Source organism: Sphingobium sp. CR2-8 (assembly GCF_035818615.1).
Lineage (GTDB): Bacteria > Pseudomonadota > Alphaproteobacteria > Sphingomonadales > Sphingomonadaceae > Sphingobium.
In genome coordinates this window covers 3066331-3123650 of the sequence record NZ_JAYKZY010000002.1, presented here as the reverse complement: position 1 = coordinate 3123650, position 57320 = coordinate 3066331, and the positions used below count along the sequence as shown (strand labels likewise).

At 65.8% G+C, this 57320-nt stretch carries 48 protein-coding genes, 1 tRNA gene and 6 pseudogenes (2 of these 55 only partly in view); 32 read left to right on the top strand and 23 right to left on the bottom strand.

Features of this window, described 5'->3' with window-relative positions; all coding sequences use genetic code 11:
* Both U5A82_RS19230 and U5A82_RS19225 read right to left on the bottom strand, forming a co-directional pair.
* Positions 1-239 (bottom strand): annotated as a pseudogene (locus tag U5A82_RS19230) (Hsp70 family protein); it reaches 1053 nt to the left of the window's first position.
* A 213-nt stretch (positions 240-452) separates the two neighbouring features.
* On the bottom strand, positions 453-1073 hold the full coding sequence (locus U5A82_RS19225; protein ID WP_326292466.1) for a DnaJ domain-containing protein: 621 nt from the start codon (positions 1071-1073) through the stop codon (positions 453-455).
* 45 nt (positions 1074-1118) lie between these two features.
* Here U5A82_RS19225 and U5A82_RS19220 point away from each other — a divergent pair, with 45 nt between their 5' ends.
* The 3 genes and pseudogenes from U5A82_RS19220 (at position 1119) to U5A82_RS19210 (ending at position 3105) form a co-directional block, all read left to right on the top strand.
* A complete protein-coding gene (locus tag U5A82_RS19220; protein ID WP_326292465.1) occupies positions 1119-1406 on the top strand; it encodes a BolA family protein in 288 nt (95 codons plus the stop codon).
* A 90-nt stretch (positions 1407-1496) separates the two neighbouring features.
* On the top strand, positions 1497-2204 hold the full coding sequence (locus U5A82_RS19215) for a glutathione S-transferase (RefSeq protein ID WP_326292464.1): 708 nt from the start codon (positions 1497-1499) through the stop codon (positions 2202-2204).
* Positions 2201-3105, top strand: a pseudogene (locus tag U5A82_RS19210) (pirin family protein). Before U5A82_RS19215 ends, U5A82_RS19210 begins: the two are co-directional and overlap by 4 nt.
* A gap of 58 nt (positions 3106-3163) precedes the next feature.
* Here U5A82_RS19210 and U5A82_RS19205 read toward each other — a convergent pair.
* Positions 3164-3998: pseudogene (locus U5A82_RS19205) on the bottom strand (zinc-ribbon domain-containing protein).
* A 169-nt stretch (positions 3999-4167) separates the two neighbouring features.
* Here U5A82_RS19205 and ftsE point away from each other — a divergent pair.
* The 4 genes and pseudogenes from ftsE (at position 4168) to U5A82_RS19185 (ending at position 7009) form a co-directional block, all read left to right on the top strand.
* Complete coding sequence (gene ftsE / locus U5A82_RS19200; protein ID WP_326292463.1) at positions 4168-4878, top strand: cell division ATP-binding protein FtsE; 711 nt, start codon at positions 4168-4170, stop codon at positions 4876-4878.
* Positions 4878-5783 carry a cell division protein FtsX gene (locus U5A82_RS19195; protein ID WP_326292462.1) on the top strand — a complete coding sequence of 302 codons (906 nt, stop codon included), beginning with the start codon at positions 4878-4880 and terminating at the stop codon, positions 5781-5783. Before ftsE ends, U5A82_RS19195 begins: the two co-directional genes overlap by 1 nt.
* Positions 5780-6313: a YdcF family protein gene (locus tag U5A82_RS19190; protein WP_326292461.1), complete on the top strand. Its 534-nt coding sequence runs from the start codon at positions 5780-5782 to the stop codon at positions 6311-6313. Before U5A82_RS19195 ends, U5A82_RS19190 begins: the two co-directional genes overlap by 4 nt.
* Positions 6314-6323: 10 nt before the next feature.
* Positions 6324-7009 (top strand): annotated as a pseudogene (locus U5A82_RS19185) (lysophospholipid acyltransferase family protein).
* Between the two features lie 39 nt (positions 7010-7048).
* Here the strand turns inward: U5A82_RS19185 and U5A82_RS19180 are convergent.
* Both U5A82_RS19180 and hisC read right to left on the bottom strand, forming a co-directional pair.
* The gene (locus U5A82_RS19180) at positions 7049-7954 is read right to left on the bottom strand and encodes a prephenate/arogenate dehydrogenase family protein (RefSeq protein WP_326292460.1); all 906 of its coding nucleotides are present in this window, start codon (positions 7952-7954) and stop codon (positions 7049-7051) included.
* A 4-nt stretch (positions 7955-7958) separates the two neighbouring features.
* Positions 7959-9068: a histidinol-phosphate transaminase gene (gene hisC / locus U5A82_RS19175; protein WP_326292459.1), complete on the bottom strand. Its 1110-nt coding sequence runs from the start codon at positions 9066-9068 to the stop codon at positions 7959-7961.
* A 335-nt stretch (positions 9069-9403) separates the two neighbouring features.
* Between hisC and metX the strand changes: the two genes are divergently transcribed.
* Both metX and metW read left to right on the top strand, forming a co-directional pair.
* Entirely contained in the window at positions 9404-10540 is a 1137-nt protein-coding gene (metX, locus tag U5A82_RS19170; RefSeq protein WP_326292458.1) for a homoserine O-acetyltransferase MetX, read from the top strand.
* Positions 10537-11129, top strand: a pseudogene (gene metW, locus U5A82_RS19165) (methionine biosynthesis protein MetW). The gene metX and the pseudogene metW overlap by 4 nt, the downstream one beginning before the upstream one ends.
* A gap of 1 nt (position 11130) precedes the next feature.
* Here the strand turns inward: metW and U5A82_RS19160 are convergent.
* The 3 genes and pseudogenes from U5A82_RS19160 to U5A82_RS19150 form a co-directional block, all read right to left on the bottom strand.
* Complete coding sequence (locus tag U5A82_RS19160; RefSeq protein ID WP_326292457.1) at positions 11131-11535, bottom strand: PilZ domain-containing protein; 405 nt, start codon at positions 11533-11535, stop codon at positions 11131-11133.
* Between the two features lie 223 nt (positions 11536-11758).
* Positions 11759-13335: pseudogene (locus tag U5A82_RS19155) on the bottom strand (peptide chain release factor 3).
* A 145-nt stretch (positions 13336-13480) separates the two neighbouring features.
* Entirely contained in the window at positions 13481-14365 is an 885-nt protein-coding gene (locus U5A82_RS19150) for an aldose 1-epimerase family protein (RefSeq protein ID WP_326292456.1), read from the bottom strand.
* A gap of 130 nt (positions 14366-14495) precedes the next feature.
* Between U5A82_RS19150 and U5A82_RS19145 the strand changes: the two genes are divergently transcribed.
* The 3 genes from U5A82_RS19145 to U5A82_RS19135 all read left to right on the top strand — a co-directional run bounded on the left by U5A82_RS19145 (position 14496) and on the right by U5A82_RS19135 (position 16124).
* Positions 14496-15020: a hypothetical protein gene (locus U5A82_RS19145; RefSeq protein WP_326292455.1), complete on the top strand. Its 525-nt coding sequence runs from the start codon at positions 14496-14498 to the stop codon at positions 15018-15020.
* 114 nt (positions 15021-15134) lie between these two features.
* Positions 15135-15548 carry a SufE family protein gene (locus U5A82_RS19140; protein ID WP_326292454.1) on the top strand — a complete coding sequence of 138 codons (414 nt, stop codon included), beginning with the start codon at positions 15135-15137 and terminating at the stop codon, positions 15546-15548.
* Between the two features lie 69 nt (positions 15549-15617).
* Positions 15618-16124, top strand: a complete 507-nt coding sequence (locus U5A82_RS19135) for a DUF5110 domain-containing protein (RefSeq protein WP_326292453.1) — start codon at positions 15618-15620, stop codon at positions 16122-16124.
* 50 nt (positions 16125-16174) lie between these two features.
* On the opposite strand, the gene ggt is transcribed toward U5A82_RS19135, so the two are convergent.
* Together ggt and U5A82_RS19125 are read right to left on the bottom strand one after the other, a co-directional pair.
* On the bottom strand, positions 16175-17875 hold the full coding sequence (ggt, locus tag U5A82_RS19130) for a gamma-glutamyltransferase (protein WP_326292452.1): 1701 nt from the start codon (positions 17873-17875) through the stop codon (positions 16175-16177).
* A gap of 84 nt (positions 17876-17959) precedes the next feature.
* On the bottom strand, positions 17960-19018 hold the full coding sequence (locus U5A82_RS19125) for a quinone-dependent dihydroorotate dehydrogenase (protein WP_326292451.1): 1059 nt from the start codon (positions 19016-19018) through the stop codon (positions 17960-17962).
* Between the two features lie 349 nt (positions 19019-19367).
* On the opposite strand from U5A82_RS19125, the gene U5A82_RS19120 reads away from it, so the two are divergent.
* The 11 genes from U5A82_RS19120 (at position 19368) to U5A82_RS19070 (ending at position 27945) form a co-directional block, all read left to right on the top strand.
* On the top strand, positions 19368-20309 hold the full coding sequence (locus U5A82_RS19120) for a helix-turn-helix domain-containing protein (protein ID WP_326292450.1): 942 nt from the start codon (positions 19368-19370) through the stop codon (positions 20307-20309).
* Positions 20310-20410: 101 nt separating this feature from the next.
* On the top strand, positions 20411-20854 hold the full coding sequence (locus U5A82_RS19115; protein ID WP_326292449.1) for an RrF2 family transcriptional regulator: 444 nt from the start codon (positions 20411-20413) through the stop codon (positions 20852-20854).
* Positions 20851-22335, top strand: coding sequence for a Fe-S cluster assembly protein SufB (sufB, locus tag U5A82_RS19110; RefSeq protein WP_326292448.1), 1485 nt, complete (start codon positions 20851-20853; stop codon positions 22333-22335). The genes U5A82_RS19115 and sufB overlap by 4 nt, the downstream gene beginning before the upstream one ends.
* Positions 22336-22465: 130 nt before the next feature.
* Entirely contained in the window at positions 22466-22921 is a 456-nt protein-coding gene (locus U5A82_RS19105) for a hypothetical protein (RefSeq protein WP_326292447.1), read from the top strand.
* 3 nt (positions 22922-22924) lie between these two features.
* On the top strand, positions 22925-23671 hold the full coding sequence (gene sufC / locus U5A82_RS19100) for a Fe-S cluster assembly ATPase SufC (protein WP_326292446.1): 747 nt from the start codon (positions 22925-22927) through the stop codon (positions 23669-23671).
* A gap of 133 nt (positions 23672-23804) precedes the next feature.
* On the top strand, positions 23805-24557 hold the full coding sequence (locus U5A82_RS19095; protein ID WP_326292445.1) for a SufD family Fe-S cluster assembly protein: 753 nt from the start codon (positions 23805-23807) through the stop codon (positions 24555-24557).
* A complete protein-coding gene (locus U5A82_RS19090) occupies positions 24554-25759 on the top strand; it encodes an aminotransferase class V-fold PLP-dependent enzyme (RefSeq protein WP_326292444.1) in 1206 nt (401 codons plus the stop codon). The genes U5A82_RS19095 and U5A82_RS19090 overlap by 4 nt, the downstream gene beginning before the upstream one ends.
* Positions 25756-26220 carry an SUF system Fe-S cluster assembly protein gene (locus U5A82_RS19085; protein WP_326292443.1) on the top strand — a complete coding sequence of 155 codons (465 nt, stop codon included), beginning with the start codon at positions 25756-25758 and terminating at the stop codon, positions 26218-26220. Before U5A82_RS19090 ends, U5A82_RS19085 begins: the two co-directional genes overlap by 4 nt.
* A 139-nt stretch (positions 26221-26359) precedes the next feature.
* Entirely contained in the window at positions 26360-26722 is a 363-nt protein-coding gene (locus U5A82_RS19080) for a HesB/IscA family protein (RefSeq protein WP_326292442.1), read from the top strand.
* Positions 26723-26796: 74 nt separating this feature from the next.
* Positions 26797-27591, top strand: a complete 795-nt coding sequence (locus U5A82_RS19075; RefSeq protein WP_326292441.1) for a Rossmann-fold NAD(P)-binding domain-containing protein — start codon at positions 26797-26799, stop codon at positions 27589-27591.
* Positions 27592-27792: 201 nt separating this feature from the next.
* Positions 27793-27945 (top strand): hypothetical protein, encoded by a 153-nt coding sequence (locus U5A82_RS19070; RefSeq protein ID WP_326292440.1) that lies wholly within the window; start codon positions 27793-27795, stop codon positions 27943-27945.
* Here U5A82_RS19070 and U5A82_RS19065 read toward each other — a convergent pair.
* Positions 27942-28850, bottom strand: coding sequence for a DMT family transporter (locus U5A82_RS19065; RefSeq protein WP_326292439.1), 909 nt, complete (start codon positions 28848-28850; stop codon positions 27942-27944). The genes U5A82_RS19070 and U5A82_RS19065 overlap by 4 nt on opposite strands.
* A complete protein-coding gene (locus tag U5A82_RS19060) occupies positions 28843-29862 on the bottom strand; it encodes a threonine aldolase family protein (protein WP_326292438.1) in 1020 nt (339 codons plus the stop codon). Before U5A82_RS19060 ends, U5A82_RS19065 begins: the two co-directional genes overlap by 8 nt.
* 155 nt (positions 29863-30017) lie before the next feature.
* Here U5A82_RS19060 and U5A82_RS19055 point away from each other — a divergent pair, with 155 nt between their 5' ends.
* Entirely contained in the window at positions 30018-31109 is a 1092-nt protein-coding gene (locus tag U5A82_RS19055; RefSeq protein WP_326292437.1) for a branched-chain amino acid aminotransferase, read from the top strand.
* 217 nt (positions 31110-31326) lie between these two features.
* Entirely contained in the window at positions 31327-32535 is a 1209-nt protein-coding gene (locus U5A82_RS19050) for an FAD-dependent monooxygenase (protein ID WP_326292436.1), read from the top strand.
* A gap of 499 nt (positions 32536-33034) precedes the next feature.
* On the opposite strand, the gene U5A82_RS19045 is transcribed toward U5A82_RS19050, so the two are convergent.
* Together U5A82_RS19045 and acs are read right to left on the bottom strand one after the other, a co-directional pair.
* Positions 33035-33547 (bottom strand): cytochrome b, encoded by a 513-nt coding sequence (locus U5A82_RS19045; RefSeq protein WP_326292435.1) that lies wholly within the window; start codon positions 33545-33547, stop codon positions 33035-33037.
* Positions 33548-33643: 96 nt separating this feature from the next.
* Complete coding sequence (gene acs, locus U5A82_RS19040) at positions 33644-35587, bottom strand: acetate--CoA ligase (RefSeq protein WP_326292434.1); 1944 nt, start codon at positions 35585-35587, stop codon at positions 33644-33646.
* Between the two features lie 184 nt (positions 35588-35771).
* Between acs and U5A82_RS19035 the strand changes: the two genes are divergently transcribed.
* Positions 35772-36443, top strand: coding sequence for a glutathione S-transferase family protein (locus U5A82_RS19035; protein WP_326292433.1), 672 nt, complete (start codon positions 35772-35774; stop codon positions 36441-36443).
* Between the two features lie 87 nt (positions 36444-36530).
* Here U5A82_RS19035 and U5A82_RS19030 read toward each other — a convergent pair whose 3' ends face one another.
* Entirely contained in the window at positions 36531-37688 is a 1158-nt protein-coding gene (locus tag U5A82_RS19030) for a GGDEF domain-containing protein (RefSeq protein WP_326292432.1), read from the bottom strand.
* A gap of 58 nt (positions 37689-37746) precedes the next feature.
* Entirely contained in the window at positions 37747-38628 is an 882-nt protein-coding gene (locus U5A82_RS19025) for a LysR substrate-binding domain-containing protein (RefSeq protein ID WP_326292431.1), read from the bottom strand.
* A 335-nt stretch (positions 38629-38963) separates the two neighbouring features.
* Between U5A82_RS19025 and U5A82_RS19020 the strand changes: the two genes are divergently transcribed.
* The 3 genes from U5A82_RS19020 (at position 38964) to U5A82_RS19010 (ending at position 43475) form a co-directional block, all read left to right on the top strand.
* On the top strand, positions 38964-41258 hold the full coding sequence (locus tag U5A82_RS19020; RefSeq protein ID WP_326292430.1) for a CDC48 family AAA ATPase: 2295 nt from the start codon (positions 38964-38966) through the stop codon (positions 41256-41258).
* Positions 41259-41384: 126 nt separating this feature from the next.
* The gene (locus tag U5A82_RS19015; protein ID WP_326292429.1) at positions 41385-42029 is read left to right on the top strand and encodes a class I SAM-dependent methyltransferase; all 645 of its coding nucleotides are present in this window, start codon (positions 41385-41387) and stop codon (positions 42027-42029) included.
* A gap of 180 nt (positions 42030-42209) precedes the next feature.
* On the top strand, positions 42210-43475 hold the full coding sequence (locus U5A82_RS19010; RefSeq protein WP_326292428.1) for a glutamate-5-semialdehyde dehydrogenase: 1266 nt from the start codon (positions 42210-42212) through the stop codon (positions 43473-43475).
* A 307-nt stretch (positions 43476-43782) separates the two neighbouring features.
* Here U5A82_RS19010 and kdsA read toward each other — a convergent pair whose 3' ends face one another.
* Positions 43783-44610 carry a 3-deoxy-8-phosphooctulonate synthase gene (gene kdsA, locus U5A82_RS19005; protein WP_326292427.1) on the bottom strand — a complete coding sequence of 276 codons (828 nt, stop codon included), beginning with the start codon at positions 44608-44610 and terminating at the stop codon, positions 43783-43785.
* Positions 44611-44615: 5 nt separating this feature from the next.
* The gene (locus U5A82_RS19000; RefSeq protein WP_326292426.1) at positions 44616-44909 is read right to left on the bottom strand and encodes a hypothetical protein; all 294 of its coding nucleotides are present in this window, start codon (positions 44907-44909) and stop codon (positions 44616-44618) included.
* Between the two features lie 21 nt (positions 44910-44930).
* Here U5A82_RS19000 and U5A82_RS18995 point away from each other — a divergent pair, with 21 nt between their 5' ends.
* Together U5A82_RS18995 and U5A82_RS18990 are read left to right on the top strand one after the other, a co-directional pair.
* Positions 44931-46064, top strand: a complete 1134-nt coding sequence (locus U5A82_RS18995) for a hypothetical protein (protein WP_326292425.1) — start codon at positions 44931-44933, stop codon at positions 46062-46064.
* Entirely contained in the window at positions 46061-47431 is a 1371-nt protein-coding gene (locus U5A82_RS18990; protein WP_326292424.1) for a cytochrome P450, read from the top strand. Before U5A82_RS18995 ends, U5A82_RS18990 begins: the two co-directional genes overlap by 4 nt.
* Here the strand turns inward: U5A82_RS18990 and U5A82_RS18985 are convergent.
* From U5A82_RS18985 to U5A82_RS18970, 4 genes are all read right to left on the bottom strand, one after another.
* Positions 47424-48320, bottom strand: a complete 897-nt coding sequence (locus U5A82_RS18985) for a transglutaminase family protein (RefSeq protein WP_326292423.1) — start codon at positions 48318-48320, stop codon at positions 47424-47426. The two genes, U5A82_RS18990 and U5A82_RS18985, sit on opposite strands and share 8 nt — an antisense overlap.
* Positions 48317-50779: a circularly permuted type 2 ATP-grasp protein gene (locus U5A82_RS18980; RefSeq protein WP_326292422.1), complete on the bottom strand. Its 2463-nt coding sequence runs from the start codon at positions 50777-50779 to the stop codon at positions 48317-48319. Before U5A82_RS18980 ends, U5A82_RS18985 begins: the two co-directional genes overlap by 4 nt.
* Complete coding sequence (locus U5A82_RS18975; protein ID WP_326292421.1) at positions 50779-54138, bottom strand: transglutaminase family protein; 3360 nt, start codon at positions 54136-54138, stop codon at positions 50779-50781. The genes U5A82_RS18980 and U5A82_RS18975 overlap by 1 nt, the downstream gene beginning before the upstream one ends.
* 124 nt (positions 54139-54262) lie before the next feature.
* A tRNA-Leu gene (locus U5A82_RS18970) sits at positions 54263-54349 on the bottom strand.
* Between the two features lie 158 nt (positions 54350-54507).
* Between U5A82_RS18970 and U5A82_RS18965 the strand changes: the two genes are divergently transcribed.
* Entirely contained in the window at positions 54508-54993 is a 486-nt protein-coding gene (locus U5A82_RS18965; RefSeq protein WP_326292420.1) for a hypothetical protein, read from the top strand.
* A 3-nt stretch (positions 54994-54996) separates the two neighbouring features.
* Here U5A82_RS18965 and gltB read toward each other — a convergent pair whose 3' ends face one another.
* Positions 54997-57320, bottom strand: the 3' portion of a protein-coding gene (gltB, locus tag U5A82_RS18960; protein ID WP_326292419.1) for a glutamate synthase large subunit. It continues 2212 nt past the right edge of the window; only the last 2324 of its 4536 coding nucleotides appear in the window; its start codon lies beyond the right edge, outside the window; the stop codon is at positions 54997-54999.

The following is a 57320-nucleotide window of genomic DNA, read 5'->3' as shown; positions in this document are numbered from 1 at the left end:
AGGAACCGGCTGTCCTCGGGATATTCCATATATTCCGCGATCGCCCACGGCCCGGCCTCATGCGCCATGCCGCCCTTGACCGCCTCGTCATGCCAGAAGCACAGCGCCGAGCGGAACACCGCGCCGGTGGCCTGTTCGCCTGCAAATTCGACCAGTTGCGACTCCCCGCCGTCGGCCAAAGCGGCGACGCTGTTGGTCGTGCCGAAATCAAGGCCCAGCGCGCGCGGCACCTGCTGCATGAACATGTCTCCGGGGTATAAAGGGCCGCGCGCTATGACAGCCCCGCCGCCCGGGGGCAAGGGCGCTGCTGTCCTATGGAGCTGCCTTCTGGTAAAAGCCGAACCGGCTCTATCCGATCCGACCGGCGCGACCGACATTGGCGTAACGAAATATCCTACGCCCGCATCAAAATGTCGAAATAAGCGGGAAATGTGTGAAGTTAAGCGAAGCCGTCACGCAAAGACCGACGCCTTCTTCAAATGCCCATAGGCTTCGATCACCGCCTGCAACGCGCCTTCATGGCTGCGATCGCCGCCATTATGATCGGGATGATAGCGCCGCAGCAACTGGGTGTAACGGGTGCGCAGCGCCTTGCGATCGGCGTCGATCTCCAGGCCCATGACCGACAGCGCCTTGCGATCCTCGCCCGACAGGAATTTGCCATCCTGCCGCACCTGTGCATCCGCTCGCGCCTTGGCCATGCGCGCCTTGAACTTTGCGCCGATCGCGTCGAGCGGATCGACGAAATCGGCCCATTTGGGCGATGGGCTATGCGCATTGGCGGAAAAGGCGCGTGTCTCCCGCTCCCATCCTGCAAAGGGGCGCTGCGCCGCCGCAATCTCCTCGGGCGACATGCCGGTGAAGAAATTATAGCCCTGATTGAACGCCTTCACATGCTCCAGGCAGAACCAGCGCCAGCGCGGCCCTTCGTCCCCCGGCCTGGCGCTGCCTTCCGCCGGGGGCGCGCGAAACTCGCCCGGTTCCGGGCATCCCGGCGCGGCGCAGGGGCGGTCGCCTTCCACCCGGCCATGGAAACGGTTGAAACGACGGGTCGAGAAAGGATCGGTAGACAAGGAAGTCCTGATGCAAGTGGCGGCAAAGCAGCCTATATAGGGGACATGATCCCTGACCTCAAAGGCCCCGTCGCCACAGAAATCGAGGCGCGGCTGCGCGCCGCCCTGTCTCCGCAACACCTTGCCGTCATCGACGACAGCGAAAAGCACCGGGGCCATGCCGGTCACGACGGATCGGGCGAAAGCCATTTCACCGTCGATATCGTGTCGGACCGCTTCATCGGCCAGAACCGCGTCTCCCGTCAGCGCCTCGTCAACGCCGCCCTTGCCGACCTGCTGGTGGAAAAGGTCCATGCCCTTGCCATCAAGGCGCGCGCGCCGGACGAGGCGTGAGACTTTAAGCGTCGGCCGGGCGTTCCCTTTCTTCCCTCAAGACCGTCTTCGCGAAGCCCGTCTTTCCCCAGAACAAAGGAGCGCTCATCCATGGCCTATGACTTCTGGTATTGGCCAGGCATTGCCGGTCGGGGCGAGTTCGTCCGCCTGATGCTGGAGGCATGCGGCATCCCCTATAGCGACCGCGCGCGGCAGGATGGGGCCGACGCGCTGATGGCCGACATGGCCGACCATGCGCATGGTCCCGCCTTTGCGCCGCCCTATCTGTCGATCGATGGATCGACCATAGCCCAGACCGCCAATATCCTCTTCTACCTGGCCGAGCGACATCAATGCGGCCCGTCGGGGATGAAGAGCCGCTACTGGCTGGCCCAGCTGCAACTAACCATCATGGATATGGTCGCGGAATCGCATGACGTGCACCATCCGGTCGGCCTCGACCTCTATTATGAGGACCAGAAACCCGAGGCTCTCCGCCGCGCGACCGGCTTCCGCGAAGAGCGCATGCCCAAATATCTCGCCTATTTCGAGCGGGCCATGGCGGCCGAAGAGGGCGATTGGCTGGCGGGCAGGCAATGGAGCTATGCCGATCTCTCCCTCTTCCACCTGGTCGCGGGCTTGCGCTATGCCTTTCCCCTGCGCACCGCGACGCTGGAACCCGACTTTCCGGCCGTGGCCGCGCTGCATGACAGGGTTGCAGCCATGCCCGAATTGCAGGAGTATTTGGCCAGCGACCGGCGGCTCCCTTTCACCCAAGAGGATATTTTCCGCCATTATCCCGAACTGGACGCCGCATGACCGCAGACGATCTCTTTCTTCAGACCATCACCCCCACCAGTCATAATTTGGGCGATTTCCGGGTCCATCGCTCGCTCCCGGTGAAGGGGCGCACCATGGTCGGCCCCTTCATCTTCTTCGATCAGGCGGGACCTGCGAAGATCGGCGCGGGGCAGGGGATAGACGTGCGCCCGCACCCTCACATCAATCTCGCCACCGTCACCTATATGTATGAAGGCGCTTTCCTCCACCGCGATTCGCTGGGCACCGAGCAGTTGATCGAGGCCGGCGCGGTCAACCTGATGACCGCAGGCAGCGGCATCGTCCATTCCGAACGGTCGCCCGATGCCGATCGCGCCAAGGAATCGAAACTGTCCGCCATCCAGACCTGGCTCGCCTTGCCCGACCGGTTCGAGGAAATGGACCCGGCGTTCGAACATGTGGGCGAAGGCGGCATGCCGGTGATCGACGACGGCCATGTCCGCGCCCGCGTCATTATGGGAACGTTGTGGGGCGAAACCTCGCCAGTCACCACCTATGCGCAGACCGTCTATGCGGACATCCAGTTGGCGCCCGGTGGTCGCATCGCCATCGATCCCTCCGCCGACGAGCGCGCGCTCTATGTCTCGGGCGGCGACGCCGCGCTCGACGGCGTGATGCTCGCGCCGCAGACGCTCTACGTCCTGCGTCCCGGCACGTTTGCGACGCTGATGAGCGTGGACGGCGGCCGCGTGGTCCTGTGCGGCGGTGAAGCCTTCACCAGCCCGCGCCATGTCTGGTGGAATTTCGTCTCTTCGCGGACCGAGCGGCTGATGCAGGCGCGGGAGGACTGGGAAGCGATGCGTTTCCCCTCATCCCCGGCGACGACCAGGAGTATATCCCGATCCCGCAGGGCCGCCCGAAGACGGTCAGCTATCCCTGATCAAAAGGGGCCACCTGCCCGGTTCGATTGAGCAGGGTCCGAGACGTCGGACGTCGCCTTACTGCACGAAGGTCAGCGACAGATTCTCGGCATTTTTGGGAATGTCGATCCGACTTTCGTTGATCGAGGCTTCCTCGCCCGGTTTCAGGCGCGTCTTGTCGGCCTTGGTCGTCCAGCTGAAGACCAGCCGGTTCTGCCGGTCGCGCAGCTGCACCAGCACCGGCGGCACCGGCAGCGCCTGCGTGCCGCTGTTCACGATCCGCGCACCGAAGGCGAAATATTCTTCCCGGTCGGCAGCTTGCGCCGTTCGGCGGGCTTGGACAGGTAGAAGAGCAGATCGGGATCGCCCTCTTCGGCGACCAGCCCCATCGACACCATCCAGGATGGTGGCCCGAAATAGGTGAAGGCTCCACCCGCCGCCGCGACGATCAGGCAGAAGCCGATCGCCGCATAGGTCCACAGCTTGATCGGATTGCGTCGCGCCTTGAACGGGGGGCGGGCGCGAAGCGGCTTTCCTCGACCGGATCGACCGGCGCGCCGGCATAGATATCGTCGAACCGGTTATCCGCCGGAGCAGCGATCGGCGGCGCAACTGGTGCGGGCATTTCCACCGTAGTGACCGGCTCGACCGCTGCCATGTCGGGATCGACGACCGGGGCGGGCGGTGGAGGCGATGGTGCGGCGACGGGTGGAGGCGGCGGTTCGGGCGGCGCGACGGGTGCGGGCGTGTCCACCGCTGCGGCGGCGACAGGCGTTTCGCGCTCCGGCAAGGTCGGCGGTTCCTGGAACCAGCTATGCTTGCAGGCCGCGCACCGGACCTGACGGCCGCTCGTGCCCACGGCACTGTCGGGTACGACATAGCGCGTCGCGCAATTGGGGCACACCAGGATCATGTTGCTTCATAGGCATGGCAGGGACTCGCGCGCAAGCGGTCAACGACAGCCTGTTTCATTCGAACGCGACTCGCCACGTCGCGCGGCGCGGGCTTTACGGCAGGCCGCCCGCTGTGCCATGGCTGATGCTTCGATACGCAGGGAGCGCGACGGCGCGATATTTCAAGACATGTCGGCCATCGTCCAGTTCGAAAATGTCGGTCTGCGCTATGGTCTGGACAGCGAAACCCTGTCCGACGTCAGCTTCTCGCTCGCCAATGGTGGCTTTTATTTTCTGACCGGCGCGTCGGGCGCGGGCAAGACTTCGCTGCTCAAGCTGCTCTACCTTGCCCAACGTCCCAGCCGCGGTGTCATCCGCCTGTTCGGGGAGGATGTGGTGACGTTGCCGCGCAAACGCCTGCCCGGCTTCCGTCGCCGCATCGGCGTGGTGTTCCAGGATTTCCGTCTGGTCCCCCATCTGTCCGCCTATGACAATATCGCCCTGCCGCTGCGGGTGTCGGGCATGGAGGAAGGGGAGATCGACGCCCCCGTCTTGGAAATGCTGAACTGGGTCGGCCTCGGCGATCGAGGCCAGGCGCGGCCTGCAACCCTGTCGGGCGGGGAGCAGCAGCGTGTCGCCATCGCCCGCGCGGTGATCGGTCGCCCGGAAATACTGGTCGCGGACGAACCGACCGGTAACGTGGACGCCGACATGGCTCGTCGCCTGATGACTTTGTTCGAAGCGCTCAATCGCCTTGGCACGACGATCGTCGTCGCCACCCACGACCTGCCGCTGATCGCGCAGGTGTCGGGCGCGCAGATGATGCGGCTGGACAAGGGGCGACTGGCCGATCCGACCGGATCGCTGCGTTTCCCGCCGCACGCCCAGGACAAGCAGTGATGGCGAGCCGCGCGCATCGCAAGGCCGCGGCGGCGGCGCGCCACCGCCTCCTGCCCGGCGGCCGGGTGGCGGGACCGATGCCCTGGATCATCGCGATCATGATGTTCCTGACCGTGCTCGCTGCCGCCGCAGGCCTGGGGCTGGGTTCGGCGGTCCGGTCGATGAGCGCGGACCTTGCCGGGCGCGCCAGCGTGCAGGTGGTGGAGGCCGATGCGCAGGCCCGCGACCGGCTCGCCGCGCGCACGGTGCAGGCGCTGCGCGGCGCGGATGGCGTGCGTGCCGCCGATCCGGTCGATCCGGCGGCGCTGGCGGATCAACTGCGCCCCTGGCTGGGCGACGCGGCGACCAGCGGCGACCTGCCGGTCCCAGCGCTGATCGACGTCATGCTGACGCCGGGCGATACCGATGCGAAGCTCGACCGGCTGCGCCGCCTGCTCGGCGGCCTGTCGCCCAAGCTGCGGATCGAGCCTCATGCCGCTTTCCTGTTGCCGCTGGCCGGACTGCTGACCGCACTGGGCTGGCTGGCGGCTGGCGTCGTGCTGCTGATGATCCTGGCGACCGGCGCGGTCGTCGTGCTGGCGGCGCGCGGCGCGCATGACAGCCATCGCGGCACGATCGACGTGCTGCACCTGATGGGGTCGACCGACGTGCAGATCGCCCGCCTGTTCCAGCGCCGCATCGGTATCGATGCCCTGTTGGGCGGTGCGCTGGGCTTTTCCTTCGCCGCCTTCGTCATCCTGCTGATCGGCCTGCGCCTGTCGGCGACCGGATCGGACCTGCTGGGCGCGGTCGACCTGGATACGCGCGGCTGGCTGCTGCTGGTCGCGCTGCCGGTTTTCAGCGTGGCGCTGGCGACGCTGACGGCGCGCTGGACCGTGCTGCGCGCGCTGGGGCGGGCGCTGTGATCGTCCGCCTGTTCGCGGTCACGCTGCTGGCCTGGATGCTGGGCTTCGCCTGGTTCGCGATCTTCCTGCCTCAGCCGCTGGACGGTCGCCGGACCGATGCGATCGTCGTGCTGACCGGCGGGGCGGGGCGTATCGATCGCGGCATCGCCCTGCTTCAGGATGGCTCTGCCAAGCGCATGCTGATATCCGGCGTGGACCGGTCGGTCCGCCCGGTCGAACTGGCGGTGCAATATAAGACGCCCGAGCGTCTGTTCAGCTGCTGCATCACGCTGGGGCGCGAAGCGATCGATACGCGGTCCAATGGTCTGGAAACGGCCCGCTGGCTGGAACGGCGCGATTACAAGACCGTGCGCCTGATCACCACCGACTGGCATATGCGCCGCGCCGCGCTGGAACTGCGCCAGGCGCTGCCCGGGGACAAGGTGGCGATCGTCTACGATGCCGTGCCCAGCCGCCCGAGCCTCACCATATTGGCGCGGGAATATAATAAATATCTGCTGCGGCGCATTGCCGCGCTGATCGGTATCTGAACGGAACATCATGCTGACCGCCCTTCGCTCCCTGCTGTTCACGCTCGCCTTCTATCCCGGCAGCCTGCTGTTCGTCCTCTGGGCCATGGCCTTTGGCTGGGTGACGCCGCTCATGGTGCAGCGCACCGCCACCGGGTGGAGCCGGTTCCATCGCCTGTGCGCGCGCTGGCTGCTGGGGCAGAAGGTCGTCGTGGAAGGCGATCTGCCCATCGGTCCCTATCTCTACATCAGCAAGCATGAATCGATGTTCGAGACGATCGACATGCTCTGCCTGTTCGATCGCCCGGCGATCGGCGCCAAGCGGGAATTGTTCGATATCCCGCTGTGGGGCGGCATCGCCCGCCGCTACGGCCTGATCCCCATCGAGCGGGCGGCCGGCGCCAGCGCCATGCGCACCTTGCGCGCGGCGGCGAAGGACCGGATCGCACAGGGGCGCGCCATCTGCCTGTTTCCTGAAGGGACGCGCGTGCCGCATGGCGAATCTCCCCCCTTCGATCGGGTTTCGCGGGCCTCTACAGCCTGTTGGGCCTGCCGGTGGTGCCGATCGCCATCGACAGCGGCCGGGTGTCGCCACGGGGCAAATTCCTCAAGCGACCGGGCATCATCACCTACAAGATCGGCGAGATCGTTCCGGTCGGCCTGGACCGCAAGGAAGCCGAGGCGCGCGTCCATGCCGCGATCAACGCGTTGAATTAAACAGGACGCTGCCGGGTAGGAAAGCAGTTTTGGTGTCTTTTAGTGCGAGCGGCCGAAGTCCGGCTTCGCATCGTCCTGCCCCTGTTCGATGATCGACCGGCGGATCGCGCGGGTGCGGGTGAACAGGTTGAACAGGGCGTCGCCGTCGTTCCAGCGGATCGCTCGCTGCAAGGCGGAAAGATCCTCCGAAAAGCGCTGGAGCATTTCCAGCACCGCGTCCTTGTTCGCCAGGAACACGTCGCGCCACATGGTCGGGTCCGACGCCGCGATGCGGGTGAAGTCGCGAAAGCCGCCGGCCGAATATTTGATGACTTCGGACTGGGTGACATTTTCCAGATCGCTGGCCGTGCCGACGATGGTGTAGGCGATCAGATGCGGCAGATGGCTCGTTACCGCCAGCACCAGGTCGTGATGCGCCGGGTCCATCATCTCCACGTCCGCGCCGACCCGCCGCCACAGTTCAGCGACGCGCTCGACCGCGGCCGGATCGGCGTCGGCAGGCGGGGTGACGATGCACCAGCGGCCCTTGAACAGGGTAGCGAAGCCCGCCTCCGGCCCGCTATTTTCCGTGCCTGCCACGGGGTGCGCGGGGATGATCGTCCGGCCCGGCAGCGCGGCGTTGAGCTGTGCCAGCACGTCGGCCTTGCACGATCCCACGTCGCTGATAATCGCGTCGACGGGCAGGTCGCCGGCGATCTCCGCCGCCGCCGCGCCCATCGCGCGGACCGGGACGCACAGCACCACTAGGTCCGCGTCCGTCACCGATGCGCCCGCGGTGTCGGTGACGTCGTCGGCCAGGTCGATCCGCCGGGCGATGTCCCGCACCGCCGGATCGGCGTCATAGCCGGTGACGCGCACGGTCGGCATGTCCGCGCGGATCGCGCGGGCGAGCGAAGAGCCGATCAGGCCCAGGCCGATGATGGTGACGCGCGCGAAGGGCAGCATGGCGTCAGGCCGCCTCCGCCATAGCGCGCAGCTTGGCCGCGACGGCGCGGTTCTGCGCCTTGGTGCCGATGGTGATGCGCAGGCCGTTGGGCAGCCCCTGGCCCGGCAGCCAGCGGGTGGCATAGCCTTCGTCCCACAGGCCCTTCATCGCAGCTTCGGCGGTCAGCTTGCCGTCGAACAGGATCAGCAGGAAATTGGTCTTGCTGGGCACGACGCGCAGGCCATAGTTGGACAGCGCCGTCACCTCGCCCGCCAGCCATTCGCGCCAGCGGGCGGTATGGGTGCGGCTGAACGCGACCCATTCGCTGTCCTGGATCGCCGCGACCGCCGCCGCCTGACCCGCCGTCGTCACGTTGAACGGCGCGCGGATGCGGTGGAGGATGTCGATCACGTCGGCACTGGCATAGCCCCAGCCGATCCGTTCGGCAGCCAGACCATGAATCTTCGAAAAGGTGCGGGTGACGAAGATGTTGGGTGCGGTCTTCGCCAGTTCCAGCCCGCCATCATCCTCGCCCGCGTCCAGATATTCGGCATAGGCCTGATCGAGGACGAACAGGATGTCGGGGCGCAATCCGGCATGCAGGCGGGCGATCTCTTCCCGGCTGGTCATGGTGCCGGTCGGATTGTTGGGGTTGGCCAGGAACACGACCCTGGTCTTGTCGGTGACGGCGGCGAGCAGCGCATCGACGTCGGTCGCATAATCCTTGTCCGGCGCGATCACCGGGGTCGCGCCGACGCGCCGCGCGGCGATGTCGTAGACCGCGAAGCCATAGCGGACATAGAGGATTTCGTCGCCCGGCCCGGCATAGGCGGAGGCGGCGATGTGCAGCAGCTCGTCCGACCCGGTGCCGTAGATGATCCGCGCGGGATCGAGGCCATGGACCGCGCCGATCGCTTCGCGCAGCTTTTCCGCGCCCGGATCGGGATAGGTGGCGAGGTCGGCGGTGGCGGCGACCAGCGCTGCGCGTGCGGCCGCGCCGGTGCCCAGCGGATTTTCATTGGCCGACAGCTTGATGAGCGGGCGACCGTCGTCAGCGGCGGACTTACCCGGCACATAGGGCGAAATGCCGAGAATCCAGTCCTTGGGAGCGGGTTTTGCAGCGGTCTGTGTCATGGCCGGGGCTTTAGCGGGTTCCGTCGAAAAGGCAAAGCGACTGAAAACGGGGGCACGGCATCGCGAAGTTCACAGTGTCGCGGGGTAAAATGGCGCGAAGCATTCGTGAAGCGTCCCCGACGCGTCCCCCAAGCGCTTTCGATGCGCCACTGTCATGCGGGGCCGCGACGCGACAAATGCGCAGCAAGGCGTGGCAAGGAAGAGGGAGCGGGGCATGGATCCTGTTAGAGCAGGGGCAATCCCAGTAGGAAAGACAGCGATCGCAAGGGGGATCGCCCGTCGCGCCGTCTGGCCCGATTGACAGCGACCGGCCACGGTCCTAGCCCCGCGCCATCATGGCCAGCGTTCCCATCACCGAAGACAGTCGTTTCGGCCTGCGCCGGCAGGCCCGCCTTGCCGCCCCCCTGGCGCTGTCCAGCGGCGCGAGCCTGGGGCCGGTCGACATCGCCTATGAAACCTATGGGGCGATGAATGCGGACAAATCCAACGTCATCCTGATCTGCCATGCGCTGACCGGCGACCAATATGTCGCGTCGGACCATCCGGTCACGGGCAAGCCGGGCTGGTGGTGGCGGCTGGTGGGGGCAGGCAAGCCGGTTGATCCGGCGCGCCATTTCATCGTCTGTTCCAACGTCATCGGCAGCTGCATGGGGTCGTCCGGCCCGGCCAGCATCGATCCGGCAACGGGCGAGCCGCACGCGATGCGCTTTCCGGTGCTGACCATCGCGGACATGGTTCGGGCGCAGGCGGCGCTGCTCGACCATCTGGGCGTCGATCGGCTGGCGGCGGTGATCGGCGGATCGATGGGCGGCATGCAGGCACTGACCTGGCCCACGCTGTTCCCCGATCGGGTCGAAAGCTGCATCGTCATAGCCTCGACCGCGCGGCACAGCGCGCAGAATATCGCCTTTCACGAAGTGGGACGGCAGGCGATCATGGCCGATCCGCACTGGCGCGGGGGCGACTATTATGCCGACGGACAGGTGCCGAGCGCGGGGCTGGCGGTCGCGCGCATGGCCGCGCACATTACCTATCTGTCGGAAGCGGGGCTGACCGAGAAATTCGGGCGGCGCTTGCAGGGGCGTGACGCCAAGACCTTCGGCTTTGACGCGGATTTCCAGGTGGAAAGCTATTTGCGGCATCAGGGGTTGAGCTTCGTCGACCGGTTCGACGCCAACTCCTATCTCTACATCACCCGCGCGATGGACTATTATGACATCGCCGACGATCATGGCGGGTCGCTGGCCAAGGCGTTCGCCGCGACCAAGGCGCGCTTCTGCCTGGTCAGCTTCGACACCGACTGGCTTTATCCCACGGCGGAATCGCGGATTATCGTCCATGCGCTCAACGCGTCGGGCGCGCAGGCGAGTTTCGTCGAACTGTCCAGCCCGTTCGGCCATGACGCCTTCCTGCTGGAATGCCCCGAACTCAACCGGGTCGTGGACGGCTTCCTGAAGGGCGGGCGGGCATGAGCGAGGCGTTGCGCCCGGACCTAGCCCTGATCGCGCGCACGGTGCGGCAGGGCGCGCGCGTGCTGGACGTGGGGTGCGGTGACGGGGCGCTGATGGCGGCGCTGCGCGACAATAGCGGGATCGACGCGCGGGGGCTGGAACTGGACGGGTCCAACGTCGCCGCCGCCGTGGGGCGCGGCCTGTCGGTGGTGCAGGGGGACGCGGACACCGACCTTGGCTATTATCCCGACGCCAGTTTCGACTATGCGATATTGAGCCAGACGCTCCAGACGACGCGGCGGCCGGACAGGGTGGTGGAGGAGTTGCTGCGGATCGGCCGACAGGCGTTCGTGTCCTTTCCCAATTTCGCGCATTGGCGCGGGCGGCTGTCGCTGATGTGGGGGGGCGGATGCCGGTGACGCGGCTATTGCCCGACACCTGGTATGATACGCTGAACATCCATCATGTGACGGTGGACGATTTCCGCGCGCTGGTGAAGGCGCGCGGCTGGACCATTGATGGGCAATGGTTCCTGAAAGGCGACAAGGAAACGACGCATGCCAATGCGAACCTGTTCGCCGAGCATGCGGTGTTCCTGTTGCGCAAATAGATTAGCGCCCGGTTGCCGTCCGTTTGAGGCCGAAGGTCGATGGCGATCCGCGGCCGACGGGGTTGCGCCGGAAATGCGTCAGGCCGGATGTCAGCGCGTCGGCATAGGCGGGCTTGGCGGGGGATTGGGGCGCGGCGGCCTTCAGCACCGATTCCACGTCGACCGGTTCGTCAAACGCCACACCGAAATGACGGTCCGCCGTCCACACGACGCGGCCAGGCATGGCGGTTTCCCCCCGCGTTACAACTATGCGCGCGCCGACCCCCGGCGACTTGCCCTGAATCCGCGCGCCGCCTTCGGAAATGTCGCGGATGCGGACAAGCTGGGAGGCGGATAGCGGCTCGCCCAGGTTCAGATGGGCATCCATGAAGACGTTGGAGCGCTTGGGGCGGGGAGTCTGGTCCATGATCCTTCTCGCATGACGGGGGCTTGAGTAAGAGAGTTGCGCGAACGCCGGATGGTTGCAGGCAGAGCGCCGATCCGGCTTCGCGATGCGACGGACGGTGGCGCAGGAGGTGGCAGATCGCGAGGCATGAGACAGCGAATGCGACAGTTGTGGGCGATTGTCAGCATTGATGAAAAGGCGGAAGCAATCCACCCTTTCATGCCATCAAATCACGATTGCGGGATCAGCGTTCCCGGGTCGCGCTGAACTTCACCTTGGGATGGCGTTCCTGCTGATAGCCGATGTCCCAGGCGCTCTTGGCCATGAAGACGAGGTTGCCGTCGCGGTCCTTGGCCATGTTGCCGCCATTATAGCTCACCAGATCCTTGACCGCCGCGTCGTCGCCGCTGATCCAGCGGGCGGTGTCGAAGGGCGACTGTTCGAGGCCCGCCGCGACCTTATATTCGGCCTCCAGACGGGAAATCAGCACTTCGAGCTGGAGCTGGCCGACGACGCCGACGATCCAGTTGCTGCCGATTTCGGGATAGAAGACCTGGATGACGCCCTCTTCGGACAGGTCGTCCAGCGCCTTGCGCAGCTGCTTGGTCTTGGTCGGGTCTTTGAGTTGCACGCGGCGCAGGATTTCCGGCGCGAAATTGGGCAGGCCGGTGAAGCGCAGGCCGGGCTTTTCGGAGAGAGTGTCGCCCACGCGCAGCGCGCCATGATTGGGGATGCCGATGATGTCGCCGGGGAAAGCCTCGTCCGCCAGTTCGCGGTCCTGCGCGAAGAAGAGGATGGGCGAATGGACGGCGAGCGGCTTGCCCGACCCACTGGGCGTCAGCTTCATGCCGCGTTTGAACTTGCCCGACACGAGACGCATGAAGGCGATGCGGTCGCGGTGCATCGGGTCCATATTGGCCTGCACCTTGAAGATGAAGCCGGTGACTTCGCTGTTTTCCGGCTCGATCGCGGCGGGTTCGGCCGGTTGCGCGCGGGGCGGCGGGGCATGCTGGCCCAGCGCGTCGATCAGTTCGGTGACGCCGAACAGCTTGAGCGCGGAGCCGAAGTAGACCGGGGTCAGATCGCCCGCGCGATAGCGGTCGAGGTCGAATTCGGCATAGCCGCCCTGCGACAATTCGGCTTCCTCGCGCAGCTTTTCCAGCGCGCGGGGGAGAGATAGTCGGCGAGTTTGGGGTCGTCCAGGCCAGTGAACTGATGTCGGGTGCCGTCAAATTCCTTGGACGGGCCGGTCGGCTGCATCAGGCGGTTGGTGGCGAAGTCGTAGATGCCTTCGAACTCGCCGCCCATGCCGACGGGCCAGCTCATCGGGCATACGTCGAGCTGCAACTGGTCGGCGACTTCATCGAGCAGGCCGAAGGTTTCGCGGCCTTCGCGATCGACCTTGTTGACGAAGGTGATGATGGGCACGTTGCGCAGGCGACAGACTTCGAACAATTTGCGCGTCTGCGGCTCGATGCCCTTGGCCGCGTCGATCACCATGACGGCGGAATCGACGGCGGTCAGGGTGCGATAGGTGTCTTCGCTGAAATCTTCGTGGCCCGGCGTGTCGAGCAGGTTGAAGGTGATGGTTTCGCCGTCGCGGGTCCGCTCGAACGTCATGACCGAGGAGGTGACGGAGATGCCACGCTGCTGCTCGATCTTCATCCAGTCGGATCGGGCGCGACGGTTCTGTCCGCGCGCCTTGACCTCACCGGCCAGATGGATCGCGCCGCCTTCCAGCAGCAGCTTTTCGGTGAGCGTGGTCTTGCCGGCGTCCGGGTGGGAGATGATCGCGAAAGTGCGGCGGGATGGGATGGTCATAAAGCTGATTTCTGGGTCGCGAGTAACATAAACCGTTCGCCCTGAGCGAAGTCGAAGGGCCAGGCCGGGCGGCGGCGAGGCACTTCGCTGCGCTCAGTGGGAGGCTTCGACTTCGCTCAGCCCGAACGGGACATGGGACAGCCCGTTACACGCCGACCAGCGTCACGTCCATGCGGAAGCTGCGGCTGTCGCCTGGCGGCAGCGCCATGATGCCCTGCTTGTCCCAGACGTCGCCGTCGAACCCCACCAGGTCCGCCATGCCAGCCCAGGGCTCGACGCACAGATAATGGGCGCCCGGTTTCTGCCAGAGGCCGAGCCAGGGCGTCTCGGGGAAATCGATCCTGAGGCGCGGTCGGCCGGGCACGCCCCAGGTCAGCGAGCGGCTGGCAAGGTCGTCCCAGATCAGCGCGTCCCCTTCGAACATCGCGTGGGTGGGGATCAGCGTGTCGCCTGCGACCGGGGACGGAAAGGCTTCGCGGGCGATGAGGCCGGGTTCGTCGCCCACTTTGCGGATCGGGGCGGGTTCGGGCTGATCGAAGGTGATGCGGTGATCCTCCGTCGCGCCGCCAAAGGGCAGGGGCCAGGAGAAGGCGGGGTGATAGCCGAAGCTGAACGGCATGTCCGCCTGCCCCCGGTTGGTGACGGTCGCGGTCATCCTGAGGCCCGTGCCCTCGATCGCGAAATGCATGTCGAGCCGGAAGTCGAAGGGGTAGACGGCGCGGGTGTCGCTATCCGCCTCCAGCCGCAGGGTCAGGCTGTCGTCGTCATGCTCGACCGGTGTGAAGGATGCGCGGCGGGCGAAGCCATGCTGGGGCATGGGATAATCGCGCCCGTTCAGCCGGTAGACGTCACCGCGCGACCGGCCGACGAAGGGGAAGAGCAGGGGCGCATGACCGGTCCACCAGCGCGGGTCGGCGTCGGTCATCCATTCGCGGTCCTCGCTATCCTTGAGCGACCAAAGCTCCGCACCCAAGGGATCGATCGTGGCGGACAGGGTGGGGGATGCGATGGACAGGCGCGCGTCGGACATGGGCGGTATCGTTCCTCTCGATGGGGATGGCCCCGCATAGCGCGGCCCCGCGCGGCTGTCTCGCCCGGGAATCGTTTCGGCATGGAACCGATAGGGTCGATCGCTGGTTTCGCAAGCCGGAGGGATCGACATGCAATCTATCACAATAGCCACTGCGGCCCTGATGCTGATGACGTCGGGCGCGGCGCTGGCCCAGGACGCGCCCAAGGACCAGCCCAAGCAGGAGGAAGCCGAGAAGCGCAAAGGCGGCACGCTGGACAAGGCAGGCAATATTGCCACCCAGCCGGGACGCGATATCGGCCTGGACAAGGAAGAGATCCCTCCCATTTTGCTGAAAGCCGTCGAAAATCCCTATGCCGCGCCGCCATCGCGCAGTTGTGCGGGCTTGAAGGCGTCGCTGGGCGAACTCAACTCGGTGTTGGGCGAGGATTTCACCGTCGGTGCGAAGGCGAACGAGAATCGCACGGGCAAGATCGCCGAGGCGGTCGGGCGGACGGTGGTCAATTCGCTGATTCCCTTCCGTGGGCTGGTGCGCGAGATCAGCGGCGCGGCCCCGGCCGAGCGGCGCTTGCAGGCGGCGGTGACGGCCGGTGTGGCGCGGCGCGGCTATCTGCGCGGGCAGGCGGCGGCCAGGGGGTGCAAGATCGCGAGTTGACCCGTGCGGTGAACGGGTAGGATAGGGGATGCCTGTTCCCGCATATGCGGGAACAGCTTGTACCGTGATGCAAAGCGGGTTCCGCTTTTGGCATTTGCCCCTATATGGGCGGCCATGACCGACCAGCCCCCTCTCGCCGATCTTCAGGAAGAATATGCATTTCTGGATGCGGACGATCGGTATCGGCTGCTGATCGATCTGGGCCGGGCGCTGGAACCCATGCCCGACGCGCTCAAGACCGACGCGACGCTGGTAAGGGGCTGTTCGGCGGCGGTGTGGGTCTATCCCACGGTGCTGGAGGATGGGCGGCTCCATTTCCTGGCCGACAGCAATGCCGCGATCACCAAGGGGATCATCGCGCTGGTGCTGCTGACCGTGCAGGACGGCGCGCCCGCCGATATCGCGGCGACCGATATCGAAGCGGCGCTGGCGCCGTTCGACCTCAAGAACCAACTCAGTTCCAACCGGACGCAGGGGATACCCAACATGATCGCGCTGATCCGCGACACGGCGGGCCGCTACGTCTGAACGGGTAGGCAACCTTATCGCAGGTCCGAACATTGTCCTTCCGTAACTTTTATGGAGGGAAAAGAGGCTATGCGCGCCATCCTGAAGATTGCCGCCCCCCTGGCGGTGGCCGCCGCGACGCTGGCAGCCTGTTCGGACAAGAGCAAGGAACCCAGCCAGCGCGACGAGATCGGCCAGGTCTGGAAATATGAAGGCGGCGAGGGCGGGAAGGCCAAGGTCGCCTATATCGGCAGCGCCAACGCGGTCGCGACGATGACCGCGCCCGACACCTTTTCCGTGCTGCTGGTCCAGCCCTTGGACAAAGGGGCGGCGGACGTGACGGTCAAGCTGGTCGGCGCGCCCTTCACCTGCGACCTGTCCGATTGCAAGGTGCGGGCGACCACCGACGATGGCGAGAGCCATGAATGGAAGGGGCGTGTTACTGACAACAAGGACGGCATCACCATCGCGCCGTCGCAGGGCGCCTATGAGGCGATCAAGGACGCCAAAAGCGTGAAGATCGATCTGGTCGTCGGGCCGAAGGACAAGACCGCGCCGTTCGACTTCAACGTGGCGGGGCTGGATTTGAAGGGGTGATCCAGGGTGGGTGATGGCTGGACCCCGGCCTGTGCCGGGGAACGGTTCATCTACTCCTGTAGCGAAACGCCCGGGCTGCGCGGATCGGCGGCGCCCTGCCAGCGCCCGTCGGGCAGGCGTTCGGCGGCATTGGCCTTGAGGCCCATGCGGTTCATGCTGACGCGATGGCCGAGCTTTTCCAGCGGGGCCTTCATCGCTTCCAGCGCCGTGCCCTGTTCCAGCACCAGCCCGTCGCCGTTGAAGAAGAGGAGGCCGTGGGCGATCGACTCCTGCGCGGACAGGCCCCAGTCGAAATGGGCGATCAGCGCCTTGGCGACCTGCATGATGATGGTCTTGCCCCCCGCCGCGCCCACGGTGAAGACGGGCGTGCCCTTGGCATCGTAAACGATGGTCGGCGACATGGAGGAGAGCGGGCGCTTGCCCGGCTCCACCCGGTTGGCGACCGGCGCGCCGTTCTTTTCCGGGGTGAAGCTGAAATCGGTCAGTTCATTGTTCAGGATGACGCCGTTGGCGATCAGCTGGCTGCCGAAGAAGCTTTCGATCGTGGAGGTCCAGGCGGCGATGTCGCCATGGCGGTCGACCGCGACGAAATGGCTGGTGCCGCTTTCGGGCTGGGGCAGCGACGATGTGCGCGGCTGCGCGCCGGGCGGGGTGCCGGGCTGGTAGGCGGTGAGCGCCTTGTTGAGGCGGATCAGGGCCGAGCGTTGCTTGAGATAGGCGGGGTCGATCAGGCCCGCGACCGGCACCGACACGAAATCCGGGTCGCCCAGCCAGGTGTCGCGATCGGCATAGGCCAGCTGCATCGCTTCGCCGATGACATGCCAGCTGCGCGGGTCATCCTTGCCCCATTGGGCCAGCGGGAAGCGTTCGACCATGCCCAATATCTCGAGCACGGTGACGCCGCCGGCCGAGGCCGGTCCCATGCCGCAGACGGTATAGACGCGATAGTGGCCGCAGACGGGCTTGCGCGGCTTGGCCTGATAGCCCGATAGATCGGCCTGCGTCAGCGGCACCGGGTTTTTGGGCGCATTGGTGACGGCGGCACTGAGCAGGCGGGCATTTTCGCCGGTGTAGAAGGCGTCGGGGCCTTCGGCGGCGATCCGGTCGAACAGGGCGGCGAGCGGCGCATTTTTCAGCACCGTACCGACCGGCGGCGGCGCGCCGTCGACCCAGAACGCCTGCTGGATTTGAGGGAAGTCGCGCCAGATGTCCTTGACCGCCTTGAGCGCCGTGGCGGTGCGTTCGCCCAGCACGAAGCCGTCCCGCGCGTAGCGGATGGCGGGCTGGAACAGGTCGGCCCAGGGCAGCTTGCCCCATTTTTTGTGGGCGTCCCATGCCATGCGCAGATTGCCGGGCACCCCGGCCGAATAGCCGCCCGGCCAGGCCTGGATGAAGGGCAGGGGCTTGCCGTCCGGGCCCATGAAGCGGTCGGGCCGCGCAGCTGCTGGCGCGGTTTCGCGGCCATCGATCGATTCCAGCAGGCCGGTCGCGCCGTCATGATGCATCAGGAAGCCACCGCCGCCGATGCCGCTATTATGCGGTTCCACGACGTTCAGCGTCAGCATCATCGCGATCGCGGCGTCGGTGGCGCTGCCGCCCTTGCGCAATATCTCCTGCCCCGCCTGCGCCGCGCGCGGATCGGCGGCGGATACGGTGGCGTTGGTCGATACCGGCTCCCGGGCGAGGGCGGGCAGCGGCGTGAGGGCGAGAAGGGCGATCGGGGCCAGCAGGCCGGGCAGGCGGGATGTCATGGACGCCACCCTAATCGTTACGTTGTCGGCTGCAACCCATTGTCGCGCTTTTGGAGCAAGGCCACAGCCTTTCTCGATCAACGCTCAGGCGTCGACGCCGACAAGTTCGGCGATGCTACGCACGCCGTCGCGGGTCATCAGCGCCTTTAGGCCCTTGTTGATCCGCTTTGCCAGATACGGCCCTTCATAGACCAGCGCGCTGTAGAGCTGGACCAGCGACGCGCCCGCGCGGATGCGGGCATAGGCCTGGTCCGCGTTCGCGATGCCGCCGACCCCGATCAGCGGCAGGCGCGCGCCCAGCAGCCGACGGAAATCGCGCAATCGCGCATGGGACAGGTCGGTCAGCGGCGCGCCCGACAGGCCGCCTGCTTCCCCGCCATGGGCCGACCGCAGCGCCGGGCGGGTGATGGTGGTGTTGGACACGATCAGCGCGTCGACGCGATGGTCGAGGCAGGCGGCGGCGATATCCTCGACATCGGCCGGTTCCAGATCCGGGGCGACTTTCAGGAAAATTGGCGTCGTGCCCGCGCCGCGCGCCGCCATCACCGCCGAGAGCAGGTCGTCCAGCGCGGCGCGGCCCTGTAGCGCGCGCAGGCCCGGCGTGTTGGGGGAGGAGATGTTGACGGTCAGATAATCGGCCAGCGGCGCCATGCAGGTGACGCCCGTCACATAATCGGCGATGCCGCGTCCCGCTGCGGTCGCATCCTTGTTCGCGCCAATATTGATGCCGATCACCGGGCCGCCGCTGCTGCCCACCGGTCGGCGATAGCGGGCGATGCGGTCGGCCGCCGCGCCCTGCCCGCCATTGTTGAAGCCGAAACGGTTGATGACGGCCCGATCCTCGACCAGACGGAACAGGCGCGGTTGCGGATTGCCCGGCTGGGCCAGCGGCGTCAGCGTGCCCAGTTCGGCGAAACCGAAGCCCAGGCCATGCATCTTGTGCGCGATCCGCCCGTCCTTGTCATAGCCTGCCGCCAGGCCGACCGGATTGGGAAAACGGATGCCCGCCACGATCAATTCGAGCATCGGATCGGCGGCCAGTGGCGCAGCGGTCGGCATCATCCGCAGCGCGGCGATCGAGAGATGATGGGCGCGCTCGGCATCGAGGGCGAAGAGCAGCGGGCGGATCAGGCGGTAGGACATGGGGCGCCTATGCCAGCGGACCAGGCGGGCGTCGAGTCACTGTTGCACTACAGCAACATTTCGGGGCTATCGTTATTTCATGACAATATTCGTCATCAATGCGACCGTTTGCACTCGAAAAATGTCCGATCCATCCAATAAAGTTTCCGTGATTCGGGCGTAAGGCCGCGATGCGACCCGAAGGCTCTCTGGCCTATGGCCTGTGAGACCTTTTCCTGACCCGGCGGTGCAAACCGCCGGGTCATTTTTCCAGGAAATTGTGGGTTAGCTGTCGAAAAACTTTACAAATTCCCCTTGGGACGCTTGCGCCGTGACAATGTTGCCGCATAGTGATGCGCAGGGGTGAAATATGGGGTCGCATCACAGCGAAAATGCGGCGCGCACGGTCGCGATGCCGGATGTCAGTGGGCCTTTGTCCTACGCGGTCGATGCCGCGCAGGGGCCGGTCCGCCTGCGCTATTTCGCGCCGCCCGTATATTTGCGGTCCTATTTCGGTTCGCTCTATGTCTTCACCGTCGCCGCCGATCATTATGCCGACGTCACCCGCGCGGACATGCCGCAATTGCGGCTGATGCTGGAGGGCGGGGGCCATTATCATTTCCACGACGGCGCGGTGATGGCGACGCCCAATGTCTGCCTGCTGGGGCCGACGATGGGCGCGACCCGGTTCGTTCTCGATCGGCCATCCCGCGTGGTCGGCATTTCGTTGCTGCCCGCAGGATGGCTGGCGGTGCAGGGCGGCGACGCGAGCCTGCTGGCCGACCGGTTGCACGATCTGTCGATGGAGCGGGACGGTGTTTTCCAGCGATTGCTGGACGGGTTGCGGGCGCTGGACGAGGATGCCGATGCGATGGCGGCGCTGTGCTGGCGCGAACTGGGGCGGCTGGTCCGACCGTTGCGCCCGGCCACCCTGGACTTGCTGGCGGCGATCGACGCCTGGCTGATCGACGAAGGATCGCCCAGGATAGAGGTGCTGGCGGAGGCCACCGGCCTGTCGCCCCGACAGCTCGCGCGGCTGGCCAACAAATATTATGGCGCGCCGCCCAAGCTGCTGGCGCGCAAGTATCGGGCGCTGCGCTGTTCCGCGCGGATCGCGCTGGACGGGGAAAGCTGGCAGCAATTGTGCGAAGAGGCGGGTTTCTACGACCAGTCGCACTTCATCCGTGAGATCAAGCATTTCATCGGCCTGACACCGCACCAGTTGCAGACCGAACCGACCGCAGTGGCGCAGCTAACCCTGTTGCGCCGCTCGCTGGGCGGCGACCTGGCCGTGCTCAATCGCGTGAGCTGACCGGCTTTCCTGGTAGAAATCCCTTGATTCATTAAGCGCCAGCGACCACATGCGCCCAATCGGATGGAATCGGTCCGATTTGAGAATGGTTCGCAATTGATATGAAATTATCGAGCTTTGCAGATTATGCGGTCGTGCTGATGTCCGCCGCTGCGCGCCATTGCGGCCATGCCGGGCTGGCGCCTGCGGACGTGCAGCGCGCGGCGAAGATGAACGCGACCACGCTGAGCGCGGAAACCGGCATCCCCCTGCCGACCGCGCAGAAGCTGGTGAGCCGCCTGTCGGCCGCCGGTCTGCTCGAATCGAGCCGGGGCACCGGCGGCGGGGTGCGGCTGTCGCGCCCGCCCGCCACGATCACGCTGGCGGATGTGGTGGAGGCGGTCGAAGGGCCGATCGCCATGACCGCATGCAGCGAACAAGGGGCGCATGACTGCAATCTGGAACAGGATTGCCGCATTCGCCCGCACATGAATGTCGCGAACGAAGCGATCCGCGACGCGCTCGCGAACGTGACGATCGCCAGCCTGACACGAGAAATGGCATGACCGAACAAACCACGACCATTCGCAACCTTGAAGCGCAGGAGGCCGCCGATCGCGCCTCCACCTACGAACATGGCTGGTCGTCGGCGATCGAGCAGGATTTCGCGCCCAAGGGGCTGAACGAGGATACGGTCCGCTTCATTTCCGCCAAGAAGAAGGAGCCGCAATGGCTGCTCGACTGGCGGTTGAAGGCGTTTGCGATGTGGAAGACGATGACGCCGCCCGACTGGGCGAAGCTGAACGTGCCGCCGATCGACTATCAGGACGCCTATTATTACGCCGAGCCGAAGAAGAAGGTGGAGCTGGACAGCCTGGACGAGGTCGATCCGGAAATTCTGGCGACCTACAAGAAGCTGGGCATCCCCATCGCCGAGCAGGAAGTGCTGGCGGGGGTCAAGGGATCGCGCCGGGTCGCGGTGGACGCGGTGTTCGACAGCGTCAGCGTCGCCACCACCTTCCGCAAGGAGTTGGAGGAGGCGGGCGTCATCTTCCGCTCCATCAGCGAGGCGGTGCGCGAATATCCCGATCTGGTGAAGAAGTGGATGGGCAAGATCGTGCCGATGCACGACAATTATTTCGCCACATTGAACTGCGCGGTCTTTTCCGACGGGACGTTCGTTTACATTCCCAAAGGCGTGCGCTGCCCGATGGAATTGTCCACCTATTTCCGCATCAATGCCGAGAATACGGGGCAGTTCGAGCGGACGCTGATCGTCGCGGACGAAGGCAGCTATGTGTCCTATCTGGAGGGTTGCACCGCGCCGATGCGCGACGAGAACCAGCTGCATGCCGCCGTGGTGGAACTGGTCGCGCTGGACGATGCGGAGATCAAATATTCGACCGTGCAGAACTGGTATCCGGGCGACGAGAACGGCAAGGGCGGCATCTATAATTTCGTGACCAAGCGGGCGCTGTGCCAGGGACGCAACAGCAAGGTCAGCTGGACGCAGGTCGAAACCGGCTCCGCGATTACGTGGAAATATCCCTCCTGCGTGCTGAATGGCGAGAATAGCGTGGGCGAATTCTATTCCGTCGCGCTGACGAATAACAGGCAGCAGGCCGATACCGGCACCAAGATGATCCACAATGGTAGAGGCACGCGATCGACCATCGTGTCGAAGGGGATTTCGGCCGGGCGGTCGAACAACACCTATCGCGGGCTTGTGCGTGTGGCGCCGGGGGCCGAAGGGGTGCGCAACTTCACCCAGTGCGATTCGCTGCTGCTGGGCGACCAGTGCGGCGCGCATACCGTGCCCTATATCGAGGTGCGCAATCCGAGCGCCCAGATCGAGCATGAGGCGACGACGAGCAAGATTTCCGACGACCAGCTGTTCTACGCGATGCAGCGCGGGCTGGATGCGGAGAGCGCGGTGTCGCTGATCGTCAACGGCTTCGCGCGGGAGGTGTTGCAGCAGCTGCCGATGGAGTTTGCGGTCGAGGCGCAGAAGCTGCTGGGGATCAGCCTCGAAGGCAGTGTGGGGTGATGCGTGCCGTCTCTTCCCTCGTCATGCCGGACTTGATCCGGCATCCCGCTTTGCGGGATCGGGCGTGAAGACAGCGGGACCCCGGATCAAGTCCGGGGCGACGATAGCTTGAAGTTAGAAGGACTGAGACTTGAGCGACGAAGACGATATTCAGGATGCCCTCGCGGATTTCGCGGAGGATGTCGGCAATGGCCAGTCATGGACCGCCGCGATCCGTATCCTGACCGAGGATTATGAGCTGGAAGAGGGCGAGCTGGAGCCGCGTGCGCGGGCCGATTTCGGCGATCTGGACGCCTATGAGGCGCAGAGCCGCGACGCCCTGCAAAAGGCCGATGCGGCGATGACCGAGAAGCTGCGCAAGGACAAGGCGTTCCACAAGGCCAAGGCGCCCAACCTGGCGCGCATGGGGCCGGTCAGCGAGTTCGTCGTGGCGCTGCTGGAAAAGGGACCGCCGGAAGGCGAGGCCGACTGGTGGCCCTATATGCCGGTGAAGCGCTATATCGATACGCTGTTCCCCGCGCCGGGCGACGTGCGCGACATGGCGTTCTGGACCGCGCGGACGCTCCAGCGCGCGCATGAAGGATAAGAGATGCTGACGATCGACCAACTGACCAACGATATCGACGGCAAGGCGATCCTGAAGGGATTGTCGCTGACCATCAACGCGGGCGAAATCCACGCGATCATGGGGCCGAACGGCGCGGGCAAGTCGACGCTCGCCTATACGCTGGGCGGGCGGCCGGGCTATGACGTGACGGGCGGCAGCGCGACGTTCGACGGCGCCGACCTGTTCGACATGGAGCCGCATGCGCGTGCGGCGGCGGGGCTGTTCCTGGGCTTTCAATATCCGGTCGAGATTCCTGGCGTGTCGAACCTGCAATTTCTGCGCGAGAGCCTGAACAGCCAGAAGCGCGCGCGGGGCGAGAAGGAATTGAATGGCGGCGAGTTCATCCGGCTGGCCAAGGAGAAGGCCGGGCTGCTGGGCCTCGACATGGAGATGCTCAAGCGGCCGGTGAATGTCGGCTTTTCGGGCGGCGAGAAGAAGCGCGCGGAAATGGTGCAGATGGGGATACTCGACCCCAAGCTGGCGATATTGGACGAGACGGACAGCGGCCTCGACATTGATGCGCTCAAGATCGTGGGGGCGGGGATCAACGCGATCATGCGCAAGCCTGACAAGGCCGTGCTGCTCATCACCCATTATCAGCGGCTGCTCGACTATGTGAAGCCGGACTATGTGCATGTGCTGGCGGGCGGCCGGATCGTGAAGTCGGGCGGGCCGGAACTGGCGCTGGAACTGGAGCGCGAGGGTTATGCCGAGGTGGTCGCCGCGTGACGCAAATGACATTACTCTTCTTTCGTCATGCTGAACTGGTTTCAGCATCCATCGCGCCGCCGGGCGTGACGGCGCGTGTCGGGAAATGGACCCTGAAACAAGTTCAGGGTGACGAGGCTGGGAAGGCTAGAGAATGAACGCATCGGCTCTTCCCACGCGCAAGGATGAAGACTGGCGCTATAGCGATGTGGAGGCTGTCGCCACCATCTGGCCAACGCCTGCGCCGACGCGCATCGATGTGGCGGCGGGGGACACCGCGCGCCATCATCTGTTGCAGGATGCAGGCGACGGCGCGGCGGCGGTGCATGACTATGTCATCACCATCGCCGACGGGGCGCGGTGCGATTTTCATGTGCTCAATATCGGCGGCAAGCTGGGGCGGGTGACGTTCCATGTCACGATCGGGAGCCACGCGCATTTCGAACTGAACGGCGCGATCCTGGGCGGCGGGGACCAGACGCTGGAGATCATCACCAGCGTCACGCACGCCAAGCCCGATTCGACGAGCGGCCAGACGATCCGGTCTATCCTGGGCCAGCGCGCAACGGGCAGTTATCTGGGCAGCATCAATGTCGCGCGCGACGCGCAGCGGACCGATGCGTTCCAGTCGGTCAAGGCGATGCTGCTGGACCGGACGGCCACGGCCAACGCCAAGCCGGAACTGGAAATCTTCGCCGACGACGTGAAATGCGCGCATGGCGCGACGGTGGGCGAACTGGACAAGGCGGCGCTGTTCTACATGGCGTCGCGCGGCATGGACCCGGCGACGGCCAAGACGCTGCTGCTGCGGTCGTTCGTCGCGGGCGTGTTCGACGATGTCGCGGACGAGGCGGTCAAGGAGATGCTGGAAGCCGCCGCGATCGCCAAGCTGGAGGCGCTGGTATGAGTGATCTTGCCCAGACTTTACGGTTGCGGGATGACTTTCCCGGTGTCGGCGACTGGCATTATCTCGACAGCGCGGCGACGGCGCAGAAGCCGAACGCCGTGATCGACGCGATCGCGCGCGCCTATGGGCCGGACTATGCGACGGTGCATCGCGGCGTCTATGAGCGATCGGCGAACATGACGCTGGCCTATGAAGCGGCGCGGCGCAAGGTCGCCGGGTTTATCGGGGCCAAGTCGGACGGCGAGATCGTCTATGTGCGCGGCGCGACCGAGGGGATCAATCTGGTCGCGCAATGCTGGGCCGGGACGCAGTTGCAGGCGGGCGACCGCATCCTGCTGTCCACGCTGGAGCATCACAGCAATATCGTGCCGTGGCAGATGGTGGCCGAGAAAGTGGGCGCGCATATCGACGTCGTGCCGCTGACCGGCGACGGCAAGATCGACCTGGATGCGATGCGCGCGATGATCACGCCCCGGCATCGCATGGTGGCGCTCGCCCATGTGTCCAATGTGCTGGGTAGCGTGCTGGACGTGCGCCGCGCCGCCGACATCGCCCATATGGTGGGCGCGAAGATATTGATCGACGGATGTCAGGCGGTGCCGCGGCTGGCGGTGGACGTGCAGGCAATGGACTGCGATTTCTACGTCTTTTCCGCGCACAAGCTCTATGGCCCGACCGGCATCGGGGTGCTGTGGGGCCGGGCCGAGCTGCTGGACGCCATGCCGCCCTATCAGGGGGGCGGGTCTATGATCGACAAGGTGACGTTCGAAAAGACGACCTACGCCCCCGCGCCTACCCGCTTCGAGGCGGGGACGCCGCACATTACCGGCGTGGTGGGTCTGTCCGCCGCGATCGACTATGTGCAGGCCATCGGTCTGGACCGGGTCCATGCGCATGAATGCGCGCTGGTGAGCAAGGCGCGGGCGGCATTGAAGGGCATGAACAGCATCCGCCTGTTCGGGCCGGACGACAGCGCCGGCATCCTGTCTTTTGCGGTCGAGGGGGTGCATCCGCACGATGTCGGCACCATATTGGACGAAACGGGCGTCGCGATCCGGGCAGGTCATCATTGCGCGCAGCCGCTGATGCGCCATCTGGGTGTCGAGGCGACCGCGCGGGCCAGCTTCGGCCTCTATAGCGACGACAGCGATGTGGATGCGCTGGTGCATGGCCTGGAGCGTGTGAGGAAGATTTTCGGATGACCGAGGGACGGAAGATTGTGGTGGAAGAAGTCGAAGCGGTGGAAACTCCGCCCAAGGCGCGTGTTGAAGTGGCGGCGGACGCCGCTCCGCGCCAGCGCGACTATCTGGACGGCTTCCTGGCCGCCAAGCCCAGCGAAATCGCGGCGGGCGAGCCGGGCGGCAATCTCTACGATGCGATCATCGATGCGCTCAAGGACATTTACGATCCGGAAATTCCGGTCAACATCTACGATCTGGGCCTGATCTACGGCGTGGACGTCACCGAGGACGGCCATGCGGTCATCACCATGACGCTGACCACGCCGCATTGCCCGGTCGCCGAATCCATGCCGGGCGAAATCGAACTGCGCGTCGGCGCGGTGCCGGGCGTGGGCGACGCGCAGGTCAATCTGGTGTGGGACCCGCCATGGGACCCGCAGAAGATGAGCGACGAGGCCAAGCTGGAACTGGGGATGCTCTAGTTTCTCCCCTCCCTGACAGGGAGGGGATCAAGGGGTGGGTGGCGAGCGAAGTGCGCCTCCGCCCCGTCACATCAAGCGTTGCCTTGTGGCAACGACCCACCCCCGGCCCCTCCCTTCCAGGGAGGGGGAGGATATTGGAATGACCGACGTACAGACCAAGACCCGCGCCCGGCCCGCCGCCGTCATCCTGACGCCGACGTCGCAGGCGCGTATCGCCGACCTGATGCGCCAAGCGCCCGAAGGCGCGATCGGCGTCAAGCTGTCCACCCCCAAGCGCGGCTGTTCGGGCCTGGCCTATTCGGTCGATTATGTGACGCAAGAGGCGAAGTTCGACGAGAAGATCGAGACGCCGGGCGGCGTGCTGTATATCGACGGCGCGTCGGTGCTGTATCTGATCGGATCGACGATGGACTGGGTGGAGGATGATTTCACCGCCGGGTTCGTCTTCAACAACCCCAATGCCAAGGGTAGCTGCGGCTGCGGCGAGAGCTTTACGGTTTAGGGCGGCCATGTTCCCGCGCAGGCGGGAACCTTGCGCATTGTTATCGACAAGCTCGAACCGAACGGAGGTTGGTGATGCCTCATATGCTCATCCTCGGCATGGGTTATACTGCGTCCCGGCTGGCGGATCGGCTGCGGGCGCAAGGGTGGCGAGTGACGGGCGTTCGGCGTAGCGCTGGCGCGGATATCCTGGCCTTCGATGACGACGGTGCCGTCCGCGCCGCCATCGCCAGCGCGACGCACATCTTGTCCTCCGTCCCGCCAGAAGGCGACGCAGACCCCGTCCTCTCGCGCTATGGCGCCGCGATCGCCGCCGCGCCTGCCCTGTGGACCGGCTATCTGTCCTCGACCGGCGTCTATGGCGACGCGGCGGGGGCGTGGGTGGATGAGGGCAGCCCGGTGGGGCAGGGGCGGCGGACCGCCCGCGCCGCCGCCGACATGGACTGGGGGGCGTTGCGCCCCGATATGCGTCGCTTTCGCCTGCCGGGCATCTATGGGCCGGGGCGTTCGGCGCTGGAGCGGGCGCGTGAGGGGAAGGCGCATCGGATCGACCTGCCGGGTCAGGTTTTCAGTCGCGTCCATGTCGATGACATCGTCGCCGGGGTGATCGCGTCCTTCGACGGCCCGCCGGGCGTCTATAATCTGGCCGACGACCTGCCGTGCGCGCAGAATGACGTGATCGAGGCGGCCTGCGACCTGCTGGGCCTGTGCTGGCCGCCGCTCCAGACGATGGAACAGGCGGCCTTGTCGCCGATGGCGCGGGGATTCTACGCGGAAAACCGCCGTGTCGCCAATGGCCGGGCGAAGCGGCTGCTGGGCTGGTCGCCGCTCTATCCCACCTATCGCCACGGGCTGCGCGCCTGTCTTTGATGCCAGCATGCCTGATTTGATCTGTTCCCCGGCGCAGGCCGGGGTCCAGATCGGAGCGAAGGACTGGACCCCGGCCTGCGCCGGGGAACGCTCTTAATAAGAGCCTGACAGCAACTTGGTATAAGGCGTTTCAGCGCATGGTTTACGCCTTGTTAACCGAGGCGGTGCAGGGCGGGAGCATCACGCTGCAAGGATGATCTCATGCCCGACATGCACAAAGCCTTTTCGGCGCTCAGCGACCGGATGACCCATGTGTCCGCGCCGGGCGCCCGAGCCGCTTCGTCCGAATCCGTCGCCAGCCTGCTGGCCAAGGTGAACGCCGCCAAGCGGCGGTACCAGCCCGGCGCGCGTTAGGCGGTCTTGGCGCGCAGGGCGATCGCCATGCCTGCGATGGCGAGCAATGCGCCGAGGATCGCCAGCGCGCTCCAGCGATAGCCCTCCATGACGGTGGAGATCAGCATCGCGATCACCGGGATCAGCACGCTGGTATAGGCGGCGCGGCCTGCGCCCATCCGCTGGATCAGGGTGAAATAGAGCGGGAAGGTCACGACCGACCCGGCCAGCCCCAGCCAGCCGACGCCCAGCACATAGCCCCAGCGCAGGTCGAATTGCGGCGGGCCGACGGTGGCCCAGGCGAAGAGGGCGTCCACCCCTGCGCCGATCAGCATCGCCCAGGCCAGCACCGCCACCATCGGCAGCCGCCGGGCGATCGCCATCCCCTGCATGACATTGGCGCTCGACGCGCTCAGGAGGCCCGCGAGCGAGAAGGCCGCGCCCAGCAGCACCATGTCGGGCCGCATCGTGGCGGCATGATATTCGTGGAGCAACATCAGGACGATACCCGTCACGGCCACCACCGATCCGGTGATGAAGGCGCGGCTAACGGGTTGGCGAAAAATCAGGAAGGACAGGATCGAATTGGGGATGAGCAGCATCGCATAGACGACCGCGACCAGGCCGGAGGTCAGATAATGTTCGGCGCGATAGACGAAATTGAAGTTCAGCACGAACTGCGCCGTGCCCAGCAGCGCGGCATAGAGGATGCCGTCCCAGCCGATCCGCAAGGACACGCCGCGTATCCGGGCGAAGGCCGCCATGGCGACGCCCGCGAGCAGGAAGCGGTAGCAGACCGACCAGCTGGCCGGCACCGATCCGATCTGATCGCGGATGACGATCCAGGTCGAGCTCCAGATCAGGACGACCAGAATGAAGGGCAGGGCGACCGCGCCCTTCGCGCCGGCCTTTGCCTCGTCACCCATGGTCGAGGGCCCGCAGTGCATCGGCCAGCGGCGCGACGCCCTGCGCGTCCTGCGCCCAGTTCGTCACCAGCCGCGCCGCCCCTTCGCCCCAGTCGTAAAAGTCGAAGCCTTGCGCGCGCAGGGCCGCCGCCTCGGCCGCCGTGAGCCGCACGAACACTTCGTTCGCCTGCACCGGGTGTATCAGCCGACCGGCTGCCCCATCCGCCAGCGCCTGCGCCGCTGCATTGGCCGCGCGGGCATTGGCTAGCCACAGGTCGTCCTCGATCATCGCCAATATCTGCGCGGCGAGGTAGCGACCCTTGGAGAAGAGATGGCCCGAGCGCTTGCGCCAGCGCTGTGCCTCGGCCGCGCGGGCAGGGGCTGCGTCGCCGAAGAAGAGCAGCGCTTCGCCGACCATGCCGCCATTTTTGACGCAGCCGAAGCTGAGCGCGTCCACCCCCGCCCGCCATGTGACGTCGGCGGGCGCGCAGCCCAGATGGGCGATCGCATTGGCGAAGCGCGCGCCATCCATGTGGAAGCCCAGGCCATGCGCCCTGGCCACAGCGCCCAGCGCGGCGACGTCGTCCGGCGTATAGACCAGCCCATATTCGGTGGCGTTGGTGATGCTGATCGCACGCGCGGGCACCTGATGCACGTCGGCGCGGATCGCCTTCAGACGGTCGGTCACGATGGCGGGCGTCAGCTTCGCGCCGTCGCCCGGCAGCGGCATCAGGCTCGCGCCATGGGTGAAGAAGCCGGGCGCGCCGCATTCGTCCAGGACGATATGCGCCTCTTCATGACAGAGGACGCCGCCATAGGGCGGGCACAGGCAGGCGAGCGCGATGCTGTTCGCGGCCGTGCCGGTAGATATCCACAGCGCATTGACCGGGGTGTCGAACAGGTCCGAAAAGGCGCCGTCAAGCCGGGCGCTCCACGCGTCGCCGTCATAGCCATGGTCCGCCCGGTCGGCGGCGGCGATGGCCGCCATGATCGCGGGGCTGACAGGCGTGGCGTTGTCGGAGAAAAAATGCATGGCGCAGCGATAGCGATACGACGGGCAGGCGGGAAGAGGCCAGCATCGCCGGGTTGGACGTTTCCGCTGATTAGGTCAGTATATATGACCCATTGTTTCGCTGGCCGCTCTGTGACATAGGCGGCCTCGTCCGAGCCAGAACAAGGAGACTCATCATGGCCGCCGAGCAGAAGTCGCGCTTTACCGTCACTCGCAACAGCCAGGCTGTCGAGGCGAACGCGCGCGCGGTGCTGCTGGAAGATCCGGGCTTCGGCCGGCTCTTTACCGACCATATGGTGACGATCCGCTATACCGAAGGACAGGGCTGGCACAGCCACAAGGTGGAGGCGCGCGCGCCCTTCCAACTCGATCCGGCCTGCGCGGTGCTGCATTATGCGCAGGAAATCTTCGAAGGGATGAAGGCGTATCGGCTGGAAGATGGCAGCATCGCCATGTTCCGCCCGGAGGAGAATGCCCGCCGCTTCGCCGAATCGGCCGAGCGGCTGGCGATGCCCGCCATTCCCGAAGACCTGTTCCTGGAAGCGGTCGAAGAACTGGTGAAGATCGACGCCGACTGGATCCCGACCGGTGAGGGCAGCCTGTACCTGCGCCCATTCCTGTTCGCCAGCGAGGCGTTCCTGGGCGTCCGCCCGTCCAACGAATATATCTTCTGCGTCATCGCATCGCCCGCCGGCGCCTATTTCAAGGGCGGCAAGAAGGCCGTGACGCTGTGGGTGTCGGAACATTATACCCGCGCGGCGCGCGGTGGCACCGGGGCGGCCAAGTGCGGCGGCAATTACGCGGCGAGCCTGGTCGCGCAGAAGGAAGCGATCGGCCATGGCTGCGACCAGGTCGTGTTTCTGGACGCCGCCGAGAATAAGTGGGTCGAGGAGCTGGGCGGCATGAACGTCTTCTTCGTGATGGACGACGGGTCGATCGTCACCCCGCCGCTGGGCGGCACGATCCTGCCCGGCATCACCCGCAATTCGATCATCAGCCTGGCTCGCGCCAAGGGCCATGATGTGCGCGAGGAACCCTATAGCTTCGCCCAGTGGCGCGACGATGCCGCCAGCGGCAAGCTGCGCGAGGCCTTCGCCTGCGGCACGGCGGCGGTCGTCACCGCGATCGGCACGGTCAAGAGCACGACCGGCGACTTCACCATCGGCAATGGCGATGGCGGGCTGGTGACGGAAACGCTGCGCGCGGAACTGACGGGCATTCAGCGCGGTGTCGTGGCCGACCCGGCCGGATGGGTGCGCACGGTTTAACGGGATTTGACCAACCTCCGTTCGCCCTGAGCCTGTCGAAGGGTTCTGCTGAGCGGAGCGAAGCCACTTCGACTGCGCTCAGTGGGGGGCTTCGACTTCGCTCAGCCTGAACGGCGTGGTTACGCGGACCGCCCCTGTCCTCTCGTGCCCTGTCCTTTCGGGCTAGGGCGTGCGGCGGCGCTTTCCAATCCTTGGCCAAGCGCCTAGATAGCCTTCCATGGAACGCTTCGATGTCGTCATATTGGGGGGCGGGCTGGTCGGCCTGACCCTGGGGATCGCTCTTTCGGGTCATGGCGTGAAAACCGCCGTGATCGATCCGGCCGATCCGGTGGACGTGACCGCCGCCGGGTTCGATGGGCGCGTGTCGGCGATCAGTTCGACCAGCTATGCGATGATGAACGCCATCGGCGTCGGCCAGCATCTGGAGGGGAAGGGCTGCCCGATCGATCGCATCTGGGTCAGCGACGGACTGGAGCCGGGCGCGCTCGATTTCGCGCCGGATGGCGATGATGGCGTCATGGGCACGATGGTGCCCAATCGTGACCTGCGCGTCGCACTGGCGCAGACGGCGGCGGAGGCGGCCAACCTCACGCGGTTCCAGCCCGATCGCGCGGTCCATGTCGATCGTAATGCCGACGGCGTCACGCTGACGCTGGCGAGCGGTGCGACGATCCATGGCGCGCTGCTGGTCGCGGCGGAGGGGCGCAACAGCCCGACGCGCGATGCGGCGGGGATCAACACGACCCGCTGGCAATATAAGCACACCGCCATGGTGACGGCGATCGACCACGAAGTGCCGCACGCGAATACGGCCTACGAAATTTTCTATGTCGGTGGCCCCTTCGCATTGCTGCCGATGCTGCCGGGCACCCGTTCCGCCGTCGTTTGGACGGTGCCGACGGAGCAGGCCCCGGCGATGATGAAGCTGGGCGAGCGCGCCTGGCTCGCCGAAGCGCAGAAGCGGATCGGCGGGTTCCTGGGCGAGATCGCTCTGGCGGGACCGCGATCCTCCTATCCGCTGGGCTTCCATCATGCCGCGCGGATAACCGACACGCGCCTCGCGCTGGTGGGCGACAGCGCCCATGCGATTCATCCGATTGCGGGGCAGGGCGTGAACCTGGGTTTCCGTGACGTTGCCGCGCTGGTCGAGGTGCTGGTGGAGGGCATGCGCCTGGGCCTGGACCCGGGCGACGCGCAGTTGCTGGCGCGCTACCAGCGCTGGCGTGGGCTGGACTCGATGATGACCAGCGTGGCGATGGACGGGCTGGTGCGCTTGTTCGACATACCGGGCAAGCTGCCTTCGCTGGTGCGCCGCGCGGGGCTGGCGGCGGTGCAGCGCAGTGGCGCGCTGAAAGGGCGGTTCATGGCCGAAGCGCGCGGGCAGTCCGGGGCGTTGCCGAAGTTGCTGAGCGGCGAGCTGGTGTAGTTCTGCATACTGATTGGCAAGATGCCAGGCGAAGTTGCCGGGCGTCGCGGATGTTTTTCGCTGGTGTGATCGAACGGTTCCTGAAAACCCGCAAATAAGGCGCGCAGCGGATATGCGGAGTCATGGGCAAGCGGTGCTGATGTTTTGGCGAGCGAGATCGAACGCCTCCTGTATACTTGACCCAACATGCTTGGCATCGGTGATATTCTGCTCTTACATGCTTAGGCGGTAATCGTGCCGTGTAACAAAAGGAGCAGATAAGTGAGTTTCGTAGATGCGTGCATCGCCCGTGGGGTGATGATCGCCTTTGCGACCTTGGTCCTCAAGATCGTGGAGGTTTCGCGCTTCAAATAGGATGTGCGACGGACAGAGGGCGGGCGGCAACCCGTCCTCTGGACGAGTGAACCCCCGCCACGGCAATGACGGGGGTTCTGTAACTAAAGCAGATGCGTTCGTTTCGTAGATAATAAATATACGCCTGAAGCGTATAAAATTCAACTCACAACATCCGCCGCAGAACGTCGTCCTTCAGCACGACATGATGGCGCAACGCCGCGCCGATATGGAGCAGGATCAGCGCCGTCCAGAGCCAGGGCAGCAGTTCATGCGCCTCGCCGGACAGGCCGACGATCGCATCCTCCTTGCCCACGTTGAATTTGGGCACGTCGAACAGGAAGAACCAGTTGAGCGGCCGACTGCCCGCCGACGACATGATCCACCCCGACAACGGCATGACGAGCATGAAGGCGTAGAAGAGGAAGTGGGTCGCATGGGCCGCGCCCTTTTCCCATGCGGGCATGGCGGCGGGCAGCGGCGGGGCGGGGTGGGTCAGGCGCCAGACGATCCGCACCAGCGTCAGGCCCAGCACGGTCAGGCCGATCGATTTGTGAACCGGCATCACCGCCCAATCCTTTGGCAAGGCGTCATGGGCGAAACCGAAAAAGAGGTTGAGGAGGATCAGGACGGCGATCGTCCAATGCAGGGCGCGGGCGATGGAGGTATAGCGGGCCATGGGGCGGCTCCTTCTTGCGGATATCTGCCGGAAGCCAGAACCACCCTACCCGATGGTCCTGGCGTCATTTTGGACGAAGCGCCATGCGGCGCTTCATCAGGACTGACGATTGGCGACCAGATTGTCCACCACCGATGGGTCGGCCAGCGTGCTGGTGTCGCCCAGCGCCTGCGCCGACACCTCGCCCTCCGCGATCTTGCGCAGGATGCGGCGCATGATCTTGCCCGACCGCGTCTTGGGCAGGCCGGGGGCGAACTGGATCGCGTCGGGCGTGGCGATCGGCCCGATTTCGTGGCGGACCCATTGCACCAGCGTCTTGCGCAGGTCGTCCGACGCCTCCTGGCCGCTGTTGAGCGTCACATAGGCGTAGATACCCTGGCCCTTGACGTCGTGGGGGAAGCCGACGACCGCCGCTTCGGCCACGGCCTCATGCAGCACCAGCGCGCTTTCGACCTCCGCCGTGCCCATGCGGTGGCCCGACACGTTGATGACGTCGTCCACGCGCCCGGTGATCCAGTAATAGCCGTCCGCATCGCGCCGTGCGCCGTCGCCGGTCGTATATTTGCCGGGGAAGGTGGTGAAATAGGTCTGGAAAAAGCGATCATGATCGCCCCAGACGGTGCGCATCTGGCCGGGCCAGCTTTGCGCGATCAGCAGGTTGCCTTCCGCCGCGCCCTCCAGCACCGTGCCGTCGGCATCCACGATCTGTGGGACGACGCCGGGCATGGGGAAGGTGGCGGAGCCGGGCTTGAGGTCGGTGGCGCCGGGCGTCGGCGCGATCATCGCGCCGCCCGTTTCCGTCTGCCACCAGGTGTCGATGATCGGGCAGCGCCCTTCGCCCACGACGCCATGATACCAGCGCCAGGCTTCCGGATTGATCGGTTCGCCCACCGTGCCCAGCAGGCGCAGCGATTTGCGGCTGGTGCGGGTCACATAGTCGTTGCCCTCCTTGATGAGCGCGCGCAGCGCCGTGGGGGCGGTGAAGAGGGTGTGCACCTGGTGCCGGTCGACCACTTCCCAGATGCGGCTGGGCGTCGGGTGATTGGGCACGCCTTCATACATCAGCGTGGTCGCGCCATTGGCGAGCGGCCCGTAGACGATATAGCTATGCCCCGTGACCCAGCCGATGTCGGCTGCGCACCAATAGACGTCGCCCGGCCGATAGTCGAAGCAGAGCTCGTGCGTCAGCGCAGCCCAGAGCAGATAGCCGCCGGTGGTGTGCAACACCCCCTTGGGCTTGCCCGTGGAGCCGGAGGTGTAGAGGATGAACAGCGGGTCTTCCGCCTGCATCGGCTCGGGCGGGCAGTCGGCATCGACCTTGGCCGCGGCTTCGTGCAGCCACAGGTCGCGGCCGTCCTGCATCGCGATCTGCGCGCCGGTGGCCTTCACCACGACGACGGACGTCACGCTTGGGCAATGTTTGAGCGCGTCATCGACATTGGTCTTGAGCGGCACCGTCCGGCCCGCGCGGCGCCCTTCATCCGCGGTCACGACGATATTCGAATCGCAATCCTGGATGCGGCCCGCCAGCGCGTCGGGCGAGAAGCCGCCGAACACGACGCTGTGCACCGCCCCGATCCGCGCGCAGGCTAGCAGCGCGAAGGCGGCCTCGGGAATCATCGGCAGATAGATGGTGACGCGGTCGCCCTTTTTCGCGCCGGCGGCTTTGAGCACATTGGCGAAGCGGCATATTTCCGCATGGAGCTGGGCATAGCTGTAGCGGCGCGGCTCCGCGTCGGGCGAATCGGGTTCCCAGATGATCGCGGTCTGGTCGCCCCGTTCCGCCAGATGCCGGTCGACGCAGTTGGCGCTGACGTTGAGGACGCCGTCGGCGAACCATTTCACGCCGAAATCCGCCTCGGCAAAGCTGCTTTCGTTGCTTCTGGTCGGCGGCGTGATCCAGTCGAGCCGTTTGGCGCGGTCCAGCCAATAGGCGTGGCTGTCGTCGATCGAGCGGGCATAATCCGCTTCCCGGTCGGCGCGGTTCATCAGCGCGCCTTCGGCCCAGCTGTCCGGCACCGGGAAGAAATCGTCAGACATCAAGCATCCTTTCCTAAGCGAAACTGTTTTCACAGCCTCTTCATGTTCCAACTTAGCGCGATCGGACACGAGGTCCATGCCGTTTGACAACGTTCTTTTGGCGCATCGGGCTGCAATCGACGCCCGGAATTTCCACAATTTGCCGCTTCCCCCGACGGGCGGTCGCGCCTAACAGGAATCGTCTATGTGGCTTCTCTATCAATTCCCGCTCTGCCCCTTTTCCCGCAAGGTCCGGCTTCTCCTGGGTGAGAAGGGGATCGGCTATGACCTCGTGCGGGAATCGCCCTGGGAAATGCGCGACGAATTTCTGGACCTGAACCCGGCGGGCACGACGCCGGTCATGGCCGACGCGGAAAAAGGCGTCACCCTGATCGACAGCCAGGCGATCTGCGAATATTTCGAGGAAACGGTCGAGAAGTTCGCGCTGATTTCCGGCACCGCCGCTGGCCGGGCGGAAGTGCGGCGGCTGACCGCCTTTTTCGACCAGAATTTCTATGGCGACGTGGTCGGCCCGCTGCTGCACGAGCGGATGAAGAAGCGGCTGATCGAACGCGCGCCGCCCGACGCGCGCATCCTGCGCGAGGCGATGAAGCGCGCGAACGTCCATATGGATTATATGGACTATCTGCTCGACCATCGCAGCTGGATGGCGGGGGGCACGCTGAGCCTGGCCGACATCGCGGCGGCGGCGCATCTGTCGGTGGCGGATTATCTGGGCGGCATCGACTGGGCGGGCCATGAGCCGGTCAAGCGCTGGTATGCAGGCTTCAAGTCGCGCCCGTCCTTCCGGCCCTTGCTGTCGGAGCGGATGGAGGTCATCACCCCGCCCGCCCATTATGAAAAGCCGGATTTTTAGCGCCTTTTCCGTTCCCCGGCGCAGGCCGGAGTCCAGTTGCACGGTCCCGACTAGACCCCGGCTTGCGCCGGGGAACAGCCTGTAAAATCAATCCACCTCAGCCGCGAGATAGACGCGGTTGCGGCCATGTTCCTTGGCCAGATAGAGCGCGCGGTCGGCGGCCTTGAGCGCGGCGCGCGCATCTTCGAAGGCGAGCACGTTGGCGACCCCGGCGGAAAAGCTCACCCGCTCCATCCGTTCGCCATTGGCGCGGTTGACGAGGCTGCGGTTGGCCAGATCCTCGCGCACGCTGTCCACCGCCTCGCACGCCTCGGCTGCGGTCTTGCCCCGGAACAGCATGACGAATTCCTCCCCGCCATGCCGCGCCACATGGCAGCGGTCGTTGGACGCCTTGGCCAGCAGGCCCGCGACGAATTTCAACACCCGGTCGCCGGTGTCATGGCCGTGGGTGTCGTTGATATGCTTGAAATGGTCGATGTCGCAGAAGGCGACCGATAGCGTTTCTTCGCTATCCAGCGCTTCCTGCATTTCGGCCCGCAGCACGCTTTCAAAGGCGCGGCGGTTGGGCAGGCCGGTCAGATGGTCATGTTCGGCGGCGCGGCGGGCATTTTCCAGGCTGGACTTGAGCGCCTGGGTCTGGCGTTGATTGTCGCGCAACTGGTTTTCCACCTGACGGGTCTTTTCGACCATCGAACGGGTCAGGCCGACGAGGCGGGAGAGGACCGGTTCATTGTCGCGGCCTTCGCCCAGATCCTTGGCCTGTTCCTGCAAGGCCGCGCCATAATCCTTCGCGCTGTTGCGCGATTCGTGCATCAGGCCGGTGAACTGGGTCAGGTTCTCCTCGACCTTGTCCAGCATGGTGGCCAGTGATTCGGGTGTGACTTCGTCCGCGCGCTGTTCGGCCGCGATCGATTCGACCCAGCCATTGGTGATCTTGCCCCGTTCCATCATGACGGCCCGGATCGCCTTTTCCACGCCGATATTGGCGCCGGTCAGATAGTCCAGCGCGACGCTGAAATTGATCGGGGTCAGGTCCAGGTCGTGGGCGAACAGAAAGTCGCCGATATCGGTATAAAGCTGGCGACGGCGGTTGATTTCGCGGCTGGATGCGGTGCCGCCACGCGGGCGCTGCGCTTGCTCCGTCTCTTCTTCCTCCGCTTTGCCTGAAAACCCCTTGGCCCAGCGCGCCAAGCGGTCGGTCAGCCCATGTTGCGGGCTGGCGGAAGAAGAATGTGCCCCAGTCATGGCCCTCATAACGGCCGGCGCGAAACAAGGTTAAGGTATCGGCAGCGAAATAATCGCGTCAGATGTCGGCGCTGACCAGCCAGTCGCGGAAAATGCGTACGGCGCGGGTCTGCAAGGCGCGCGGACGGCAGACGAAGAAGTAGCGATAGGGGCTTTCGACATGGAGGGGGAACAGCCGCACCAGCCGGGGATCGCCCGCCTGTTCATAGTGGCTGGCATGCATCACCGCCACGCCCAGGCCCTGGGCGGCGGCTTCCAGCATCAACTGGCCCGAATCATAATTGTCGATCGCCAGCGGTTGCAGGTCGGGCAGGCCCGCCGCTTCCTTCCACGCGTCGAAGGACAGCGCCATGTCGCGGTGGAGCAGGACCGTCTGCTGCGCCAGTTCGGTGGGAGAGGCCAGCGCCTGCGGCCCCTCCGCCAGTTCGCGGCGGCCGATCAGATAGACTTCCTCATGATCCAGTTCATGCGCGTAGAGGGCAGGGTCGATATCCTTGGCCATCAGCACGATCGCGGCATCCAGCCCTTCGCCCAGGCGCGCGATCGCATGGGGCGTGGTTTCGATGTCGATATGCAATTGCGGATGCTGCTGGCGCAGCTTGCCCAGATGCGGGAATAGCCGCTGGGTCGCGAACAGCGGCATCACCGCCAGCCGCAGGCGCAACTGATTGCCGCCGCTCTGGATATTTTCCAGCGCCAGCGCCAGGGAATCGAGCGCCGGGGCGATATCGTCCAGCAGCCTTTGCCCCTCGACATTGATTTCGAGCGCCTGATGCTTGCGGTCGAACAGGGGGCGGCCGATGAAGCGTTCGAGCGCCTGGACGCGGCGGCTGAGCGCGGGCGTCGACAGGGCGAGTTCCTCCGCCGCCGCCTTGACCGAGCCAAGGCGAGCAACCTGAACAAAGGCCTCCAGGGCCGTGAGGGGCGGCAATCTGCGCATGTCTCATCAAATATCAAAGCCGGTGCGCTGCGCCGCGTCATTGCTTCTTGTCGAGCGCACCGCGAACCGGGGTTCAAGCATCCTGTGCCCACTGAGCAGGAAAATCCGCAAAATGGCAAGATGCATTTTTTGCAACTCGCTTATTCTTTTCGCACTTGCAATATTTCGTGCCGCGCTGCACATAGGAGGTGCCTTTCAGGCATCCTCTCCTAAAACTTTCAGGGCTGGTCTTGCGACCGGCCCTTTTTTGTCCGCTGCCCGTTCAGCCCTGCCCCTTTTTTGCAGCCCCGACGTTTCCTATGTCGTTACGGACGCAGAAAAGACGAGGATGGCGCGTGGCCGATCAGGAAATAAGTGGACGTCGGATTCAGGTCGCCAATGCGCGGCCCGAGGATGCAGGCCGCGGTTTGGCGCGGTTGCCGCTGACGGTGATGGCGGAACTGCACCTGGCCGAAGGCGATGTGGTCGAAATCGTCGGCAAGCGCGCGACGCCCGCCCGGGTCGTGCGGCCCTATAAGGAGGATGAAGGGCTGGATGTGCTGCGCCTCGACGGTTTGCAGCGCGCCAATGCCGGTGTCGGCTCCGGCGACTTCGTCCAGATCGACAAGGTGGAGCCGCGCCCGGCCCAGCGGGTCGTGTTCGCGCCTGCACAAAATAACCTGCGTTTGCAGGGCAATCCCGATGCGTTGAAGCGTGTTTTCGATCAACGGCCGCTGACCGCAGGCGACGTGATCGCCACCGCCGGGCAGCAGCAGGTGCCCCCCGGCGACATGCCGCCGCAGCTGCGCCAGATGCTGGCCGCGCCCGCTTATGCCTTGCAGGAAATCCGCCTGGTCGTGGTGTCGACCGTGCCCAAGGGCATCGTCCAGATCGACGCCGACACCGAAGTCGAACTACGCGCCGAATATGAAGAGCCGCGCGAATCGCGCCGCGCCGACGTCACCTATGACGATGTCGGCGGGATGGCCGATGCGATCGACCAGTTGCGCGAAATGGTGGAATTGCCGCTGCGCTATCCCGAACTCTTCACCCGGCTGGGCGTCGACCCGCCCAAGGGGGTGTTGCTCCACGGCCCGCCGGGCACCGGCAAGACGCGGCTCGCACGCGCGGTCGCCAATGAATCGGACGCCGAATTCTTTCTGATCAACGGTCCGGAAATCATGGGATCGGCCTATGGCGAATCGGAAAAGCAGCTGCGCGAGATTTTCGAGGCGGCGGCCAAGTCGTCGCCATCGATCCTCTTCATCGACGAGATCGATTCGATCGCGCCCAAACGGGGGCAGGTGACAGGCGAGACGGAAAAACGCCTCGTCGCGCAACTGCTGACGTTGATGGACGGGCTGGAGCCGCGCGCCAATCTGGTCGTCATCGCCGCCACCAACAGGCCGGAGGCGATAGACGAGGCGCTGCGCCGTCCCGGCCGTTTCGACCGCGAGATTATCGTCGGCGTTCCCGACGAGCGGGGGCGGCGCGAGATTTTGGGCATCCACACGCGCGGCATGCCGCTGGGCGACAAGGTGGACCTGGCTGAACTGGCGCGCATGACCTACGGATTCGTCGGCGCGGACTTGGCGGCGCTGACGCGAGAGGCCGCGATCGAAACGGTGCGCCGCTTCATGCCGCGTCTTAACCTGGAGGACGGGACGATCCCGCCCGATGTGCTGGAGGAACTGTCCGTCACGCGGGAGGATTTCCTGTCCGCGATCAAGCGCGTCCAGCCGTCGGCCATGCGTGAAGTGATGGTGCAGGCCCCCAATATCGGCTGGTCCGACATCGGCGGCCTGGACGATGCGCAGGTCCGGTTGAAGGAAGGGGTGGAGCTGCCGCTCAAGGACCCCGACGCCTTCCGCCGCATCGGCATCCGCCCGGCCAAGGGCTTTTTGCTCTATGGTCCGCCCGGCACCGGCAAGACGCTGCTGGCGAAAGCCGTCGCGCGGGAGGCGCAGGCCAATTTCATCGCCACCAAATCGAGCGACCTGCTGTCCAAATGGTATGGCGAGAGCGAACAGCAGATCGCCCGCCTGTTCGCCCGCGCGCGACAGGTGGCGCCCACCGTCATCTTCATCGATGAACTCGATAGCCTGGTGCCCGCGCGTGGCGGGGGCCTGGGCGAACCGGCGGTGACGGAGCGGGTGGTCAACACCATCCTCGCCGAGATGGACGGTCTGGAGGAGTTGCAGTCGGTGGTCGTCATTGGCGCGACCAACCGGCCGACGCTGATCGACCCGGCGCTGCTGCGGCCCGGGCGCTTCGATGAGCTGATCTATGTACCGGTCCCCGACGAAGCGGGCCGCCGCCGGATATTGGGCATCCATACCGCCAAGATGCCGCTGGCCGACGATGTCGACCTGGACCGGCTGGCGGGTGAGACGGATCGGTTCACCGGCGCGGATCTGGAAGATCTGGTCCGTCGAGCGGGCCTGTTCGCGCTGCGCCAGTCGCTGTCCGTCGACAAGGTCACGCAGGCGCATTTCGAAAGCGCCCTGGCGGATACCCGCGCCTCCGTCACGCCCGACATGGAGCGCGAATATGAGCAGATCCAGGCGCAATTGAAACAGCGCGCGATGCAGGTCGATCCGATCGGCTTCGTCGCGCCGGGCATGGTCCGCTCGCGCGACCGGGCCGAATGAAGGCGGGAGACGGCGGATTGAACCCATCCGCCGTCTTCGCGTTCATGACGATAGTGTTGCAAAGCGGCTTGCCAGCACGGCCGGGATTTGCAAGGCGTTGCGCATGAACCAGACAGGCGGGTGTTGATGGCCTCCATTCCATTGAAGAAGAACAAGAATAAGGTCGGCGCGGGCAAGCCGGGGTCATTTCTGAGCCAATGGGGCATGTTCTTCCGCCAGTTCGTCAAGCATCCCGGCATGATCGGTTCGGTCATCCCGTCCTCGGCGACGCTGGTGAACCGGATTCTCGATCAGGTCGATTGGCGCAATACCCGGTTGTTCGTCGAATATGGTCCCGGCGTCGGCACCTTCACCCGGTCGATCCTGGATCGCCTGCCTGCGGACGCCACGCTGATCGCCATCGACCTCAATCTGGACTTCGTCGCCTATCTGGAGGCGGAAATCGACGATCCCCGCCTGAGGGTCGTCCACGGGTCGGCGGCTGACGTGCGCCGCTTCATCAAGGAGGCGGGCCATTATCAGGCCGATTATATCCTGTCCGGCATCCCCTTTTCCACCCTGCCCGACGGCGTGGGGGCCGCGATCTGCGCGGAAACGCAGGCAGCTTTACGACCGGGCGGGGCGTTCCTGATCTACCAATATTCGCGCTATGTGCTGCGCTTTTTAAAGCCTGTGTTCGGCGACGTCAGCGACGCGCTGGAATGGCGCAACATTCCCCCCTGCCGCATGATCCGTGCGGTGCGAGATCAGGATCTGGCAAAAGCCGCCTGATCCGATAAGGGTCGGGCACGCGCGCGGATCATGCTCCAGGCCTGTGTAACCCATGGCCCGGCCGTTACGCCGTGCCCCGATCCAGCGCGGTCAATCCGGTTTACATCGCCCGGCCAACCGGCTTTTGTTTCCCCCTGCTTTCATGCTAAGGCGCGGCCAAATTCCGGCGAGAGCTTTAGCATGAACGACCTGACCCAGACCCCCGAGATGCTGATCGCCGCGATGGGCGCACGCGCGCGCCGCGCCGCCGCGACGATCGCGCAGGCCAGCGACGCGCAAAAGGCCGACGCCCTGCGTCGCGCGGCGCAGGCATTGCGGGATCAGGCGCCGACGATCATCGCCGCCAATGCGCGCGACATGGACAATGCGCGCGCCAACGGCCTGTCGCCCGCCTTGCTCGACCGGCTGAAGCTGGACGCGGATCGGGTCGCCGCCACCGCCGACGGGGTGGAGCAGGTCGCCGCGCTCCCCAATCCGCTGGGCAGCGTGATCGACACGGCGGTGCGGCCCAACGGGCTGGCGCTGAGCCGGGTGCGCGTGCCGCTGGGCGTGATCGGCATCATCTACGAAAGCCGCCCCAACGTGACGGCGGACGCGGCGGCGTTATGCCTGCGCGCGGGCAACGCGGTCATCCTGCGCGGCGGCAGCGAGGCGAAGGAAAGCAATCGCGCCATTCACGCCGCCATCATCGAGGGGATCATGGCCGCCGGCTTGCCCGCCGACGTGGTGCAACTGGTGCCCACCACCGATCGCGCTGCGGTAGGCGCGCTGCTGAAAGCGGCCGAGTTCGTGGACCTGATCGTGCCGCGCGGCGGCAAGAGCCTGGTCGCGCGGGTGCAGGAAGAGGCGCGGGTGCCGGTGCTCGCGCATCTGGATGGCATCAACCACAGCTATGTCGACGGCGCGGCCGATCCCGCCATGGCGCAGGCGCTGGTCGTCAACGCCAAGATGCGGCGGACCGGCGTGTGCGGATCGACCGAAACGGTGCTGATCGACCGGGCCTATGCCCAGGCGCCTGCGCTGGTGCAGGCGTTGCTGGACGCCCGGTGCGAAGTACGTGGCGACGACGCGGTGCAGGCGATGGACGGTCGCGTCGTTCCCGCGTCCGACGCGGACTGGGACACCGAATATCTCGACGCGATCGTGTCGATCCGGCTGGTCGATGGCGTGGATGCGGCGATCGCCCATATCGCCACCCATGCCAGCCACCATACCGATGCGATCATCACCGACGACGCGGCCACGGCGGAGCGTTTCCTCAATGCCGTCGACAGCGCGATCGTGATGTGGAACGCCTCCACCCAGTTCGCCGACGGCGGCGAGTTCGGGCTGGGCGCGGAAATCGGCATTTCGACCGGTCGCCTGCATGCGCGTGGCCCGGTCGCGCTGGAGGGCCTGACCACCTATAAGTGGATCGTGCGCGGGACCGGCCAGACCCGGCCTTGATGGCCTGTCCTACGCCACTCGGTCATGCGATGATCGGGGGGTCGGGGGCTTGAAGCGATCGGGTGCCGACTTTCCGATAGGATCGGCAGCGCGCAACGAAATGTCACAATCTACGAGAAATGTGCGAAGTTAACGGATCGCGCGCCGGACGGGAGCGTGCGGGCTGGCTGAGAAACGCTGACTGTTCCCCGGCGCAGGCCGGGGTCCAGTTCCACGCTCAGAGCTGGACCCCGGCCTGCGCCGGGGAACAGGACCTCCAAGGTTCATGACGGCTTGTCGAACAGGCTTGAGGCGAACGGGGTGGGGCTTATCCCTTCACCATCGCGTCGATCGCCTTGAGCTGGTCCAGCATCGGCCCCACCCAGTCGAGCGGCAGCATGACCGGCCCGTCGGACGGGGCATTGTCGGGGTCTTCATGCGCTTCGGCAAAGATCGCCGCGACCCCGGCCGCCACCGCGCTGCGCGCCAGCAGCGGCGCGAATTCACGCTGTCCACCCGATGCCGAACCCAGGCCGCCGGGCTGCTGCACCGAATGGGTGGCGTCGAACACGACCGGATAGCCGGTCTGCGCCATGGTCGGCAGCGCGCGCATGTCGCTGACCAGCGTGTTGTAGCCGAAACTCGCCCCGCGTTCGGTCAGCAGGATGCGCTCGTTGCCGGTGGACGCGACCTTCTGCGCCACGGCCGCCATGTCCCAGGGGGCGAGGAACTGGCCCTTCTTGACGTTGACGACCGCGCCGGTCTTCCCCGCCGCGATCAGCAGATCGGTCTGGCGGCAGAGGAAGGCGGGGATCTGGAGGATATCGACCGCCTGAGCCGCCGCTTCGACCTGGGTCGCGTCGTGGATGTCGGTCAGGACCGGGCAGCCCAGCGTCGCCTTCACTTCGGCCAGAATGGCGAGGCCCGCATCGATGCCGACGCCGCGCTGCCCCGATACCGACGTACGGTTCGCCTTGTCGAAGCTGCTCTTAAAGATGAAGGGCACGCCCGCCTTGCGCGCCGCGCCAGCCAGCGCGTCCGCCATGAACAGCGCATGGTCGCGGCTTTCGATCTGGCAGGGGCCGGATATCAGGACGAAGGGCAGGTCGTTGCCGAAGCTAATCGGGCCGACGGTGACATGTTTGGGATCAGTCATGCCGCTCATTTGGGCGCTTTGGCGAAGCGGCGCAACAGCTGACCGCGCCACAGGCCCTTGCCCGGATGATAGTTCCAGCAGAACCAGCCGAAGGCGAGGCAGGCGATCAGCGAGGGCAGCGCCATCGGGTCGCCCTGCGCCTTCATATGGCGGTAAAAGGTCAGGTCGGCGCGCCACCGATCGCGCTCGCTGCCGCCGCCATTGATGCCATAGGCATTGTCATGCTTGCGGCAACCGACATTGCGGTTGTATTTGCGGTGGTCGATGAAATAGCAATAGTCGCGTTCGGGCGTGTTCATGCCCCGATTAGGGCCGGGGTTGTGGAAAAGTTCAAGCGTAAAGTCTTTTATCTCGGTGGTTTCGATCCACGTGGTGTCCGTTTCTACCACCAGCTCTATCGCGATCAGGCGGCGCGGCATGGCGCGTTGACGGGCGAACCGATCGCGGTGAGCGGGCGGCAGGCCGGTCCTGCGGGCGCAGTTGTCTCCGCGATCTGGCATGTCGACAACCCCGTTGCCGGGGTGGAAACCGACTATGAATATCTCCGCTGGGAAGATGTGATCGGCAAGGTGTGGATCCGCAATCCGCTTGCCCTCGCCCTGCGATCGGCGCGCGCCTATGCGGGGCATGCGCGCCACATGGACTTCTGGCGGATGCGCCGCCTGCGCAAGGGGCCGGTCATCACCATCCTCTATCCGCCGCTGTTTGCGGTGCTGATCCCGCTGCTGCTGGCGCTTGTGCCTGCGTTGCTCCTGTCTCTGATCCTGCCCTTCTGGGCCGGGGCGCTGGCGGGCATTGTGCTGAGCGCATTGCTGTCCGGGCGTATCCTGGCCAAGCTGGTCGTGCCCTGGCTGCTGCGGTTCATGACCTATCATGGCGCGCTGGCGGCACAGGGTCCGGGCGAGGCGCTGGATGGGCGGATCGACCAGTTCGCCGCGCTGATCGCCGCAGAACTGGACGGCGACTGGGACGAAGTGCAACTGGTCACGCACAGCGCTGGGACGATATTGGGCATGCGCCTGATGCGTCGGTTGATCGCGCTGCGGGGCGGGGCGCTGCCGGATCATTTCGTGATGATCGGGCTGGGGCAGGTGGTGCCGGTCATCGGCCTGCGCCGCGATGCGCACTGGTATCATGACGACCTGAAGGCGCTGGCCGCCGCACCTTTCCGCTATGTTGACATCAGTTCGCCCCCTGATGGCGCGGCCTATCATGCCGTCAATCCGTTCCGGCTGTTCGCCGATGCTCATGCGGCACGGGTCGATATGCTCTCGCCGCGCTTTCACCTGTTCTACCGGCCCGAAAATTATCATGGCGGCTGGTCGAACAAATATGAGGCGCATTTCGACTATCTGCGCGTGGGCGATCGGCTCTCGCCGCTCGATTTCATCAGCCTGACCGCTGGCCGCCGCACCGTGGACGACGCCGTCGCCGCTTTCAGGACGATCCCTTGACCGATCTTTTTACGCCCCCCTATCCGCAGCCGCCCAAGAGCAAGGCGGGCCTTGTGAAGCGCTTCCTGCGCGGCTGGCACAGCTGGATTCATGTGCTGTTCGACAAGAGCTATACGATGAAGATGGGCGAGATCCGCACGCCGGGCCGCACCATGTATATCGCCAACGAACTGAGCCTGGTGGACCAGATCCTGCGTGGCGGCACGGCCTATCCCAAGCATAGCGAACTGGTGCGCAACCTGGACCCGTTGATCGGCAACAGCGTCTTTTCGGCCAATGGCGCGGATTGGGAAAGCCAGCGGGCGATGGTCAATCCCGCCTTCGCCCATACTGCGCTGACCAAGTCCATGCCGCTGATGGTGGCGGCCGCCGACGCGCTGCTGGCGCGGCTCGACGCGGCGGATAGGGGCAGGCCGGTCGATATCGACCCGATGATGACGCACGTCGCGGCCGACATCATTTTCCGCACGCTCTTTTCGCAGGCGCTGGATGCCGAGCGATCGAACATCATCCACACCGCCTTCGGCAAGTTTCAGCGGCTGGCGCACAGCGCGTCGATGCTGCGGCTCTACGGCCTGCCCGCCGGGTGGTTCGAGAAACGGTCCAAAGGTCCGGCGCGGGCGATCCATGACGTGTTCCGGCCCATCGTGGAGGCGCGCTACGAGGGCTGGCATGCGCGCGGCGAAGCGCCGCATCGCGACATATTGCGATCGCTGATCGAGGTGAAGCATCCCGACACGGGCGAGCATTTCACCTGTAATCAGGTGATGGAGCAGGTATCGACCATCTTCCTGGCAGGCCATGAGACATCGGCCAGCACCATGACCTGGGCGCTCTACATGCTGGCCGAATGCGCGCATATCCAGGACCGGGTTCGGGCGGAGATTGCGGGAATCGCAGGCGATGCGCCGTTGACCGCGGCGATGCTCAAGGACATGGCGCAGCTGCGCAACATCTTCAAGGAAACGTTGCGCCTCTATCCCCCCGTCTCCTTCCTGCCGCGCGAAGTCACTTGCCCGATGGACATGCGCGACAAGCATCTGGAACAGGGGGCGATGCTGGTGGTCGCGCCGTGGCTGACGCAGCGGAACAAGGATAATTGGGCCTGCCCCCACGCCTTCGACCCAGACCGCTTCGATGATCCAGCCAACGCGGATATGGCGAAACAGGCCTGGTTCCCCTTTGGCAGGGGGCCGCGTGTCTGCGTGGGCGCAGGCTTTGCCCAGCAGGAGGTGATGACGGTGATCGCCGCCGTCGTGCGCCGCTATCGGCTGAGCGTACCGGCGGGCTTCAAGCCCGAACCGATCAGCCGCCTGACCATCCGCCCGCGCACCGGCATGCCCTTGACGTTCACGGCGGTCAGCTGACCACTGCCTCTTCTTCGGGCACGACATCGACCATGACGCGCAGGCTTTGCCCCCGGCCGCCGACGAACAGGCCATCCATCGGCGCGACATCGGCATAGTCGCGGCCCATCGCGACGAACAGATGCCCGTCGCCGGTGATGACGCCGTTGGTGGGGTCGAAGCCGATCCAGCCACGGGTCGGGCCGCACCATAGCATCACCCAGGCATGCATGGCGTCCGCGCCCACCAGGCGCGGCATGCCGGGCGGCGGCAGGGTGCGCAGATAACCGCTGACATAGGCGGCGGGTAGCCCCGCGAGGCGCAGCGCCACGACCATCACATGCGCGAAATCCTGGCACACGCCATGGCGCGCGGCGAAGGCGTCGGCGACAGGCGTGGAGGCGTTGGTCGCGCCGGGTTCATAGGCGAATTCGGCGCGTATCCGCAGCGCCAGGTCGAGCGCGGCGGCGACGATCGGTCGATCCGGCGCCAGCGCACCACCCACCCAATCGCCGATCTGCGCCAGCAAGGGCGCGCGCGGCGAGGCGAAGAGATAATGGGCAGGGGCGGACGGCCCCATGTCGCGATCGCGCAGGGCAGCCTGCGCAACCGTTGCGATCGTCGGATCGTCAGGCTGCGGAACGATCGCCGGGCCGGGTTGCACACCGGCGCGGAAACGGCTGTCGATGGTCAGCTGCTGGATCGGGGTTTCGATCACCAGCCGGGCGACATGCACCGGCCACGCGCCGGGCCGGGACTGGATGGCGGATGCAGCGGGATCAACGGTCAGCGCATAGTCCGACGTCCATTGCCCGATCCACGGCGCGGGGCGCAGGCGCAGGTTGAACCGGGCCAGCCGCACGGGACTGGCATAGCGCAGGATCGTCTGATGGCGGACATGGTAGATCATGACAGCAGGTCCGTATCCTGCGTCTTGCGCAGTTGCAGGAAATAGCGCTGGCCGATCGCGTCGGAAAGGGCCAGCAGGCGGCTTTCCACGTCGGCGATGTCGGCTTGCGTGAGCATGTCGCCCGTCATCGGCGCGAGCCGCGCCGCCAGCGCATCGGCCAGGCGACGTGGCTCTTCGGGCATGCCATCCCCGCGCAAGGTTGGCAGGGCGGCGATATGCTCCGCCAGCCGCAGCGCCTGATAGGCGATGGCGCGCGGATTATGCGGCTCCAGCGCGAGCAGATCGCGCACCGGGGGCAGCGCCGGGCCGGTGAGGTAGCGGGTGCGATAGCTGATCTGGCTGTCCATCAGGTCCAGCAGCACGGTCAGGTCGTCGGCGGACGCGGCGTCATTGCCGAACAGCGCCAGCAGGCGGCAGCCGTTGATCGCGCGCTCCATGCGGCGGCCCATGTCGTGGAAGCGCCAGCCTTCGGTCCGGCCCATATTTTCCGCGGCCAGGCCCGACAGTGCGGACATCCGCTCTATCATGCGGGACGAGGCGTCGAGCAGGGTTTCGGTGATCGCGCCGTCGAAGGCGGGCAGGGGCAGGCGCACCAGTCGCCAGAAATCGCTGGCCAGGCGATCGCGCAACCCTTCGCCGATATTGGCGACGCTGGCCATCAGGGCACGGACGCTGCCCGATTGGCGCGCATCGCCCAGCGCGGCGGCGCAGAGCGCGCCGACCGCGCCCCGGCGTCCCGGCACCGCGCCCCATAGCGCCAGTTGATCGACCAGACGCCCCATGGTGGGGGAGGCGAGCGATGGTCCCAGGTCCGCCTCGATCGAGCCGCCGACGATGGCGCGGATCAGGCGCAGGGTCGTTTCCGTCCGCTCGATATAACGGCCCAGCCAGAAGAGATTGTCGGCCGCCTTGGCCGGCAGCATCCCGCCGATCCGGCGGATCGCGGGCGCGCCGACGCCCAGCAGGCTGTCGGGCGGCACAGCTTTGCTATCGACCACGCACATGTCGGCGGACATGTCCCCCTGGCCCATCAGCGCCGCGCGGATGTCGCCATGGCCCGCCAGCCGGGCGAAGCCGCCGGGCATGACCCGCCAGCGACCCTGCGCGTCGCGCGCCACGAAAACGCGCAGGGTGAAGGGCAGGGGCGTGAGCTGCCCGTCGATGATCGCGGGCGTGGTCGACAGCCGAACCACCTCCTGCCCGACATAGTCCATCGGCCGCCGCGCCATCGCGTCAAGCAGGGCGGATCGCTGCGAAGCATCGAGCGCCGATCCGGGGGTGAAATGCGCATCGGGCAGGCCTGCGACGTCCCGGTCGAAGGCGGAGCCGACCACCAGATCGTCCAGTCGCGCCCGCACATGATCGCGTTCGCGCGGCTGGCCGCACCACCAGGTCGCGATATTGGGCAGGATGAGGTCCGCGCCCAGCATGTCGCGCGCCAGTTGCGGCAGGAAGGCGGCGAAGGCGCGCGATTCGATCACGCCCGCGCCCGGCCAGTTGCCGACCATCAAGCCGCCATGGGCGCAGGCGTCATAGAGGTCGGCCACGCCGATGCGCGATTTCGCGTCGAAGGCGAGCGGGTCGAGGAAGCGGGTGTCCATCCAGCGCCACAGACCATCAATGCGTTTGAGGCCCTGGATGGTGCGGACGAACAGCCGCCCGTCCGATACGATGAGGTCGTCGCCCTCCACCAGCAGGAGGCCGAGATAACGGGCAAGATGCGCCTGCTCGGCATAGCTCTGGTTGAAGCGGCCGGGCGTCAGCAGGCCGATGCGCGGATCGGTCCGCTCGCAATCCGCCGCCAGCCCCCGGCGCAGATCGTCGAAGAAAGGGGCCAGGCGGCGCGTGTTCATCGCGCCCAGCAGGTCGCCGGTGGCGCGGGAGAGGGCGAGCCGGTTTTCCAGCGCATAGCCCACGCCCACCGGGGTCCGCACCCGATCCGCCAGCACGCGCCATTCGCCGGTCGGGCCGCGGCCGATATCGGCGGCGTAGAAATGAAGGTGATGGCCGCGCGGGGGCGGGGTGTCGTTCATGACCCGCCAATAATGGGGGCTGCCGGTGACGATGCTGGCGGGCAATTTACCGTCGCGCACCAGCGACTGGCTGGCATAGATGTCGCCGACCACCCGTTCCAGCAGGTCGGCGCGCTGCATCAGCCCGCGTTCGATATGCGCCCATTCCGCCGCGTCGATCAGCAGCGGGACCGGGCCGAGCGGCCAGGAGCGTTCCTGCTCGTCGCCGGTCAGGCGGAACGCCATGCCCAGGTCGATCGCCTGGCGCGACACATGGTCGGCCAGCGTCGCGGGATCGCCCTGCGCCTGGCCGGACAGCCGGTCGAGCATCGTGCGCCAGCGGGCCGCCATATCGTGCGACGCGTCGGCGAACAGGTCGCCCCGCGGCGCGGCGGCGAGATAGGCGTCGGCCCAGCTGTCAGGCACTGCCAGAGCGTCGGACGCCATCACAGGCCGCTATGGCGGAAGCGCAGATCGAGGGTCATCGGGAACTCGTTCGCCGGTTCGGCGGCGGGCATGTCGACCTGCCCCGGCGTGTGGCCATAATCCTGGAAGCGCGCCTTGCGCCGGGCCTCCGCCTCATAGCCGTTGACCGGCAGCGTGTCGTAGTTGCGCCCGCCCGGATGCGCGACATGATAGATGCAGCCGCCCAGCGACCGGCCGCTCCAGCTGTCCAGCACATCGAAGGTCAGCGGTGCGTTGGTCGGCAGATTGGGGTGGAGGCAGTTGGCGGGCGCCCATGCCTTGTAGCGCACCCCGCCCACGCCTTCGCCCGGCACGGACGTCGCGCTCATCGGCACCTGGCGACCGTTGCAGGCGACGATGTGCCGCCCGGCGACGAGGCCGGTGGCGCGGACCTGTAACCGCTCGGTCGATGAATCGACATAGCGCACCGTGCCGCCGATCGCGCCGGTTTCGCCCAGCACGTTCCAGGGTTCGAGTGCATGGGTGATTTCAAGCCCGACGCCACCTGCATCGACCGAGCCGTGGATGGGGAAGCGGAACTGGCGCTGCGCTTCGAACCAGTTGGGATCGAAGTCGTAGCCCGCGCCGCGCAGGTCGGACAGCACCTCCAGGAAGTCGGCCCAGACGAAATGCGGCAGCATGAAGCGGTCGTGCAGCGCCGTGCCCCATCGGACCAGACCGCCCTGTTGCGGCTGTCGCCAGAACCAGGCGGCGAGCGCGCGGATCAGCAATTGCTGCGCCAGGCTCATGCGCGCTTCGGGCGGCATTTCGAACCCGCGAAACTCCAGCAGGCCAAGCCGTCCGGTGGGGCCGTCGGGCGAGAACATCTTGTCGATACAGATTTCGGTGCGGTGGGTGTTGCCCGTCACGTCGACCAGAAGATTGCGGAACAGGCGGTCGACCAGCCAGGGAGCCGGGGCCGCGCCGTTACCCGCGAAGGGATTGGGCACCTGCGCCAGCGCGATTTCCAGTTCATAGAGACCATCATGCCGCGCTTCGTCGATGCGGGGCGCCTGGCTCGTCGGGCCGATGCAGAGGCCCGAAAAGAGATAGGAGAGGGCCGGATGCCGCTGCCAGTAGAGGACGAAGCTCTTGAGCAGGTCCGGGCGACGGATGAAGGGGGAATCATTGAGCGTCGCACCGCCCAGCACGATATGATTGCCGCCGCCGGTGCCGACGGAGCGGCCGTCCACCATGAACTTGTCGGCGGTAAGGTCGCATTCGCGGGCCAGCGCATAGAGGCGCTCGGTGATCGCGACCGTTTCGTCCCAGCTGGCGGCGGGCTGGACATTCACTTCGATCACGCCGGGGTCGGGCGTGGCTTTCAGCACGTCGATCCGGGGATCGGGCGGGGGCGCATAACCCTCGATCCGCACCGGGATGCGCAGCGCTTCGGCGGTCGCTTCTACTTCCGCGATCAGTTCCAGATAATCTTCCAGCGCCTGCACCGGCGGCAGGAAGACGGAGAGATAATGGCCGCGCGGCTCCACGGTAACGGCGGTGCGCACCGCGCCTTCGATGAAGACCTGCTCGACCCGGTCCTGCGCGGCGACGCCGCCGTCCGGCCCGGCGACGCGCTGCGCCTGCTGGGCGCGGACATCCTCGACGCTGGCCTGTTGCGGCGCCTGCGCGCGAAAATCGGGCAGGGGTTCGCGCGGCTCGCTGGTGTCGCGGGGGTGGATATAGGGATAGTCGGATGGCGGCACATAGGGCAGCGATCCGAGCGGCAGGCGATAGCCCAGCGCCGAATCGCCCGGCACCGCGAACAGCTTGCCACGCCGCAACTGCCAGATTTCGCTCTGCCAGCGAGGCGTCGCCACTTGGCTCTGCCAACGCTGGACGGGCAGGACATAGCCGACCGGCTGGTCGAGGCCGCGTTCGAACGTCTTGACCATGCGCGCGCGCGCTTCGGGATCGCTGATCTTGGGATCGTCGGGACTGGCGTTGAGCGGCAGGTCCGCTTCCTTCACCGCCCAGACCGCCGGGTCTTCGTACACCGCATGGGTATAGTCGTCGGTAAAGCCCATATTGGCCGCCATATGGGCCAGGAACGCCTTGGCGTCCGCCGCCGTCACCTGCGCCGCGCCTGCCGGGGCGTCATCGGGCGCGATCAGGCTGTCGTCGCGCCAGATCGGCGTGCCGTCCTTGCGCCAATAGACCGCATAGGCCCAGCGCGGGAGGCTTTCGCCCGGATACCATTTGCCCTGGCCGTGATGGAGCAGGCCGCCGGGTGCGAACTCAGCGCGCAGCTTGCGGATCAGCCGGTCGGCATAGACGGCCTTGGTCGGGCCGACCGCATCGCCATTCCACTCGCCCGCGTCGCCGCCATCCTGCGCGACGAAGGTCGGCTCGCCGCCGGTCGTCAGGCGCACGTCCTGCGCCGCCAAGTCAGCGTCGACCTGTGCCCCCAGTGCCATCACCGCGTCCCAGCGATTGTCGGTGAAGGGCTTGGTGATGCGCACCGCTTCGGCGATGCGGCTGACGCTCATCGCAAATTCGAAATCGACCTTGGCCGGTTCGGCCATGCCGCTGATCGGCGCGGCGGACTTGTAATGGGGCGTGGCACAGAGCGGGATATGGCCTTCGCCCGCGAACATGCCGCTGGTCGCGTCCAGTGCGACCCAGCCTGCGCCGGGCACATAAGCCTCCGCCCAGGCGTGCAGGTCGACCACGTCCTGGGTGACGCCCTTCGGCCCTTCGATCGGTTCGACGTCGGCGACCAGCTGGATCGAATAGCCCGACACGAAGCGCGCGGCGAAGCCCAGCCTGCGCAGCAACTGCACTAGCAGCCACGCGGAATCGCGGCAGGAGCCGGTGCCGATGTCCAGCGTCTCTTCGGGCGTCTGGACGCCTGCTTCCATGCGGACGATATAGCCCACGCTCTGTTGCAGGCGGCGATTGACCTCTACCAGGAAATCGACGGTGCGGCTTTGATAGCCGTCATATTGCGCCACCATCGCATCGAACAGCGGCCCCTGATCCTCGATATCGAAATAGGCGGCGAGGTCGGTCTTCAGCTGGTCGTCATAGGCGAAGGGATAATTTTCGGCATAGGGTTCGACGAAGAAATCGAACGGATTGATGATGTCGAGATCGGCGAGCAGGTCGACTTCGATGCGGAAATGATCGACCGGGTCGGGAAAGACGACGCGCGCCAGCCAGTTGCCGTGCGGGTCCTGCTGCCAGTTCAGGAAATGGCTCGCCGGTTCGATCTTCAGCGCATAATTGGGCACCTTGGTCCGGCTGTGCGGCGCGGGACGCAGGCGGATCACCTGCGGGCCTAGCCGGATCGGGCGGTCGTAACGATAGGCGGTGAGATGGTGGAGCGCGGCTTTGAGCATCGGCGGATCAAACGCTACCCCCTGTTGCAATGCAACAGCCAATCACTTTTCGGGGCAATAATGTGGTCGGTTCTGCCAGCCTGTCCCGGCCAGCCGCCGCAGCGGCACTGGCCCAGGAGAGTGATGGTGCGGCCAAGAAGACTCGAACTTCCACGGGCTTTCGCCCACAACGACCTCAACGTTGCGCGTCTACCAATTCCGCCATGGCCGCACATCAACAGGGAAACCGGCGGGGCCGGTGCCTTGGTAGGAGGCGGCCCTTAGCAAAGGCTTTTGGGTCATGCAACAACCGATCACCATCTGCGTTGTGATTGATCGGAGAAGGTGAAGCCGGACGGCGAAGAGTTCGACCGGCATGGGAGAAGACACATGCTATCGGCGCATTTCTGGATGGGTACGGGCGCGACCGTCGCGGCCGCCGCCGTGATGGGTCTGGGCCTGGGCAGTTATGTGACCAGCCCGCAGGCTCCCACGCGCATGGCAAGCGAAACCATGGATGTTGGGATGGACGAGCCGGTCGCCACCGATACGTCTTTTGAGACGCAGACTGGGCCGGGCGCGATCCATTGCACCGGTTGCGGTCCGACGCTGGCCGATCGGCGCTGGAAGGCGGACATGGTCGGGCTGGATGCGGATGGGATGATCGATGGGCGCAACGATCCTGTGGTGCGGGCCTATGAGGCGGAGGAAGGCGCCGATCCTTCACCCACCCTGGTGCGCCCGTTACCGCCACAGATCGCAAGTTTGACGATGGGCGAAGCGCCGCCATCATCGGCCACGGTCATGCATGCAGCGCAGGACGCCGCGCCGCCTCCCGCCCTTGTGGCGACGGTGGCGGACGGCGCCCAGCCCTAGCCCCTATTCGGCGGCGACGGTTTCCGCCGGCGCATCGCTGAGCGGATGCGGGAGACGGTTGATCATCTCCTTGGGGCAAACCTGCCAGATATAGCGGCGCCAGCGATCCCAATCGTCCAGGATGGTGTTGGACCATTTGCTGTCGGTCGCCACCGCATGTTCGGCGATCAGCGCCTTGACCTGTGCTTCCCAGTGAACGCTGTCCAGCCGCTGCCAGATGATGCCTTCCGGGTTCGCCTGTGACGGGAAGCTCCCATCCTCGTCCAGGATGAAGGCCATGCCCCCAGTCATACCCGCGCCGAAATTCGCGCCGGTCTTGCCCAGGATCACCGCCGTTCCACCGGTCATATATTCGCACCCGTTCGCACCGCAGCCTTCGACCACGACCTGCGCACCCGAATTGCGGACCGCGAAGCGCTCGCCCGCCTGACCCGCTGCGAACAGCTTGCCGCTGGTCGCACCATAGAGGACGGTGTTGCCCAGGATGGTATTGTCCTTGGAAGATAGGGGCGAGGACACGGTGGTGCGCACCTTGATGATGCCGCCCGACAGCCCCTTGCCGACATAGTCGTTGGCGTCGCCGAACACTTCGAGCGTGATGCCCTTGCAGAGGAAGGCGCCCAGCGATTGCCCGGCGGACCCGCGCAGGCGCACGGTCAGATGCCCGTCGGCCAGCGTCGACATGCCGAACTTGTCGGTGACGGCCGACGACAGGCGGGTGCCGACCGCGCGATGCGTGTTGCGCACCGTATAGGTCAGCTGCATCTTTTCGCCCCGCTCGAACACGGCGCGCGCGTCCTTCATCATCTGCGCGTCCAGGCTGTCGGGCACCTGATTGCGGCCCTCCAGGCTGAAGCGGCGCTGGTCGTCGGGGGCGTCCACCTTCGCCAGGATGGGGTTGAGGTCGAGATCGTCCAGATGCTCCGCGCCGCGATTGACCTGCTTGAGCAGTTCGGTCCGCCCGATCACCTCGTCCAGGCTGCGGAAGCCCAGCCGGGCGAGGACTTCGCGCACTTCCTCGGCGATGAAGGTCATCAGGTTGATGACCTTTTCCGGCGTGCCTGTGAACTTCTGGCGCAGGGCTTCGTCCTGTACGCACACGCCCACCGGGCAGGTGTTGCTGTGGCACTGGCGCACCATGATGCAGCCCATGGCGACCAGCGAAAGCGTGCCGATGCCATATTCCTCCGCGCCCAGGATCGCGGCGATCACGATGTCGCGCCCGGTCTTGAGGCCGCCGTCGGTGCGCAGCTTCACGCGATGGCGCAGGCCGTTCAGGGTCAGCACCTGATTGGTTTCGGACAGGCCCATTTCCCAGGGCGTACCGGCATATTTGATGCTGGTCTGGGGCGATGCGCCGGTGCCGCCGACATGGCCCGCGACCAGGATGACGTCGGCATGCGCCTTCGCCACGCCCGCCGCGACCGTGCCTATACCCGCCTGGCTGACCAGCTTCACGCACACCTTGGCGCGCGGGTTGATCATCTTGCAGTCGTAGATGAGCTGCGCCAGATCCTCGATCGAATAGATGTCGTGATGCGGCGGCGGCGAGATGAGCGTCACGCCGGGCGTCGAATGCCGCAGCTTGGCGATGAATTCCGTGACCTTGAAGCCGGGCAATTGGCCGCCTTCGCCAGGCTTGGCGCCCTGGGCCACCTTGATCTCGATCTCCTCGGCCGACGCCAGATATTCGGCGTGGACGCCGAAGCGGCCGGACGCGATCTGCTTGATGACCGAATTGGCGTTGTCGCCATTGTCATAGGGTTTGAAGCGGTTCGCATCCTCGCCGCCTTCGCCCGACACCGCCTTCGCGCCGATGCGGTTCATCGCAATCGCCAGCGTTTCATGCGCTTCGGGGCTGAGCGCGCCCAGCGACATGCCGGGCGTCACGAAGCGCTTGCGGATTTCGGTGGTCGCTTCGACCTCGTCGATGGGCACCGCTTCGCGGGCGAAGTTGAACTCCATCAGGTCGCGCAGATAGACCGGCGGCAGGTCGCGCACGCCGCGGGAGAATTGCAGATAGGTCGAATAGCTGTCGGTCGCGACCGCGGTCTGCAACAGATGCATCAGCTGCGCGGAATAGGCATGGCTCTCGCCCCCCTGCCGCTGGCGGTAGAAGCCGCCGATGGGCAGGCGCACCGCCGCTGCGTCGAACGCCTTTTCATGGCGCAGCATCGCGCTGTAGTGGAGCGAGGCATAGCCTTCGCCCGAAATCTTCGCGGGCATGCCCGGGAAGAGATCGTTCACGAGCGCGCGCGACAGGCCGACCGCTTCGAAATTATAGCCGCCGCGATAGCTGCTGATGACCGCAATGCCCATTTTGGACA

Bases quoted from the DNA above. Each gene is read 5' to 3' on its own strand.
- U5A82_RS19055 (WP_326292437.1), top strand. From the start codon at position 30,018: ATGGCCGCCGAGCAGAAGTCGCGCTTTACCGTCACTCGCAACAGCCAG.
- U5A82_RS19080 (WP_326292442.1), top strand. From the start codon at position 26,360: ATGACCGACGTACAGACCAAGACCCGCGCCCGGCCCGCCGCCGTCATC.
- U5A82_RS19145 (WP_326292455.1), top strand. From the start codon at position 14,496: ATGCAATCTATCACAATAGCCACTGCGGCCCTGATGCTGATGACGTCG.
- U5A82_RS19030 (WP_326292432.1), bottom strand. From the start codon at position 37,688: ATGACTGGGGCACATTCTTCTTCCGCCAGCCCGCAACATGGGCTGACC.
- U5A82_RS19045 (WP_326292435.1), bottom strand. From the start codon at position 33,547: ATGGCCCGCTATACCTCCATCGCCCGCGCCCTGCATTGGACGATCGCC.
- U5A82_RS19160 (WP_326292457.1), bottom strand. From the start codon at position 11,535: ATGGACCAGACTCCCCGCCCCAAGCGCTCCAACGTCTTCATGGATGCC.
- U5A82_RS19095 (WP_326292445.1), top strand. From the start codon at position 23,805: ATGAACGCATCGGCTCTTCCCACGCGCAAGGATGAAGACTGGCGCTAT.
- U5A82_RS19135 (WP_326292453.1), top strand. From the start codon at position 15,618: ATGCGCGCCATCCTGAAGATTGCCGCCCCCCTGGCGGTGGCCGCCGCG.
- sufB (WP_326292448.1), top strand. From the start codon at position 20,851: ATGACCGAACAAACCACGACCATTCGCAACCTTGAAGCGCAGGAGGCC.
- U5A82_RS19000 (WP_326292426.1), bottom strand. From the start codon at position 44,909: ATGAACACGCCCGAACGCGACTATTGCTATTTCATCGACCACCGCAAA.
- U5A82_RS19150 (WP_326292456.1), bottom strand. From the start codon at position 14,365: ATGTCCGACGCGCGCCTGTCCATCGCATCCCCCACCCTGTCCGCCACG.
- hisC (WP_326292459.1), bottom strand. From the start codon at position 9,068: ATGACACAGACCGCTGCAAAACCCGCTCCCAAGGACTGGATTCTCGGC.
- U5A82_RS19195 (WP_326292462.1), top strand. From the start codon at position 4,878: ATGGCGAGCCGCGCGCATCGCAAGGCCGCGGCGGCGGCGCGCCACCGC.
- U5A82_RS19120 (WP_326292450.1), top strand. From the start codon at position 19,368: ATGGGGTCGCATCACAGCGAAAATGCGGCGCGCACGGTCGCGATGCCG.
- U5A82_RS19090 (WP_326292444.1), top strand. From the start codon at position 24,554: ATGAGTGATCTTGCCCAGACTTTACGGTTGCGGGATGACTTTCCCGGT.
- U5A82_RS19060 (WP_326292438.1), bottom strand. From the start codon at position 29,862: ATGCATTTTTTCTCCGACAACGCCACGCCTGTCAGCCCCGCGATCATG.
- kdsA (WP_326292427.1), bottom strand. From the start codon at position 44,610: ATGACTGATCCCAAACATGTCACCGTCGGCCCGATTAGCTTCGGCAAC.
- U5A82_RS18985 (WP_326292423.1), bottom strand. From the start codon at position 48,320: ATGATCTACCATGTCCGCCATCAGACGATCCTGCGCTATGCCAGTCCC.
- U5A82_RS18965 (WP_326292420.1), top strand. From the start codon at position 54,508: ATGCTATCGGCGCATTTCTGGATGGGTACGGGCGCGACCGTCGCGGCC.
- U5A82_RS19180 (WP_326292460.1), bottom strand. From the start codon at position 7,954: ATGCTGCCCTTCGCGCGCGTCACCATCATCGGCCTGGGCCTGATCGGC.
- U5A82_RS19010 (WP_326292428.1), top strand. From the start codon at position 42,210: ATGAACGACCTGACCCAGACCCCCGAGATGCTGATCGCCGCGATGGGC.
- U5A82_RS18980 (WP_326292422.1), bottom strand. From the start codon at position 50,779: ATGGCGTCCGACGCTCTGGCAGTGCCTGACAGCTGGGCCGACGCCTAT.
- U5A82_RS19065 (WP_326292439.1), bottom strand. From the start codon at position 28,850: ATGGGTGACGAGGCAAAGGCCGGCGCGAAGGGCGCGGTCGCCCTGCCC.
- metX (WP_326292458.1), top strand. From the start codon at position 9,404: ATGGCCAGCGTTCCCATCACCGAAGACAGTCGTTTCGGCCTGCGCCGG.
- U5A82_RS19075 (WP_326292441.1), top strand. From the start codon at position 26,797: ATGCCTCATATGCTCATCCTCGGCATGGGTTATACTGCGTCCCGGCTG.
- U5A82_RS19215 (WP_326292464.1), top strand. From the start codon at position 1,497: ATGGCCTATGACTTCTGGTATTGGCCAGGCATTGCCGGTCGGGGCGAG.
- U5A82_RS19035 (WP_326292433.1), top strand. From the start codon at position 35,772: ATGTGGCTTCTCTATCAATTCCCGCTCTGCCCCTTTTCCCGCAAGGTC.
- ftsE (WP_326292463.1), top strand. From the start codon at position 4,168: ATGTCGGCCATCGTCCAGTTCGAAAATGTCGGTCTGCGCTATGGTCTG.
- U5A82_RS19115 (WP_326292449.1), top strand. From the start codon at position 20,411: ATGAAATTATCGAGCTTTGCAGATTATGCGGTCGTGCTGATGTCCGCC.
- acs (WP_326292434.1), bottom strand. From the start codon at position 35,587: ATGTCTGACGATTTCTTCCCGGTGCCGGACAGCTGGGCCGAAGGCGCG.
- U5A82_RS19125 (WP_326292451.1), bottom strand. From the start codon at position 19,018: ATGTCCTACCGCCTGATCCGCCCGCTGCTCTTCGCCCTCGATGCCGAG.
- ggt (WP_326292452.1), bottom strand. From the start codon at position 17,875: ATGACATCCCGCCTGCCCGGCCTGCTGGCCCCGATCGCCCTTCTCGCC.
- sufC (WP_326292446.1), top strand. From the start codon at position 22,925: ATGCTGACGATCGACCAACTGACCAACGATATCGACGGCAAGGCGATC.
- U5A82_RS19015 (WP_326292429.1), top strand. From the start codon at position 41,385: ATGGCCTCCATTCCATTGAAGAAGAACAAGAATAAGGTCGGCGCGGGC.
- U5A82_RS18975 (WP_326292421.1), bottom strand. From the start codon at position 54,138: ATGCTCAAAGCCGCGCTCCACCATCTCACCGCCTATCGTTACGACCGC.
- U5A82_RS19070 (WP_326292440.1), top strand. From the start codon at position 27,793: ATGCCCGACATGCACAAAGCCTTTTCGGCGCTCAGCGACCGGATGACC.
- U5A82_RS19085 (WP_326292443.1), top strand. From the start codon at position 25,756: ATGACCGAGGGACGGAAGATTGTGGTGGAAGAAGTCGAAGCGGTGGAA.
- U5A82_RS19050 (WP_326292436.1), top strand. From the start codon at position 31,327: ATGGAACGCTTCGATGTCGTCATATTGGGGGGCGGGCTGGTCGGCCTG.
- U5A82_RS19140 (WP_326292454.1), top strand. From the start codon at position 15,135: ATGACCGACCAGCCCCCTCTCGCCGATCTTCAGGAAGAATATGCATTT.
- U5A82_RS19025 (WP_326292431.1), bottom strand. From the start codon at position 38,628: ATGCGCAGATTGCCGCCCCTCACGGCCCTGGAGGCCTTTGTTCAGGTT.
- U5A82_RS19220 (WP_326292465.1), top strand. From the start codon at position 1,119: ATGATCCCTGACCTCAAAGGCCCCGTCGCCACAGAAATCGAGGCGCGG.